The organism is Paraglaciecola psychrophila 170 (assembly GCF_000347635.1).
Taxonomy (GTDB): domain Bacteria; phylum Pseudomonadota; class Gammaproteobacteria; order Enterobacterales; family Alteromonadaceae; genus Paraglaciecola; species Paraglaciecola psychrophila.
On record NC_020514.1, the window covers coordinates 461,372 to 519,042 of the forward strand.

46 protein-coding genes and 8 pseudogenes (1 of these 54 cut by a window edge) are annotated in these 57,671 nt (G+C 40.4%); 28 read left to right on the forward strand and 26 right to left on the reverse strand.

Features of this window, described 5'->3' with window-relative positions; genetic code table 11:
- The 6 genes from C427_RS01985 to nudF all read right to left on the reverse strand — a co-directional run.
- Positions 1 to 233 carry the beginning of a hypothetical protein gene (locus C427_RS01985; RefSeq protein ID WP_007635140.1) on the reverse strand. It extends 1,048 nt beyond the left edge of the window, so only the first 233 of its 1,281 coding nucleotides appear in the window; its start codon is at positions 231 to 233; the stop codon falls past the left edge of the window.
- A gap of 55 nt (positions 234 to 288) precedes the next feature.
- A complete protein-coding gene (parE, locus tag C427_RS01990) occupies positions 289 to 2,178 on the reverse strand; it encodes a DNA topoisomerase IV subunit B (protein WP_007635141.1) in 1,890 nt (629 codons plus the stop codon).
- A gap of 107 nt (positions 2,179 to 2,285) precedes the next feature.
- Complete coding sequence (locus tag C427_RS01995; RefSeq protein ID WP_007635142.1) at positions 2,286 to 2,864, reverse strand: YqiA/YcfP family alpha/beta fold hydrolase; 579 nt, start codon at positions 2,862 to 2,864, stop codon at positions 2,286 to 2,288.
- 2 nt (positions 2,865 to 2,866) lie between these two features.
- Complete coding sequence (locus C427_RS02000; protein ID WP_007635143.1) at positions 2,867 to 3,619, reverse strand: metallophosphoesterase family protein; 753 nt, start codon at positions 3,617 to 3,619, stop codon at positions 2,867 to 2,869.
- Between the two features lie 11 nt (positions 3,620 to 3,630).
- Positions 3,631 to 4,092, reverse strand: coding sequence for a DUF1249 domain-containing protein (locus C427_RS02005; protein ID WP_007635144.1), 462 nt, complete (start codon positions 4,090 to 4,092; stop codon positions 3,631 to 3,633).
- Positions 4,085 to 4,720 carry an ADP-ribose diphosphatase gene (nudF, locus tag C427_RS02010; protein WP_007635145.1) on the reverse strand — a complete coding sequence of 212 codons (636 nt, stop codon included), beginning with the start codon at positions 4,718 to 4,720 and terminating at the stop codon, positions 4,085 to 4,087. The genes C427_RS02005 and nudF overlap by 8 nt, the downstream gene beginning before the upstream one ends.
- Positions 4,721 to 5,005: 285 nt before the next feature.
- On the opposite strand from nudF, the gene tolC reads away from it, so the two are divergent.
- From tolC to C427_RS02035, 5 genes are all read left to right on the forward strand, one after another.
- Positions 5,006 to 6,388, forward strand: a complete 1,383-nt coding sequence (gene tolC, locus C427_RS02015) for an outer membrane channel protein TolC (protein WP_007635146.1) — start codon at positions 5,006 to 5,008, stop codon at positions 6,386 to 6,388.
- 238 nt (positions 6,389 to 6,626) lie between these two features.
- Positions 6,627 to 7,442 (forward strand): ion transporter, encoded by an 816-nt coding sequence (locus tag C427_RS02020; RefSeq protein ID WP_007635147.1) that lies wholly within the window; start codon positions 6,627 to 6,629, stop codon positions 7,440 to 7,442.
- A 263-nt stretch (positions 7,443 to 7,705) separates the two neighbouring features.
- The gene (hemH, locus tag C427_RS02025; RefSeq protein WP_007635149.1) at positions 7,706 to 8,788 is read left to right on the forward strand and encodes a ferrochelatase; all 1,083 of its coding nucleotides are present in this window, start codon (positions 7,706 to 7,708) and stop codon (positions 8,786 to 8,788) included.
- Between the two features lie 181 nt (positions 8,789 to 8,969).
- On the forward strand, positions 8,970 to 10,244 hold the full coding sequence (locus C427_RS02030) for a DUF819 family protein (protein WP_007635150.1): 1,275 nt from the start codon (positions 8,970 to 8,972) through the stop codon (positions 10,242 to 10,244).
- A gap of 11 nt (positions 10,245 to 10,255) precedes the next feature.
- Positions 10,256 to 10,672 carry a DUF4112 domain-containing protein gene (locus tag C427_RS02035; RefSeq protein ID WP_007635152.1) on the forward strand — a complete coding sequence of 139 codons (417 nt, stop codon included), beginning with the start codon at positions 10,256 to 10,258 and terminating at the stop codon, positions 10,670 to 10,672.
- A gap of 7 nt (positions 10,673 to 10,679) precedes the next feature.
- Here the strand turns inward: C427_RS02035 and C427_RS02040 are convergent, their stop codons facing one another.
- On the reverse strand, positions 10,680 to 11,042 hold the full coding sequence (locus C427_RS02040) for a DUF2237 family protein (protein WP_007635154.1): 363 nt from the start codon (positions 11,040 to 11,042) through the stop codon (positions 10,680 to 10,682).
- A 660-nt stretch (positions 11,043 to 11,702) separates the two neighbouring features.
- Between C427_RS02040 and C427_RS02045 the strand changes: the two genes are divergently transcribed.
- The 4 genes and pseudogenes from C427_RS02045 to C427_RS26905 form a co-directional block, all read left to right on the forward strand.
- The gene (locus C427_RS02045; protein WP_041250480.1) at positions 11,703 to 12,653 is read left to right on the forward strand and encodes an ABC transporter ATP-binding protein; all 951 of its coding nucleotides are present in this window, start codon (positions 11,703 to 11,705) and stop codon (positions 12,651 to 12,653) included.
- A 25-nt stretch (positions 12,654 to 12,678) separates the two neighbouring features.
- Complete coding sequence (locus tag C427_RS02050) at positions 12,679 to 13,440, forward strand: ABC transporter permease (RefSeq protein WP_007635157.1); 762 nt, start codon at positions 12,679 to 12,681, stop codon at positions 13,438 to 13,440.
- Positions 13,441 to 13,913: 473 nt separating this feature from the next.
- A pseudogene (locus C427_RS26900) lies at positions 13,914 to 14,905 on the forward strand (transposase).
- Between the two features lie 271 nt (positions 14,906 to 15,176).
- A pseudogene (locus tag C427_RS26905) lies at positions 15,177 to 15,547 on the forward strand (IS91 family transposase); the annotation flags it as partial.
- A gap of 185 nt (positions 15,548 to 15,732) precedes the next feature.
- On the opposite strand, the gene C427_RS02070 reads toward C427_RS26905, so the two are convergent.
- The 3 genes from C427_RS02070 to C427_RS26910 all read right to left on the reverse strand — a co-directional run bounded on the left by C427_RS02070 (position 15,733) and on the right by C427_RS26910 (position 18,227).
- Positions 15,733 to 17,190, reverse strand: a complete 1,458-nt coding sequence (locus tag C427_RS02070; protein ID WP_007640354.1) for an ATP-binding protein — start codon at positions 17,188 to 17,190, stop codon at positions 15,733 to 15,735.
- Positions 17,190 to 17,624, reverse strand: a complete 435-nt coding sequence (locus tag C427_RS02075) for a YfiR family protein (protein ID WP_007640356.1) — start codon at positions 17,622 to 17,624, stop codon at positions 17,190 to 17,192. Before C427_RS02075 ends, C427_RS02070 begins: the two co-directional genes overlap by 1 nt.
- A 138-nt stretch (positions 17,625 to 17,762) precedes the next feature.
- On the reverse strand, positions 17,763 to 18,227 hold the full coding sequence (locus C427_RS26910) for a hypothetical protein (protein ID WP_236613736.1): 465 nt from the start codon (positions 18,225 to 18,227) through the stop codon (positions 17,763 to 17,765).
- An 821-nt stretch (positions 18,228 to 19,048) separates the two neighbouring features.
- Here C427_RS26910 and C427_RS24445 point away from each other — a divergent pair.
- Positions 19,049 to 19,429, forward strand: a pseudogene (locus C427_RS24445) (DDE-type integrase/transposase/recombinase); the annotation flags it as partial.
- 200 nt (positions 19,430 to 19,629) lie between these two features.
- Here C427_RS24445 and C427_RS26150 read toward each other — a convergent pair.
- Positions 19,630 to 19,767 carry an integrase family protein gene (locus C427_RS26150; RefSeq protein ID WP_015430333.1) on the reverse strand — a complete coding sequence of 46 codons (138 nt, stop codon included), beginning with the start codon at positions 19,765 to 19,767 and terminating at the stop codon, positions 19,630 to 19,632.
- Between the two features lie 367 nt (positions 19,768 to 20,134).
- Between C427_RS26150 and C427_RS02085 the strand changes: the two genes are divergently transcribed.
- Positions 20,135 to 20,380, forward strand: coding sequence for a hypothetical protein (locus C427_RS02085; protein ID WP_007640365.1), 246 nt, complete (start codon positions 20,135 to 20,137; stop codon positions 20,378 to 20,380).
- A 59-nt stretch (positions 20,381 to 20,439) separates the two neighbouring features.
- On the forward strand, positions 20,440 to 21,048 hold the full coding sequence (locus tag C427_RS02090) for a glutathione S-transferase family protein (RefSeq protein WP_007640367.1): 609 nt from the start codon (positions 20,440 to 20,442) through the stop codon (positions 21,046 to 21,048).
- A 167-nt stretch (positions 21,049 to 21,215) separates the two neighbouring features.
- On the opposite strand, the gene C427_RS02095 is transcribed toward C427_RS02090, so the two are convergent.
- Both C427_RS02095 and C427_RS02100 read right to left on the reverse strand, forming a co-directional pair.
- The gene (locus tag C427_RS02095) at positions 21,216 to 22,109 is read right to left on the reverse strand and encodes a carbon-nitrogen hydrolase (RefSeq protein ID WP_007640369.1); all 894 of its coding nucleotides are present in this window, start codon (positions 22,107 to 22,109) and stop codon (positions 21,216 to 21,218) included.
- Positions 22,102 to 23,157, reverse strand: coding sequence for an agmatine deiminase family protein (locus C427_RS02100; RefSeq protein ID WP_007640371.1), 1,056 nt, complete (start codon positions 23,155 to 23,157; stop codon positions 22,102 to 22,104). The genes C427_RS02095 and C427_RS02100 overlap by 8 nt, the downstream gene beginning before the upstream one ends.
- A gap of 543 nt (positions 23,158 to 23,700) precedes the next feature.
- On the opposite strand from C427_RS02100, the gene C427_RS02105 reads away from it, so the two are divergent.
- Entirely contained in the window at positions 23,701 to 24,024 is a 324-nt protein-coding gene (locus C427_RS02105) for a DUF3718 domain-containing protein (RefSeq protein ID WP_007640375.1), read from the forward strand.
- A 47-nt stretch (positions 24,025 to 24,071) separates the two neighbouring features.
- Here the strand turns inward: C427_RS02105 and C427_RS02110 are convergent, their stop codons facing one another.
- The 3 genes from C427_RS02110 to C427_RS02120 form a co-directional block, all read right to left on the reverse strand.
- Positions 24,072 to 24,524, reverse strand: coding sequence for a hypothetical protein (locus C427_RS02110; RefSeq protein ID WP_226991217.1), 453 nt, complete (start codon positions 24,522 to 24,524; stop codon positions 24,072 to 24,074).
- Positions 24,517 to 27,150 (reverse strand): reprolysin-like metallopeptidase, encoded by a 2,634-nt coding sequence (locus tag C427_RS02115; RefSeq protein WP_007640379.1) that lies wholly within the window; start codon positions 27,148 to 27,150, stop codon positions 24,517 to 24,519. Before C427_RS02115 ends, C427_RS02110 begins: the two co-directional genes overlap by 8 nt.
- A gap of 61 nt (positions 27,151 to 27,211) precedes the next feature.
- Positions 27,212 to 27,844, reverse strand: coding sequence for a TetR/AcrR family transcriptional regulator (locus tag C427_RS02120; RefSeq protein WP_007640381.1), 633 nt, complete (start codon positions 27,842 to 27,844; stop codon positions 27,212 to 27,214).
- Positions 27,845 to 27,966: 122 nt separating this feature from the next.
- Between C427_RS02120 and C427_RS02125 the strand changes: the two genes are divergently transcribed.
- The 3 genes and pseudogenes from C427_RS02125 (at position 27,967) to C427_RS02135 (ending at position 33,235) form a co-directional block, all read left to right on the forward strand.
- Entirely contained in the window at positions 27,967 to 29,139 is a 1,173-nt protein-coding gene (locus C427_RS02125; protein ID WP_007640383.1) for an efflux RND transporter periplasmic adaptor subunit, read from the forward strand.
- Positions 29,140 to 29,150: 11 nt separating this feature from the next.
- Positions 29,151 to 32,268 (forward strand): annotated as a pseudogene (locus C427_RS02130) (efflux RND transporter permease subunit).
- Positions 32,269 to 32,533: 265 nt separating this feature from the next.
- Positions 32,534 to 33,235 carry a DUF2982 domain-containing protein gene (locus C427_RS02135; RefSeq protein WP_007640385.1) on the forward strand — a complete coding sequence of 234 codons (702 nt, stop codon included), beginning with the start codon at positions 32,534 to 32,536 and terminating at the stop codon, positions 33,233 to 33,235.
- A gap of 14 nt (positions 33,236 to 33,249) precedes the next feature.
- Here C427_RS02135 and C427_RS02140 read toward each other — a convergent pair whose 3' ends face one another.
- Positions 33,250 to 36,330 carry a hybrid sensor histidine kinase/response regulator gene (locus C427_RS02140; RefSeq protein WP_007640386.1) on the reverse strand — a complete coding sequence of 1,027 codons (3,081 nt, stop codon included), beginning with the start codon at positions 36,328 to 36,330 and terminating at the stop codon, positions 33,250 to 33,252.
- 267 nt (positions 36,331 to 36,597) lie between these two features.
- On the opposite strand from C427_RS02140, the gene parC reads away from it, so the two are divergent.
- Together parC and C427_RS02150 are read left to right on the forward strand one after the other, a co-directional pair.
- Positions 36,598 to 38,922, forward strand: coding sequence for a DNA topoisomerase IV subunit A (parC, locus tag C427_RS02145; RefSeq protein WP_007640387.1), 2,325 nt, complete (start codon positions 36,598 to 36,600; stop codon positions 38,920 to 38,922).
- Between the two features lie 105 nt (positions 38,923 to 39,027).
- On the forward strand, positions 39,028 to 40,290 hold the full coding sequence (locus C427_RS02150; RefSeq protein ID WP_007640388.1) for an alkaline phosphatase family protein: 1,263 nt from the start codon (positions 39,028 to 39,030) through the stop codon (positions 40,288 to 40,290).
- A gap of 184 nt (positions 40,291 to 40,474) precedes the next feature.
- On the opposite strand, the gene ftsX is transcribed toward C427_RS02150, so the two are convergent.
- From ftsX to ftsY, 3 genes are all read right to left on the reverse strand, one after another.
- On the reverse strand, positions 40,475 to 41,455 hold the full coding sequence (gene ftsX / locus C427_RS02155) for a permease-like cell division protein FtsX (RefSeq protein WP_007640389.1): 981 nt from the start codon (positions 41,453 to 41,455) through the stop codon (positions 40,475 to 40,477).
- Positions 41,456 to 41,545: 90 nt separating this feature from the next.
- Positions 41,546 to 42,241 carry a cell division ATP-binding protein FtsE gene (gene ftsE / locus C427_RS02160; protein WP_007640390.1) on the reverse strand — a complete coding sequence of 232 codons (696 nt, stop codon included), beginning with the start codon at positions 42,239 to 42,241 and terminating at the stop codon, positions 41,546 to 41,548.
- A gap of 15 nt (positions 42,242 to 42,256) precedes the next feature.
- A complete protein-coding gene (ftsY, locus tag C427_RS02165; RefSeq protein ID WP_007640392.1) occupies positions 42,257 to 43,657 on the reverse strand; it encodes a signal recognition particle-docking protein FtsY in 1,401 nt (466 codons plus the stop codon).
- A 71-nt stretch (positions 43,658 to 43,728) separates the two neighbouring features.
- Here ftsY and rsmD point away from each other — a divergent pair, with 71 nt between their 5' ends.
- The gene (rsmD, locus tag C427_RS02170; protein ID WP_007640394.1) at positions 43,729 to 44,343 is read left to right on the forward strand and encodes a 16S rRNA (guanine(966)-N(2))-methyltransferase RsmD; all 615 of its coding nucleotides are present in this window, start codon (positions 43,729 to 43,731) and stop codon (positions 44,341 to 44,343) included.
- A 21-nt stretch (positions 44,344 to 44,364) separates the two neighbouring features.
- Here the strand turns inward: rsmD and C427_RS02175 are convergent, their stop codons facing one another.
- Entirely contained in the window at positions 44,365 to 44,958 is a 594-nt protein-coding gene (locus C427_RS02175) for a YjaG family protein (protein ID WP_007640398.1), read from the reverse strand.
- Between the two features lie 118 nt (positions 44,959 to 45,076).
- Positions 45,077 to 45,667, reverse strand: a complete 591-nt coding sequence (locus C427_RS02180) for a YhgN family NAAT transporter (protein WP_007640400.1) — start codon at positions 45,665 to 45,667, stop codon at positions 45,077 to 45,079.
- Positions 45,668 to 45,893: 226 nt separating this feature from the next.
- On the opposite strand from C427_RS02180, the gene C427_RS02185 reads away from it, so the two are divergent.
- The gene (locus C427_RS02185; protein ID WP_007640402.1) at positions 45,894 to 46,076 is read left to right on the forward strand and encodes a hypothetical protein; all 183 of its coding nucleotides are present in this window, start codon (positions 45,894 to 45,896) and stop codon (positions 46,074 to 46,076) included.
- Between the two features lie 69 nt (positions 46,077 to 46,145).
- Here C427_RS02185 and pepB read toward each other — a convergent pair.
- Positions 46,146 to 47,428, reverse strand: a pseudogene (gene pepB / locus C427_RS02190) (aminopeptidase PepB).
- Positions 47,429 to 47,501: 73 nt separating this feature from the next.
- Between pepB and sfsA the strand changes: the two are divergent.
- The 7 genes and pseudogenes from sfsA to panC all read left to right on the forward strand — a co-directional run bounded on the left by sfsA (position 47,502) and on the right by panC (position 53,596).
- Positions 47,502 to 48,206 carry a DNA/RNA nuclease SfsA gene (gene sfsA, locus C427_RS02195; RefSeq protein WP_007640406.1) on the forward strand — a complete coding sequence of 235 codons (705 nt, stop codon included), beginning with the start codon at positions 47,502 to 47,504 and terminating at the stop codon, positions 48,204 to 48,206.
- A 164-nt stretch (positions 48,207 to 48,370) separates the two neighbouring features.
- Complete coding sequence (dksA, locus tag C427_RS02200) at positions 48,371 to 48,820, forward strand: RNA polymerase-binding protein DksA (protein ID WP_007640409.1); 450 nt, start codon at positions 48,371 to 48,373, stop codon at positions 48,818 to 48,820.
- Between the two features lie 94 nt (positions 48,821 to 48,914).
- Positions 48,915 to 49,829 (forward strand): tRNA glutamyl-Q(34) synthetase GluQRS, encoded by a 915-nt coding sequence (gene gluQRS / locus C427_RS02205; protein ID WP_007640413.1) that lies wholly within the window; start codon positions 48,915 to 48,917, stop codon positions 49,827 to 49,829.
- A 163-nt stretch (positions 49,830 to 49,992) separates the two neighbouring features.
- A pseudogene (gene pcnB, locus C427_RS02210) lies at positions 49,993 to 51,287 on the forward strand (polynucleotide adenylyltransferase PcnB).
- Entirely contained in the window at positions 51,284 to 51,775 is a 492-nt protein-coding gene (folK, locus tag C427_RS02215; RefSeq protein ID WP_007640421.1) for a 2-amino-4-hydroxy-6-hydroxymethyldihydropteridine diphosphokinase, read from the forward strand. The pseudogene pcnB and the gene folK overlap by 4 nt, the downstream one beginning before the upstream one ends.
- A gap of 118 nt (positions 51,776 to 51,893) precedes the next feature.
- A complete protein-coding gene (gene panB / locus C427_RS02220; RefSeq protein WP_007640422.1) occupies positions 51,894 to 52,688 on the forward strand; it encodes a 3-methyl-2-oxobutanoate hydroxymethyltransferase in 795 nt (264 codons plus the stop codon).
- Between the two features lie 59 nt (positions 52,689 to 52,747).
- The gene (panC, locus tag C427_RS02225) at positions 52,748 to 53,596 is read left to right on the forward strand and encodes a pantoate--beta-alanine ligase (RefSeq protein WP_007640423.1); all 849 of its coding nucleotides are present in this window, start codon (positions 52,748 to 52,750) and stop codon (positions 53,594 to 53,596) included.
- 27 nt (positions 53,597 to 53,623) lie between these two features.
- On the opposite strand, the pseudogene panP reads toward panC, so the two are convergent.
- A pseudogene (panP, locus tag C427_RS02230) lies at positions 53,624 to 55,244 on the reverse strand (pyridoxal-dependent aspartate 1-decarboxylase PanP).
- Between the two features lie 180 nt (positions 55,245 to 55,424).
- On the opposite strand from panP, the pseudogene C427_RS26915 reads away from it, so the two are divergent.
- Positions 55,425 to 56,138, forward strand: a pseudogene (locus C427_RS26915) (EAL domain-containing protein).
- 19 nt (positions 56,139 to 56,157) lie between these two features.
- Here C427_RS26915 and trmB read toward each other — a convergent pair.
- Together trmB and C427_RS02245 are read right to left on the reverse strand one after the other, a co-directional pair.
- Complete coding sequence (gene trmB, locus C427_RS02240; RefSeq protein WP_007640429.1) at positions 56,158 to 56,814, reverse strand: tRNA (guanine(46)-N(7))-methyltransferase TrmB; 657 nt, start codon at positions 56,812 to 56,814, stop codon at positions 56,158 to 56,160.
- Positions 56,814 to 57,584 carry an ABC transporter permease gene (locus C427_RS02245; protein ID WP_034899838.1) on the reverse strand — a complete coding sequence of 257 codons (771 nt, stop codon included), beginning with the start codon at positions 57,582 to 57,584 and terminating at the stop codon, positions 56,814 to 56,816. Before C427_RS02245 ends, trmB begins: the two co-directional genes overlap by 1 nt.
- Positions 57,585 to 57,671: the final 87 nt, after the last annotated feature.

The window sequence follows — 57,671 nt, forward strand, 5'->3', positions numbered from 1 at the left end:
ACTAAACTGTTTAGTTGATCTTGGCTAACATTGATATTTTGTTTGTTGTTTCTATTTTTGACACTGTCACTAAGTTGCTGCATCAGTTTTTTTACTGATTCAGCTTGGTTGACCTGCTCTCCACTATTCGCCTCTATCAGTGGTTGATCCTCGATTGCAGTGACAAAAAGACCCACAACAGTAATGATTATCAGCAGTATTACAAAGCTAATAGTTTTAATCAGTTTAGACAAGATAGGTTCCCTTTAGGCTTGATAATTGAGGTGTACAGTTACCAAAAATGAATAATTAAACAATTGCCATATCTCCTTTTGACTCAAGCCACTCTTTTCTGTCTGGAGCACGTTTTTTAGAAAGCAACATATCCATCATTTCCAACATCTGGTCAGCATCGTCTACCATTAACTGAACTAACCTGCGGGTGTTGGGATCCATGGTGGTTTCGCGTAATTGCAAAGGATTCATTTCACCCAATCCTTTGAAACGTTGCACATTCACTTTGCCACGTTTCTTCTCTGCGACGATCCGGTCTAGAATACCTTCTTTTTCACCTTCGTCTAAGGCGTAGTACACCTCTTTACCTATATCTATTCTAAACAGCGGGGGCATTGCCACATAAACATGGCCTGTATTCACTAGGGTTCTAAAATGTTTGACGAATAGTGCGCATAGTAAGGTAGCGATATGGAGACCATCGGAGTCAGCATCGGCCAATATACAAATTTTGTCGTAACGTAAGCCACTTAAATCTTCTGAATCCGGATCAATTCCTAAAGCTACAGAGATATCGTGAATTTCTTGTGAAGCGAGTACTTGAGAAGAGTCGACTTCCCAACTGTTTAGGATCTTTCCTCGAAGTGGCATAATAGCCTGAAATTCTCGGTCTCGAGCTTGTTTTGCAGAGCCTCCAGCAGAATCCCCTTCGACTAAAAATAATTCTGAACGACTGGTATCTTGAGTTGAACAATCGGTGAGTTTACCGGGTAAAGCAGGACCCTGCGTGACCTTTTTACGGGCCACTTTTTTACTTTGACGCAAACGGGTTTGAGCATTGTTAATACACATGTCGGCCAATAACTCAGCAACATCCGTATGTTGGTTAAGCCATAAGCTGAAAGCATCTTTAACCACACCCGATACAAACGCTGCTGCTTGACGTGAAGACAAGCGTTCTTTTATTTGACCTGCAAACTGTGGATCTTGCATCTTGGTAGATAAAACATAACTACAGCGATCCCAAATGTCTTCTGGTGTGAGCTTGACTCCCCGTGGCAATAAGTTTCTAAATTCACAAAACTCACGCATCGACTCTAACAAGCCCTGGCGTAAACCATTAACGTGTGTACCGCCTTGCGCCGTCGGAATCAGGTTTACGTAACTTTCAGTGATCATTTCACCACCTTCAGGCAGCCACATAACCGCCCAATCTGCCGCTTCGGTGTTACCTGAAATGGCACCGATAAAGGGGCTATCTCCTGGTAATGTCACATACTCTTTTACTGATTGATATAGATAGTCACGTAAGCCATCTTCGAAATACCATTCGGTACTTTCATTGTTAACTTTATCATCAAATCGAATACGTAAGCCCGGACATAACACGGCTTTAGCACGCAACACATGCAAAAGTTTAGTGACAGAAAATTTGCTTGAATCAAAGTATTTAGGGTCAGGCCAAAAGTGGACTTTGGTGCCGGTGTTGCGTTTACCACAGGTATCAACAATTACTAACTCTTGCACTTTGTCACCGTTTTCAAAGGCAATTTGATGCACGTTGCCATCACGACGAATATTCACTTCCACTCTTTTGGATAAAGCGTTGACCACAGAAATGCCGACGCCATGCAAACCACCAGAAAATTGATAGCTTTTATTAGAAAATTTACCACCCGCGTGTAATTTAGTCATGATCAACTCAACCCCGGAAATACCTTCTTCAGGGTGAATATCTACAGGCATACCACGGCCGTCATCTGTGACTTCAATGGATTGGTCTGCGTGTAATACCACTCGTATCGAGGTAGCAAATCCACCTAAGGCTTCATCTACACTGTTATCAATGACTTCTTGGCTTAAATGGTTGGGGCGCGTGGTATCGGTGTACATACCGGGGCGGCGTTTAACAGGGTCTAGGCCGTTTAATACTTCAATAGCTTCTGCGTTATATTCGTTTGACATAGTTCTTACTCAGAGCTCTTATTATTCGAATGGTGGTTGTGCGGAAATCCCTACAACCTAGTATAGGTATTATGTGCCATCAATTAGCATGTTATACCAAGCTTCAATTAGTCTTGCAGTAGAAACCTAAAAATATCTGGTAAGAATCGTTGGAAATCTAGAAAACTATGATTTCCACCTTGTTCTATGCTCAATTTATAATTTTGGTATTTAGTTTCTGCCTGACGATAGTCCAAGGTTTCGTCAGCCGTTTGCAATAGTATCCAATAATCAGATGTCGGCTTCAACGATGGTGTATCCAACTGACGAAGTTCCTCAATATGTTTATTTTCCAATAAAAAAGGTTGTTGGGTATTTGGATTAATATGTTCACCTAAAAAGTCGACTAATAATTCAAAAGGTCGCACCGCGGGATTTATTAAGACTGCTTTGCCTGAATATTTTTCCACCATAAATGTGGAGAAAAACCCACCTAGTGAGCTACCAATAAAACGTAGCTTTTTGCCTTTATGCTCGGCGATTAGTTGTTCGATAATAGCCTGAGCATCATTAGGATAATTGGCAAGTTGTGGAATTTCTATGGGTAAATCAGGATAGTTTGCCTTTACATACTCAAGCGTTTGACGTGCTTTTTGAGACTGCGGGGAACTAAGAAACCCATGAAGATAAATAACAACATATGACAAGGTTAGATTTTCTTTTCTAGTCGATGAATTGAAGTACTTATTTGACCATTTTCCTGCAGATTAATCACCCTATAACCTGGCATTAAATCAGTTGTAGCAAAATACTCCTTGTTTGCAAACTGCCAACAGGTAGAGGGACAAGCTAAATATAAACACTGGTCTCTATACTGCTCAATCGCCATATGGATATGCCCGTATACGACCGCTCGTACAGACTTATGCTCTGTTACAACCGCATTAAAGTTTTGGCGGTTTGTCCATTCATGTTTGTCCATCCAGCCACCACAGGGAATAGGATGGTGATGAGCTGCTATCAAGTGGTAATCGTTTGGGTGCAGGCTTAAATATTTGCTTAAAAAAGTCAGGCTAACCTCTGATATTTGACCAATAGTATGTTGCTGTTGGGTGTCTAATAAATGTATATGCCATCGATTAGGTAAAACTAACCGTGGATTAATCAACCACAGATACTCGTTAAGAATATTTGCCTTTAACTCCGATTGGTCGTCATGGTTGCCAGGGATAACAGCAATTTGGCAGTCCATTTTTGATTCCTGAATTAGCTTAGAAAAATGTTGGTAACTTTCTCCTGAGCCATCACCAGTTATGTCACCTGTCACTAACAATACATCTGGCTGATGTACTTTGACCTCAGCCAGTATGCGTTTTAAGCTTCGAAAAGGGTTGACGTTGTTGTAGCCATTCTTTTGAGGGTCAGTAAATAAATGACAATCCGAAATTTGTATAATTTTCATGGTTTTACAAATTAGGCTTCAGAAGAATGTAGGTGTTTACTTTGTGTTAAACAAAATTGCACCCATTCAGCCAAGAATAAATTAACCATCTCTTTTTCGTTTTTCTGATACATCTTGGTATTCGGGTACTGATAACTTGGCTTCAGAGAGCCGATATTCTGTGCGCTTATCACTTCTGCCATTTTGGCATCGTGATATAGCCTCACTTGAACTACTGGACGTAAAAACTCATATTTTATTTGACCTATTTGATCTATTTGACTTTTTTGTGACATTTCTAAGGTGCTTGTGTAGCGGCTACAATCGATGATTTTAATGGTGTACTGTAAACTAGCATTCACACGAAACTGATATTCTAAATCTTCTGTATCGCAATCAGGAAGCAACCTTAATAAACGTCCATAGTTAACTTCACACACCTGGTGCATGTTGGCTAACTTAGGAACGTATTTTCGACCTATCTCTTTAGTCATGTGACCATTTTTCCAATACCTGTTGTTTATTCATAGCAAACCACTGCAAAGCAATAAGTGAAGCAGCATTATCGATTTTACCTTCGTTTATCCAATCAAGTGCTACTGATGAAGGCACTCGGTGCACTAAAATATCTTCACTTTCATATTCTAACCCATGCACACCTTTAGCATCACTTGCATCTACCAAACCTATGTAGATATGTAAGCGTTCAGTGGTACCACCCGGACTTGACAAATAGCTCAAGGCTTTGTGTAACTTTTTTATGTCAAGCCCAGCTTCTTCTTTCGCCTCTCGCAGACATACGTCTTCAGGCGTCTCGCCTTCATCAATAATACCTGCCACAACCTCAAGTAACCAAGGGGAAGATGAGGTCGGGATTGCGCCAATACGCACTTGCTCAATCATTACGAATTCATCTAATACCGGGTCGTATGGCAGGACTGCAATGGCATGGCCTCGTTCAAAAACCTCTCGGACGACGACATCGCTCCAGCCACCTTCAAACAATTTATGTTTAAAAGCGTATTTAACCATTTTAAAGAAACCTTGGTATAACGTTTCCTTGCTTAATATTTTTATATCTTCAACTGAAAATTGTTGAATTTTTTGCTGACCTTTTTGCAAACTTTTCTCCGATTATTAGAGTATTAACCTCTGGGTTGTACAGAGCATAACTAAACGTTTAAAAACATAAGACTAGCATAACGAGGTTTCACATGCTGTGCGCTTAAGGTCTGTTAATTCATAATATTCTGTTACACTTGAAGCCTTGGTGTTACCACAAAGCATTGTTACTTAACACTTGATTTGCTTAGACTTTACCCATACATATAAATTTGATATCTGACATTGCGTACCTTGTATAGAGTACATGGCTAAGATCAGATCAAGAACCACAAAGGACTACCAATGAAAAAAATATTTTTGTCGTCGATGATCTGCATAGGGACCAGCATGGGGCTTTCTACATCAGTATCTGCAGATGATCTGTACCAAGTTTATCAAATGGCAGTTGAAAAAGATCCCACTACTAACCGTGCTAAAGCTGACAGAGATGCTGCTTTTGAAGGAATATCTATAAGTCGAGCAAGATTATTACCTCAAGTTTCAGGCTCTGTTAGTTATACAGATAGCACATTAGAACAATTCGACTTTCAGCCAGCACCCGAAACTGCCCCGGTAGGAACGCCACCTTTTATAAAAATAGTTGAAAGTGATTCGAAGAACATAGGTTTAGGTTTAAATTTGAGCTTGTCTATTTACGATAGACAAAATTGGGTGGCTTTATCACGTGCTGAGAAAGTAGCCCATCAAAGTGACACGAGTTATGCGTTGTCTAAACAAGATTTGATTATTAGGACAACTGATGCTTACTTAGCAATATTGCGGGCCAAGGATAGCCTGATTTTTGTTCAAGCCGAAAAACGCGCCATTGAACGCCAATTAGAACAAACCAAACAACGATTTAATGTCGGGTTAACTGCCATTACCGATGTACATGAAGCCCAGGCCAACTTTGATAATACTGTGGCTCAAGAAATAATTACAGAGAACGTAGTTGAATTACGCTTAGAACAAATGCGTGAAATTACTGGAAAGTATCACGATAAATTATCTGTTCTGAATACAGAAAATTTTAGTGCTACTCGCCCTTCGCCAGAAGGCGTAGATAATTGGTTAAAAATTGCGGAACAAAAAAATCTTGAGCTTATGGTCAGAAGTTTTTCAAAAGACATCGCAAAAGACGACATTGCGTCAGCTAAAGCGGGGCATTATCCAACGCTTTCGTTGAGCGGTAGTTATGGTAGAAACGATACCGAGATAAACGGTAACAGTAACTTTCCAGCCAGAGACAATAACTCAATAGGTTTGAATTTAAGTGTTCCAATATACTCTGGTGGCGCAGTAAGCGCCCAGACTGCCCAAGCTAGATATCGTTTTGTGGCGGCAAGTGAAGACTTAGAACTGGCTTACCGTTCTACCGTTCGTTCAGTGCGCTCTGCATACAATGATGTGATTGCTTCTACATCGACTATTCGTGCTTTGCAACAAGCTGTTGTTTCAGCAGACAGCGCATTAAAAGCCACTGAAGCGGGTTTCGATGTAGGAACTAGAACGATAGTAGACGTGTTAAACAGCACCAGAAACCAGTTTGACGCTAGGCAGCGACTGGCTAGTGCTCGTTATGACTTTATCAGTGCAATATTGGATTTGAAACGTGCATCAGGAAATCTAACCGAACAAGATTTAGTCGATATCAATCGTGGACTGATACCTGCTAAAGTTGGCTAATCATAATCAGTATGTTTCCGAGGGCAGCTTTTGCTGCCCTTTTTTATTTTTCTATTAAACGTTCCTAATATAAGAAAATAATCAATAACCCCTGACTGTTTTATCATTTGTTATGCATTTATATTCAACGGCGTTAAGACATTACACACCAAAAGAAATATTGATAATGGATTGACAGCCAAGTTCAATTGAATACTCTAGCGCTAATTTTATTATTTTTTGAGACCTATTTCCCAATATGAAAGCTTCGACCCTACAAGCCAAATTTATTCAAATTCGCTCAAACAAATTATTCGAAACTTTTGTAGTGACCGTTATTATTTTTTCTGCGTTACTGGTAGGGGTTAAAACCTATGAAATATCAGGCACTATGTACAGTATGGCTAAGTTTCTTGATTGGTTTATTAGCGCTTTTTTTCTGACTGAAATTACCATCCGGTTTTTGGCTGAACATCGTAAGCGAGATTTTTTCAAAAGCTTCTGGAATCTCTTTGATACTCTGATTGTTATCATCAGCTTGATCCCTGCAGATGATACTGAGTTGGCATTGGTTGCAAGGCTAGTCAGGGTCTTTAGAGTGCTCAGAATGATTTCTATCATCCCTGAACTCAGAATTTTATTAGTATCGTTAATAAAAGCGTTGCCACAACTTGGTTATGTGATGTTGCTGATGTTTATTATCTTTTATATCTATGCTGCTGTGGGCAGTACATTGTTCGCCACTATTAACCCGGATTTATGGGGTAATATCATTATCTCACTGCTGACCCTTTTCAGAGTTATGACCTTTGAGGATTGGACCGATGTTATGTACGAAACAATGGAAGTTTACCCCTTAAGCTGGATATTCTATCTGAGCTTTATTTTCTTCACCGCTTTTGCTTTTTTAAATATGGTAATTGGCATTGTGGTGAATGTTATGGAGCAAGAAAATGCGAATGCTCGTGCTGAAGCATTGGAAGAAGAGGGTGAACCAAGTCTTAAAGAAATATCCCAGCAAATATCTCAATTACAATTGCAGATGTTATCTATGAACGACAGAAAAGATGCTTAAAATTGGTTGTATTAAGTGTTAAATTTCGCTGAATACAAATACATCCATTAGATGTTTAGGTGACATACAAACATTGTATATTTTGACCAAACACAGATGTTTTAAATCGTAATATGTTTAAAATTTTTTCATCAAACATATAAGCAAAACTGACTAATATGTTGATTTTTAACAACACTAGTCCAAAATAGCGATATTAGCGTAGGTATATTGTGTGCAGCAAATATGCTTTTATCCTTACATAACATCACCAAGAGTTTTTCATGAAATACCAAGGTAGTCCTACTTTTACCCATAGCCAAATCGATAAAGTCGGCGTGTTAGTCACAAATCTGGGTACACCCGATGCGCCTAAAAAGACTGAACTAAAACGTTATTTAAAGGAATTTTTATCTGATCCACGAGTAGTGGAAGTGCCAAGATTACTGTGGTGGATGATTTTAAATCTAGTGATACTGAATATTCGACCTAAACGTTCGGCCAAGGCTTACGAAACTGTTTGGACTGAGCGCGGCTCACCGCTTTTGTATCACACTCAAGACCAGGCTAATGCTTTGCGAGATAAATTGAAACAGCAGTATGGCGACAATGTAGTGGTAGAATTTGCCATGCGTTATGGTTCGCCTTCGGTTGATTCAGTGGTCGACAAGATGTTACATCAGGGTGTAAGGAAATTAGTTGTATTGCCCTTATATCCTCAATATTGTGCCTCAACTACTGGCTCGACCTTTGATGCGATTGCCCAAAGTTTTAGTAAAAGACGTTGGATCCCAGAGTTGCGCTTTGTTACACATTATCATGACAATGCAGATTATATAAAAGCAGTGGCAGACAAAATTAAAGCTCATTGGGACAAACATGGTAAAGCGGATAAATTAATCTTTAGCTATCACGGTATTCCTAAGCGCTACTTATTAAATGGTGACCCTTATCACTGTGAATGCCACAAAACTTCAAGGCTTATCGCTGAAGCCTTAGGTCTAAACGATAAAGAACACTTTACTAGTTTCCAATCTCGTTTTGGTCGAGAAGAATGGTTAAAACCTTATACTGATGAATCACTTAAGGCATTTCCAGAGAAAGGGGTTAAATCCGTGCAAGTTGTTTGCCCAGGATTTGCTGCTGATTGTTTAGAAACGATTGAAGAAATTGGTGAAGAAAATCGTGATTATTTTCTTGAAGCGGGTGGGGATCGTTATGAATATATTGCTGCTTTAAATACAGATGAAACACATATTCAAGCGCTTACGAAATTGCTGGAGTCACAATTACAAGGTTGGGTAATGCCAACAGAAAGTACTGAACTGCGAAACGCATTAGCTAGAGCTAAAGGCGCTGAGAAATAAATAGACTCAGATTTGCTAAACGTCATACAGGACCGATAGGCAAACTGTTAACATAAACTCAACATCTTTATGTTAACAGCTTGCCACAAGTACATAATTATAGAGTACTTATTAGATAATAATCAGAAAAGCCGCGCAGCCCTTCATGGGTGGACAACGCGGATGCAGAACGGGAACTTCTATGTCTACACAAAACCTCACTGACCAAGCTTTGGTTCATACTCCACTTTTTACTAATGATGCGACCGTTATGGGCATTTTGGCAATATTATTGGGTTTAGTGTTTTACACTGCCAATAGCCAAGCTTCTTTTTGGCGTAAGTTTTATATGTTTGTGCCATCGGTTTTACTTTGTTATTTCTTGCCTTCATTATTAAATACTTTTGGCTTAATCGATGGCGAGAACTCCCAGCTTTATTACGTGGCTTCTCGTTATCTACTGCCTGCCTGTCTAGTATTATTAACTATTAGTGTCGATTTAAAAGCGATTGCTAAGTTAGGCAGTAAAGCGATTATTTTATTTTTCACAGGTACCTTGGGTATTGTGATCGGTGGGCCAATTGCTCTGCTTGTGGTGGCTTCTTTTTTCCCCGAGTTGCTAGGAGTTGATGGCCCCAACGCAGTTTGGCGAGGCATGACAACCGTAGCAGGCAGTTGGATTGGTGGTAGTGCCAACCAAGTCGCTATGAAAGAAATTTATGGCGCTGGCGACCAAATGTTTTCTGCCATGGTGACGGTAGACATCATAGTGGCGAATTTATGGATGGCTGTGCTGTTAATCATGGCGGCAAATGCGAAAGCCATTGATGCCAAAACGGGTGCTGATACCTCAGCAATCGATGAACTTAAAGAAAAAGTAAAGAGTTTTGAGGCTAAACATTCTCGGATCCCCAGCTTAAATGACATTATGTTGATTGTAGCTGTTGGATTAGGCGTAACAGGTTTTGCTCATATGTTTGCTGATACTATTGCGCCGTATTTTGTCGAACACTTCCCTGAATCACAAAAGTTTAGTTTCCATAGTAAATTTTTCTGGATGATTGTTTTTGCTAGCACGGTTGGCGTGGCACTGTCGTTCACTAAAGTAAGACAGCTAGAAGGAGCTGGCGCTTCAAAGATAGGCTCCGCTTTTCTATATATTTTAATTGCAACCATAGGCATGAAGATGGATGTGACTATGATTGCAGATCAGCCTTTATTTTTTGTGATTGGTGCAATTTGGATGTTAATCCATGCGTCGCTTATGTTGATTGTTGCTAAGTTAATCAAAGCGCCATTATTTTATATGGCGGTAGGTAGCCAAGCTAACGTTGGCGGTGCAGCTTCAGCTCCTATTGTGGCTTCTGCTTTTCATCCATCATTGGCACCTGTTGCGGTAATGTTAGCTGTATTTGGCTATACAGTGGGCACTTACATGGCTTGGTTCTGTGGGCAAATTTTGCAAAGTATTAACTGAGTACATAAATTATGAATCAAACTCCCCAAGCACCTAAGGCATTGCTTAGGGCACAAAAGCTGGCTAATTTGACCGATAGTAAGGTGCGCATACCCTTCATAGGTGTTCGCCTGGGATTAGACTTTTTAATTGGTCTTATCCCGGTGATAGGTGATGTGATAATGGTCGGTGTATCTTTGAGCATTGTTGCTATGGCAAAAAGCATACAGGTGCCGCGAGCTTTAAGGCTCGCGATGCTAAAAAATATCGGTATTGATTTTCTGCTGGGCTTAATCCCGTTTGTGGGTGATGTGGTAGATTTATTTTATAAATCTAACCAAAAAAACGTGCGCATTATGGAAAAGTGGTGGGTTAGACAGAACCACCAACAAATCCAATCGAACAGCCAGCAAGCTGTTCAAGACTGGGAAAAGTCTCAGGACAGCTAGGTCTGATTTACTCGGCAATGCTGCAAGACTTTAAATCTTCTAATTTGATAACCGCTAAACATGCCTTGTTGGTGGCGGATAGCACTACTTTAGGTGCGCAGTTGACATTGAATGCTTCTTGCCAACGGGCAGCACATAGACACCACTTATCTCCCGCTTTTAATCCTGCAAATTCATATTGTGGCATTGGCGTAGATAAATCATTACCTCTGGATTTTGAGAACGCCAGGAAATCTTCCGTCACCACTGCACATACACTGTGATTTCCATGATCACTGGAAGGCACGTAACAAAAACCTTCACGAGTAAACCCGGTATTACCACAACAAAGTTTTAATGGTTGGTCTAATACATTTTTTTCATTTGGCATAGATACTCTTAGTTAATCTAATTGAGTTAATATAATGGCAGATTATACCAGTCTTTAGGTTTAGTAACGGACTTGATGAAATTAGCTATGTAAATTGATGACACAACTTCACTACATCAGTACTTATGAAATGAAATTGTATCTTATTATTTGCTTAAATTTGTATTTAGCATTCGCGGCTTTAAGTCATGTCAAGGCTAACACAGCAACATATCTCTGTTGCTGTGTTGCAGACTTGCCTAATAAACTTACAGGCGGGTTTGAGCAAGCAGGGGACGGCGGGGCGATTAGCTTTTCAATCGGTTATATACCGCTTATCCACTGAAAGCGGATATTTATCGCCCTGTTTACTAGCGAAAATCGAGCAGCGCCTAAGCTAATTCCGCTTGAATAAAAGCAATGTTAAAACTGGTTTGCACAATAGTGGGAGACACTTGTTTTGAATTCTGAATTACGTGAAAACGGTTGAGTAATAGACGAAAAACAACCAACTTTCACTCCCTTAAGAATATGAAATAGATGTCAATATGGAAAATATAAGGCATCATGTATTTTGATTTTAGGAAAAATCACGATTTATTTTACTTATACTGAAAGAAAAGTTGAAAGCTATTTCGTATAAGCATTTTAAACTTGTCACCTACTAACTTGAGTCAAGCAATGTCACCGATCATATCGATTAAAAATATTAATAAAGTCTATGATTCTGGGTTTCAAGCTCTAAAAAACGTTAGCCTTGATATCCATCGCGGTGAAATCATTGCCTTACTCGGTCCTAATGGCGCAGGTAAAACAACGCTAATTTCTATTATTTGTGGCATCGCCAACTCCTCTTCAGGGAATGTTTGCGTCGATGGATTTGACACCCAAAAAGATTATCGTAAAACTCGCGGTAGAATTGGCTTAGTCCCGCAAGAACTGACTTCCGATGCATTTTCTACCGTCTGGAATACGGTAACTTTTAGTCGTGGCCTTTTTGGAAAAAGCTCAAATCCAATAATTATTGAGAAGATTCTGAAAGAGCTGTCGCTTTGGGATAAAAAAGATAACATGATGATGACGCTCTCGGGCGGAATGAAACGGCGTGTGCTCATCGCTAAAGCTCTCTCTCATGAACCTGAGATATTATTTCTTGACGAGCCAACTGCAGGTGTTGACGTCGAGCTCAGAAAAGATATGTGGAAGGTGATTAACAATCTCAGAGAGTCAGGTGTAACTATTATTTTAACAACACATTATATAGAAGAGGCAGAGGAGATTGCCGATAGAATTGGAGTAATCAACAACGGTGAACTTATTTTAGTTGAAGACAAAGCAACCTTAATACAAAAGCTCGGTAAAAAATGTATCACGCTGCAATTGCAAGAAAGTCTCGAACATATACCCTCAAACCTTCAACAGTATCAATTAGACTTGTCTAAAGACGGGCTCCAACTGAGTTATACGTTCAGCACTAGGAGTGAATCTAGTTACAAAAGTGAACCATCAAGCATCGCGACTTTAATAGATGAGCTTGATAATAACGGCATAAATTTTAATGACATTAATACAACGCAGAGCTCCTTAGAAGAAATATTTGTACAGCTTGTTAAAGACAGTGAAAAAAATTAAGCTTAGCGACGGCAGTAGATAAGCCATGAACTACTATGCGATAAAGGCCATCTACCAAGCTGAAATGGCGCGCACTTGGCGAACGCTGTTGCAAAGTATTATTTCGCCTATTATTTCTACCTCGTTGTATTTCATTGTATTTGGCTCAGCAATTGGCTCGCGTATCGATGAGATAGATGGCATACCTTATGGGTCATTTATTGTGCCAGGTCTATTAATGCTGTCGCTGTTAACACAGAGCATCTCAAACGCATCCTTTGGTATTTTCTTTCCCAAGTTTTCTGGCACTATCTACGAAGTATTATCAGCGCCAGTATCTGCACGCGAAATCATACTGGGGTATGTAGGCGCGGCAACGTCGAAGTCTCTTATTGTTGGTTTTATTATCTTAGCGACCGCTGGACTTTTTGTTCCGCTTCAAATAGCCCACCCCTTCGCTATGTTATTTTTCTTGGTAATGACCTGCGTGACCTTTAGCCTTCTAGGTTTTATTATTGGTATTTGGGCAGATAATTTTGAGAAGTTACAATTGATCCCATCGCTAGTAGTTACGCCACTGGTATTTTTGGGAGGGAGCTTTTATTCAATTAGTATGCTGCCACCTTTTTGGCAAACAGTGACCTTATTTAATCCTGTTGTCTATTTAATTAGTGGTTTTCGCTGGAGTTTTTATGGCGTATCCGACGTTAATGTTGCGACCAGTATTGCGATGATTTTATTCTTTTTGAGCATTGCACTAGTCATCGTTTGGCAAATTTTTAGAACCGGTTATCAATTGCGTAAATAAATGCTCGGGTTTAGAGCATCTAATCACGCTCTGTACGCTTATTATTAATACTCTTATTAATATCAATACCAAGACTAATGTCAACTCAGGTTGTAATATTGCGCATGATCACCACACAAAATATTAGCCTACAACCTTGCCCCAGTGGCTCCTCGACAATACCTCTGCCACCATTCAATTGATTCATCGCGCTGCAATTGTCACAGTCTGTGTGAAAAGTCGAATTCTTGATACCAGAGAACTTAATTAGGCAGAACTTAATAACTTAATTAACCTGAGATCTGCTTAAGCGATAACCATAGAGTTCAGCTCTACGTCAGTTAAATTAAGACTTGGCTTATTTTCTTTTAAACAATAAGCAACTTAATTAGGCTGAACTTAATTAGGCCACCCATAATAATTTGACTGTTTTTTGTTCTGCACTAAGCTTTACTAACACCAATTGAAATAGCATAAATTGATAGGAGTCTCTTATGCCCAAGCCTCGTTCTTCTCAGGTCAGCCTCATCGACACACCCTACTACCATTGTGTTTCACGGTGTGTCAGACGCGCATTTTTATGTGGTACGGTAGCCGCGCTACTGACGAATACTCAGGTACGAGTTACGAGCACAGACGGACCTGGGTAGAAGACAAAGTGTTGTGGTTATCGTCAGTATTTGCCATTGGTATATGCGCCTATGCAGTAATGAGAAATCATGTGCATCTGGTGCTGTGTGTGGATAAAGATGAAGCCGTATCGTGGTCAGATAAACAAGTGGTAGGCCGCTGGCATCGGTTACATAGAGGCACATTATTGAGCCAGAAGTTCATGCGTAACGAGTTGTTAAGTGAAAATGAATTGATAAGCCTTAAAGAGACAATCGCTATATACTGCCAGCGTTTGTATGACATCAGTTGGTTTATGGCCAGTTTAAGCGAGCCTATTGCCAGGCAGGGCAATAAAGAAGACGGCTGCACAGGCAGGTTCTGGGAAGGCCGTTTTAAATCTCAAGCGTTGCTAGATGATGCAGCAGTCTTATCCTGTATGGCGTATGTCGACTTAAATCCGATTAGAGCTAAAATGGCAAAAACCCCTGAAACCTCACAGCACACCAGTATTTAAAAACGAACTGAGGCCATACAACAGCACAAACGCCAGCCTTATAAGTTACTGCCCTTTGTCGGCAGTCCTAGACAAGACATGCCCCAAGGCATTGCTTTTTCGCTACAAGATTACTGTGAACTGGTTGACACCACAGGCCGCATTATCCGAGCAGATAAAGCAGGTGCTCTCGACTCAGCACACAGTCCAATTCTGAGCCGATTAGGTTTATCAGAAGAGCAATGGATAACCCTGACTACCGAATTCGAACAACACTTTTGTTATGCAGCGGGCGCAGCGCAGATGATGCAAGCATTCAAAACCCATACCCACAGAAAACGAATAGGTGGGATGAAGCAGGCCAAACGACTGCTATCCTAGGAGTACCCAACAAACATTCAAACATCCTATTATTTTGTGCTTTTTTTAATTAAAGAGGACGAAACATATCTAGAAATCAGCGTTTAACTCTTAGTTTTCTTAATACAGCCAATACAGCCCTAGTTTTCATGCTGCCTTTACCCCTTTGATATTTTAAGCTCAAAATCAAGTGAGAAATATATACTTTTAATTGATTTTATTATGGGTGGCCTATTATGTATTTTTGCAAAACTTAAAACATTGCTGTCAAATATTCATGATGAGGTTATGGCTAGCGATACTGGTACCCAAACCCATAGTTAATTTGACGCGTTTTCATGGTGTGTTTGCACCAAAAAGTCAGCACCGCGTAACAATAACACCAGCCTTACGAAATAAGGCAAAAAAAGCATTGCCGCTAGGGCAGGAAAAACACGGGCACAAAAGCACCAGTCGATGACCTGGGCACAAAGACTTAAACGGGTTTTTGGAATAGAAATAGAAACCTCTGAGCAATGCGGTGTTGCGGTTAAGGTTATAGCGAGCATCGAAGGCCCATTAGTGATCCAAAAGATACCCAGTCACCTTAATACAAAAAATTACGAAGTTGTTGAATTATTGCCCCCACAAAGTCGAGCGCCGCCTCAGATAAGTCTGTTTTAATAAAAGCCGTTCATCATCATAAGCAATATTCAGAGCTGGTTTGCACAACAGCGGTAAGCGCTTGTTCTAAATCCTGAATTATGTCAAAACAGTTGATTAATAGACGAAAAAAAGCCGACTTTCACTCCCTTAAGCATATAAAATAGATCTCAATATGAAATTGTGAGGCACCCTGTATTTTGATTTTAGGGAAAATGACGTTTTGTTTTACCTATTCTCCGAACACTCGGCAGAAAGATTTTAAAGCGGGCACCATTAACGATGTTTTCAACGACAATGGTGCCATTCATATCACGAATAATCCCATAACCTACAGACAGTCCTAAGCCCGTACCCTTGCCCATCTCTTTTGTTGTGAAGAACGGCTCGAAGATGCGCGGCAGAACCTTTTCGGGAATACCCCCGCCGGTATCCTCAGTGCAAATCTGTACACCTTCATCGTCGAAAAACACCTGCAATGTAATCTTCGCCTCGCCCTCTCTTTGAACAATGGCATCTCTGGCATTAGTGAGAAGGTTCAAGAGCACTTGCTCCAACTGAATAGTATGACCTAAAACAAAGGGGCAGTCCTCGGCAAGCTCGGTCACTAGCTCAATTCCAGCCAACCTCAATTGCTCTCCCATGAGGTTAAGCGAATTCGTTACCACCTTTCGAGGATCAACTGGCGCTGGGTCTTCCTCTGCCTTGCGCCCGAACATCCGCATGTGATCGATGATTGCAGCTGCTCGAACAGTCTGCTGCTCAATGCGGCACAGTTTACCGTATAGGTATTCGGTGTCAGCGGTGCCGGTAGAAACTTTGCGGCGGCAATTATCAGCAGCCATGCGAATGACGTTCAGTGGTTGGTTTAGTTCATGCGCGACTGATGTCGCCATTTCACCGAGTGTAGCTAATTTTGATGCTTGAATGATTTTGGCAGAGGAGGCTTTGCGCTCGTTCTCATGGAGTTCCATGGTGTCTAGCATGGTATTAACCCATGCTATGATGTCGCCGAATTCGTTGTTTTGATCTGTATCAAGTCGCTTATGGTATCTTTTATGTTCTGTGACATAGTGGACCAAACTAATCAAGTCTCTGATCGGGGTGTTCAGTCTTTTTTGCAGTGTCCAGTTCAGTAAAGAGGCCAATATAAAACTACCTAAAAGAGTCAAAACTGAGATCATGAGGAGATGGTCTTTTTGAGCAGCTAAACCCTCTGTGCTTGCGGACATCACAATAAGACCGAGATATTCTCCGTTCTTCATTATTTTATAGTTTAGATAAATATTATTATTTTTGAACTCTACAGCCTTATCAAAATGCTCAATAACCGGGTCATTAATTATTTCAGGATGTCTATATTGAGCAAATAGTTGATTGTCGGCATTATAAATTTGTGTGTACTGGATAGTTTCATTCAGCTCGAGTGTTGATAGCACCCTTTCCCCAGCTTCAGCATCATCAAACAATAATGCGGACTCGCTAGTTGTTGCCAATAACATGATCTGGTTGTTCATCATCGCTATTAAATTACTTTTGTAATCACTAATAATATATGTGTATAACAGTCCAGAAAGGACGAGAAGCGGGAGAACATTAATTGCAACCACAGCGATAAGTCGTCTATAAAAAAATACACTCCTATTTTTTTTCGGAGGACTCATCACTTAATCCTTGCCAGCTTTAATAATTCCGAGCTGATATCAACATTCAAAGAATCGATTTTCTTTAGATTAACTTCAAAGCGTAGTTTTTTATTTTCTATGTAAAAAATTATGGATGCATCGGGAAAATAAATACTGGATGTATCGGCTACGATGACAGTACTGCCACCCAGACTCTGGGCATCAATAAGCTTCAATGCTGTTTTTTTGTTCGCATACCTAACGTAAATTAACTCACATTTTCTTGCGGTATTTAGTTGTAATACTACGACTGACCGTTCCAAGTCTCCAGCTTGCCTGCTTCCAACTAATTGGCGAAAAAATGCCAAAAAATTATTCGGTCCGTCTATACAAACTCGTATTTCATAAGGCCGCTTGACCGACCCTAAATCTCGCCAATTAATAAAACCGATGAAGTGCCATATATAGGCCATTTTTAATTTATCTTCCTTACTTAAGGAATCCTCGGCGTTGATTGAAAAACATAATAAAAGGCAGAATATGCCTACGAAGAGCTGTCTGAATAGCGCTTTCAAAGGTTGGCTAAATAGGTTCAACACAGCTAATTAACATCACAGTACGCTTGAAATATTAATAGTAGTTTGCCAATTCTCTTTTGGCTGTGGCCCATTGAGTTTTTTATAAAGAGGCGCGCCAATTTCTACTGTGAGTCGATAGTCCTTGGCCAGACGCCATAAAAGGCCAAGCTTAAGATGAATTTTTTTGCCGCCAAAAAGTTTTGGGTTTGTGATTGAGGCAGGATAAGGAGAAACAGGCAGTCCAAGAATTATTAGAGAATCATCCTGCCCATGAATTTTTTCGCTGTACTCAAAGTCCACCCCGATAAAGGGTTGGAGTCTTGGAGATAGGTCAAATTGATAACGGCCATTCAGACCATAATTGTTACCCAGACGGTAGTCCCTATCATTCGTGCCGGTCCGTATTCTAGCCGACAGACCGACGCTGATGTCATGTGCACCACCATATTGATAATTTATTGCAAACGGGAAATCATAGGTGCCTGAGCCCAGTTGCATGGTATATGGAAGCGGCTCCTTATCATCCTCGGTCGGGCGTGGCGTATCCCCTCCTCATCGATAGACCCGGTTGGCAGGGACACGCCGAACGAAAATCCCCAAACTCCCTCATTGGAACTGTACCAGCTGTAGAGCCCTACAGCCGTAACATCCCCTATTCCGCTGGTTTTAATTTTGAAATTACTGTAGCTGGGAACACTGCTGATGTGGTCAGTTTCTTGATTAATATAGGGGACCGATATACTCCCCTGCCATTGAGAACTTAACTTATAACCCAGTGAAAAAACAGTGGCCTTTTGAGTGATGACAGTGGGTACAACGGGGAAGTTTTGAGCCGTTCGCGGTTCAACACCCATCGGCCCATCCCATAGCACCTCGTCATTGCCTACCGGTTGGGTACCATCAAGATAGCCTCTAAATTCCACGACTTTGAATTGAGCGGCCAATGTCCATGGTGAAGTCGCACCGACCTCATAAATATCTTCAAAAAAAAGCTATTGGAGGCTCATTTCAGCCATTTCAGACGGTGTACTTTGTGCAAAACAATTAGCACTAAAAATAATCAACATCAGCTGTATGTATTTCACTTTAAATACCTCATAGACTACTCTATATGCTAATGGATACATTAGCCCTCCAGAGTATTACTTGAGGATACGAAAGGCATATTAGCCTGTGTCGACTTCAAATTAAAGGAGCTGAAGCCTATACCCCACACGGCGCGTACAAAATACCTCTAAGTAATGCTCTTACTATGCCATGGCTCAATAAGCCACCTATCCCTAGTCAACATAATAAGTTTATTATAGGCAGCAATTTGAGAAATTGACATTCTGGTTCAGAAATGGAATGACAAAAAAGCGGCGAATCGATTCTTTAGAAAATTTCTCAAAGGCCAGCGCATCGTGCCAATCAAGATAGTCACCGATAAATTGCGCAGTTATTCAGCAGCAAAGAAAGAGCTGATACCTAGTATAGAGCACTCCACTTTGCAGTACGAAAACAACCGATGTGAATTATCACATCAACCTGGTCGGCAACAGAAGAGGCAGAAGAGAAAATTTACATCCCAAGGTCAGGCTCAACGCTTTCTCTCCTGTCATAGCGTGGTTAATAATCTATTTCGGCTTGGTCGCCATTTAATGAAAACGAGTAATTACAAAGTATTTCGTGACCGAGCCTTCGTTGAATGGAATAGGTAGTTTAATCGCCATTCGATTCATCCGATCTCGGTATCTGGACAGTACCGTTTCACTTCCTCCAAGCACAGTATTTACGGTAATTTATGCGGAGTAGGCACCGTACTGAATTTATGCACAATATCGGGACAATTAAGGGTTTTGCAGTAAAGGAATTACAGGCCTGATAACGAAGCATTGATGGTTATATTCGACGTACCTTGCTAGGCTAATACTATCTGAAATTGCCGCAATTCCTCTGGTGTAGGCCGTGCAGGCGAGTGTTTGAGGAAGTTGTCAAGTTTTGCCACTGCACGAATATAACCAATCTGGGTTTTAGGGCTGAGTTTATGAATGTTCATATCGTCTATCATGAGTTAACGTAATGGACTAGCGGCTTCATTAAGTTGAGTCATCATCATACTCCTAAGTGATTTTAGGGCGGAAATGCCCTTTGCTCAGCATAGAAGTGGGTCACAAATGGTGGGAAGTTTTACTACGTTAAAGTGGAAACCCTTCCGCGAGAGCGGTTTAGTCCATTGGCACAAACTCGACCAAAAGCGGGTTTGATTCAGTTGTGTGAGTTTCAAACATTAACTCTCAGTTTCAAACTTTTATATGCTCGTGCATCAAGTGTCAGGACCAATAACTGAAGCTTCTTTTTATTTGGTGTGTAAGATAAGTTATGCTCGCGTAGTTAAATTCTAGTCCAGCGTGGTTATCTTGACTATGAAAGACTGTTGGATAGAAGATAAAGCGTTTCAACATGATTATATTATTTTATCTTCGATTGACGTGTCTGCCTATGAAGAGGAATTGAGTACCAGTAGCTATCGGACTGTTTTGACCATTCTTTTTTATCATCTCATGCATAAAAAACACGCAAGTATGTTGGAATATGTTGATCAAGGATTAAAAGATTTCAAAAAAACACCAACTTTTAATAACTACTGTAAACGTTACTGGCTAAATTAAATGATTATTCACCATAAGTTTTCGTCTTTGGCAAAACTTAATATTAAAGAAGAGTAACTATGAAAATATACGATACCAAAACAGCTCCCTCGCCAAGACGGGTTCGCATCTTTTTAGCTGAGAAAAATATTCCAATGGAATATGTGCAAGTGGATTTACAAAAGGGTGAAAATATCTCTCCACAAATGCGCGCAAAAAATCCGGTGGGGAAAATACCTATTTTAGAGTTAGACGATGGCACCTGTATTAGTGAAGGTGCATCGATTTGCTTGTATTTTGAAGAGCTATATCCAGACATCAATCTATTGGGGGAAAACGCCCTAGAAAAAGCCAGTATAGACATGTGGCATCGACAGGTTGAATTGTACTTTTTTGGTCAGGTAGGTATGTGTTTCCAACATACAACCGGTTATTTTAAAGATCGTATGACACCCGTCAAAGAATACGGCGAAGTAGCGGGCAAAAACGCGGCAGGTTTTCTTAATGTATTAGAAAAACGTTTATCTGAGTCTGAATTTATTGCCGCTGACCGATTCACCATTGCCGATATTACTGCTATGTGTGCAGTCGATTTTGCCCGAGTTGTGAATATTAAGATTACCGATGAACAAACTAATTTAAAACGATGGTATAGCGCAGTGAGCAGTCGTCCAAGTGCAAAGGCTTAAGTTTGATGCTCAAAAAAAACTAGGCTGATTGCATGTAACGTGAGCTGAGTCAGTTAGCCGCTGTCATGGGACAGTATCAATGTCAGGTCTAGATGTGAGTTTTCAATGTATTGATAGGTGTTATTCAGCAGTAAAACGCCATGCTGAATGGCGTTTTACTTAAACTCTTAATCACGCCATCTTTTGGTTAGTTCTTCATAGGCATCGATTCTACGGTCTCTAAAATATGGCCAGATACGTTTGATTTGTTCTGTGCGGTTAAGATCTATGTCGACTATTAAGTTTTCCTCTTTATCGCTGCTTGCTTGGGCCAGTATTTCGCCTTGTGGGCCAGCGACAAAACTCTGCCCCCAAAACTGAATCCCAGTCTCCCCCGCCACTGGAGACGCTTCAAAACCTGTGCGGTTTGCTACCACAACGGGCAACGAATTAGCGACGGCATGAGAGCGTTGTATAATTTGCCAAGCATCGTGTTGACGGGTCTGTTCTGCTAGTGTGTCATTTTTATCCCAGCCAATAGCAGTGGGGTAAAACAACATTTCGGCACCAGCCATGGCCATTAACCTTGCTGCTTCTGGATACCATTGATCCCAACATACCAATACACCGAGTTTGCCCACGCTGGTTTGAATCGGCTGAAATCCTAGGTCGCCAGGAGTAAAGTAAAACTTCTCATAAAAACCGGGGTCATCGGGGATATGCATTTTGCGATATTTGCCAACTAAACCTAGTTGGCGATCAAATACTACGGCGGTATTGTGATATAAGCCTGATGCACGTTTTTCAAATAATGAGGTAATAAGTACTATATTCAATTTGGCTGCTAATGCAGCAAAGTAATCCGTGGCAGCGCCAGGTATGGGCTCTGCCAAGTCAAAAAAATCGGTATTTTCTTGCTGGCAAAAATATAAGGTGCTGTGTAATTCTTGTAACATCACCAACTCACAGCCTTGTGCAGCCAAAGTACTCACTTGCTCAGCACTCTTCGCCCAGTTTACATTTTTATTATTGCCGGCAACGGCCTGTTGTACCACACCGATTTTTAAACTTTGGTTATTCATAGACACAAACTCCATTGGCAAACAAATTCAACACTTCGGGTTTAAGTATGCCACAGGGTATTTGCATACTAATACAATGCAAACTACCAAATTGCTGAACTAAAGGCAGACAATTTATAGGTACAATAGTAAATTTGGGATAGGCGTTTTGCATAACTTGCAGAGCCAAGGTATCTTCTTTTTGTTGATAAACTGGGCATAAAATATGTTGGTTGGAAATTAAGAAGTTGGCATATGAAGCGGGAAGCCTTTCGCCCTGAGCATTCACAATGTGCGGCAGTGGCAATTCATAAACTTGGTGTGTGGGCAGAATTTGCTGACATTCTTTAACTAAGGCGGCCAAGCCTTCAAAATGACTGTCGTCTGGGCGATTAAATGCGCTCTGGATAACCAAACCGTTATCTGGAGTAAAGCGAACTAGGGTATCAATATGCCCATCTGTATCATCACCCTCCAAATGCCCGTTTTGTAAAATTATACTGTGTTTAGCACCTAAGGTTCTTTCAAAATCCTTCTGGTAAGAAGTCTTAGGTTTATCGCCATTACGTTTAGGATTGGTGATACAAAGTTCTGTAGATAATAGTGTGCCAAATTGATCAATTTCCAAGGCGCCACCTTCAACTACTAAATCAATTGATTTGATTGGCTGCTGACAAAGTTGACTCAGTACATCCTGATTTATTTTGTTGTCTTTAGTGGCATCAAACTTTTGCCCCCATCCATTAAATACGAACTCGATAGGCCGCAACCCATACTTATTTGCACAGCTTAAAAATCCATAGTCTCTTATCCAAGTATCATTGTAATCAGCACTTACGAGCAATACGTTGCTGGATTTTTGTAATTTACTCAAACAATTTTTAATCTCGTCATTGCGCGCTAATAACACCACATGAGTATTCGCTTGGTTGAGTGATTCAATAATTGTTAGATAAACGTTTTGTACGTCGTCGAGCCAAGGCTGCCAATCGGTATTTTTATCCGGCCATACAAGCATCACGGCTTCTTGTTGTGTCCATTCGGGTAACAGTTGGTAGTTGTCAGTCATACATATTGTTCGTTTAGAATTTTTGTTGATTATAATACCTAGATCCCATGACGTCTTGTTTTGCTTTCTTATATCATTAAAAAAACGATATCGGGATTTAATGCAAAGATTAAATGCTGATGGAGTGGTTGTTATAAGGGATAAATTGAGGTCTAAAAAAATCTACACTTGATACTGGCGTAATATTATCGATGATATTGTATCAAGTCACTTTGGTGCTTTTATGTGACTTCAAATTAACTCTATGGCTTGACAATGGTTAACAAAGTGTAACAAACACTGATTACATCCCCATTTTTTTTGGAAATTTACTCTTTTTTTAGATTGTTTATTATCTTTAGCTGTTTTTACCGTTATTTTTGATATATATGTTTTGAAAAAAGCTATAGTTTTCAGGTGATTATAGCTGTCATATAAATTTAACACTTTTTTTTACATCACTTTTACTCGTTGTATACAATAAAATTACAGAAGTTTATCGGTCGATCCGTCATAAATATATCCGGATTATAACTGTAATGATGAACTAACTGGAGAATACTGATGAAGAAACTAATCGCGCTATCTGCAATATCGATTGCTTTTTTTGCACTTAATGCCAGCGCAAAGTTGGGTTCACAGGTTAATGTGCAATATGCCGGTGACTTAGGGTATAAAAATTTTTGTGAAGCTGTGGTCAAAGATGATGTCAACATGCTCAAGCGCAGTGTCAGGAATAAAGTAGGTCTAGTCGCGAGCAACTCTCAAGCTGTGCTGAAAAAGTTAATCGCATCTGATGGAATGGAATGTAATGGGATTGATCTAGTGTCATTTTCAGAGCAACGCAAAGCTTCACGAGTATATCAATATCTTTCCAATGCAAAGTAAATTGTACTCGCACATTAGCAATATCAGTCCATAGCCTGCATGGCAAGTTATGGGCTGGTTCTAATTGTATTGGTTACTTTTTTTTGACAGGCTGCTGCAACTAGTTGGTTGTATGTGGCTGAGTATTGATACAATTGTTTACGAAATTTTAATTCGTTTTCTGACCTCAACTCGTCACCACTATTAGCCAATAGTCGGTAACCACATTGTAGTGAAAGTGTGGATGATTTATTGTCGATGCCCGGAAAAGAGGTGACTCTGCCAGCAAAGGCTAATAATGTGAAATCTTGTTTTTGAATCGCTAAATTCGCATCTGCTTTAGGATCGGCATACTGCAGCCATTTTAGCTCAGCAATTTGGTTTTTACTTAGCTCCCCACTTTGATTACCTTCAGTGGGCTCAGATGTTTGAGATAAAAAAGATGTGGTAGTCTGGCTACAGCTAAGTGTTAAAAAACTTATCGCAGCAACAAACATCAAAAGGGATAACCGGTTATTCATAATTGCCCTTACAAAGTGAGTGATTAACTAACTTTACTGAAAAACAAAGAAAAGACAAAAGACTTAGCAGCATCATACTGCCTCCACCTGAATCGTTAGAAGCGGCCGTTACTGAATTAACCTGAATGCTCAGTGTCCCATCGTCCGTTAGTGTGCCGTCTGACACCACATAGAATATGGACTCCATACCGGAAAAATCCGATGCTGGAGTATATCTAAGTTGTTGATTGGATATGGCCACTTGGCCTTGACCACTGTAGCTAAACGAGTCGATACTCAACACATCGCTATCTATGTCGTTGTCGTTGATTAATACGTCAATCACCACAGATACACTGTTTTGTTCGACAGAAATACTGTCGTTATTTGCTACTGGCGCATCATTGACAGCTGTCACCTGTACCTGTAGTGAAAACACATTACTATTTACTAAGCCATCATTAACAACAACTGGCACGCTCAGCATACCGTTGAAGTCCGTATTTGGTGTCAGTGTGCGTTGATTGATAATGTAGTTGGCCCCGTTTTGTAAACTCAGGGTGAAGTCTTCTGGATAAGCAGAGTCTAGATCAGATACATTTAGATCAGTAAATTCAATTTGTGTTGTTGAGTCTTCGCTAAGGCTAATTTTCATCTGACTATCGATTCTAGGCGCCACTGGCTCAGCAGCCATAATCGAGAATGCTGCGGGGCTGAGGGCATAAAAAATATTGTCGCTACATTTTAAGACGAGTCGTGCGTTAACACTGGTGACATTGGGCACTGTGATGTTTTGTTGCCCATCATTGGGTGTTCCCATTAATACTTTGGTTTCAATCGGGTTAATTGTGTCAGCGATGAGCAGAATATCGACATTGGCACAATTGATGGGTGCCTTTAGGGTATCGCCGATATCCCACGTCACTGTTTGTTCGGATAAACCTTGCCATTGTGTCGGTGTATCAATATTGAACGTTTGGTTAGCGGTAGTCACAGTAATCACTAAGTCTTGCTGGTTCACCCCGCCATTGTTATCTCTGGCCGTTAATCTAAAACGCAAATCCCTGTCGGTAGTGGCATACGTTTCACCAAGACGCGTTTGACCAGTAAGCACGTCAATAAGCTGAGGAAAGTAACGTTGTGATATTTCTATTGGGCTATAAGAACGAAACAGGGGATTGTTGCCGTTATCGTTATTCATTTCAGTAAGATTATTTGTTGCACCTAACGTACCGCCATTATCAAACTGCTCCCAAGTGTAAGTGAGCAAGTCGTTGTCTGCATCTGTGGCAGCGGCCCTTAGTACAAAAGGTGTGTCAGACGGAATGGTATAAACATTTTGTATCAACTGAATCTGCGGGATTGCGTTATCAATTGCATCTTCAACTCCACAACGTTGTCCAGAGAAACCATCGACATAATCACGAATATTCTGAATCGAGATTGAATGAAAATAAGGGTCGCTGTCATTTTGCAAGTTTTGTGATCCACAAATGCCCGCATAAGACATAATGGTGGAGCCACTGCCAGGCTCGTAAGCCGTGCTGTTGTTGCGTTGACCTTCAGCACAACTATCAGAGTTGGTAGCGTTAAAACTATGACCTGCACCCAATTGATGACCTAATTCATGGGTGACTAAGTCAATGTAAAAGCGTTCACCTTGAGGGTTACTTAAACCTGAGTAACCTTGGGCTTTAAACTGGTTGTTACACACCACACCTACGTACGCTAACCCGCCTCCATTGGTACCAAGTAGGTGTCCAATATCATAATTTTGACTACCAATGGCTTGGTCGACGACACTTTGGTTTTCCTCGATATCAGTAGCGGTATCTGAATTGGTATATGGATCGCTAGTGGCATCAAAGAAAATGATATCTTGATTATCAATCAATTCAAATTGTAAGGCCAAGTCGATTAACAATACCTGATTGATGCGGTTCACCAAATTCATCAATTCTGCCAATACATTTTCGGTCGTTCCGCCCAATTTTTGGGCGTACTCCCCTGTGGTGCTAATAGCCAGCTTATAGGTACGGACAGTGTCGCCAGAAGTGACTGATTTTTGAGCCAATGTAGGTATTTCTGGTTGTATATCTGCCAGCAAAAAATCAGCTGTGAGTGAGACAGTTTCAAACTCAGTGGGTGCATCTTTGTACCAATAACTAGCATATTCTAATGCTTCACCTTGATACCGAGGCGACAACAACACCCATTGGTTGTTGTATCGAAAAAAACCAAATAAGCCTAGGTGGGAAATACTAAATCGGCCGATGTTATTTGGTTGGTCAACTTGCTCAGCCTGATAAGTCATAAAGTGGGGATATTGTTCGGATAAATCTTCGCTTAAAATGGGCGAGGGATTAAGTTTGACCGGTATATTTAAGCCGTTGGGCAGAGGTAAAGTGATTTCAGTTGGTAAGCCTAGATTAGAAAATATTTTGTTTAACAAAGCTTGGTTTATTTGTATGAATCTTGCATCTTCGGCCATTGCCCGAAGTGTTCTGACTTGTTCTGACTTAGCTTGACTGGATCCCTCTTGCCATAATGTTTTGGCTTGAACGGCAAAATTGATAAAGCTAAGGGCAAATAACAGTATAAATATACGGCTAATGGCGCGCATAAATTGGGTCACTAAACTTTGCATAAGTACCTTTATGACTCATTAAAAACCATAAAGTGCGAGAATGTATTGATTTCGTCATTTGTTAGTTCTTAGATTTAAGTAACATTTCAATCTGTTGAATGGCAAATTCTACATGAGCTACTTGTTCTGAATTAGAGAGCGCAAAGTCTAAACCTAAAATGCTCTTGATGTGGAACTCGCTTTGCAACAGGCTAAAATAAGTTGCAGCACATTTATGTGCAAACTCTTCAGTAATGGGCTGCTTAGCAAACTTTATAAAACATTTTTCCAAATATTCGAGACTATGTTTGGGACCCGCTTGATAGAATAATTCAGCCACTCTAGGATTGGTATTAACCTCACCAATGATAACCCGATGAATGGCTATGACTTGGTCGTCATGAAGTAACTTTACTATCTGCAATCCCCTTTCTCGCAGTACGTGAAGCAACGGATGATCTCCTATCTCTAGGTATCTATCATCTAGTTGATATTCCGAACATTTATCCTCAATCACGGCTAAGAATAATGCTTCTTTATTATTAAAGTGCGAATAAACAGTCTGTTTAGACACGCCTGATTGTTTGGCCACCATTTCCATAGAACAGCCGCTAAAACCACTGGTTAAAAATAATTCGCCTGCGGAAGTTAATATTTGTTTGCGCTTTTCAGCACTTTTAGGCCTTCCAGCCTTACTGGTCTGTGTATTTAACAACGATAAACCTCTTGTGATACTAAAAAAGTATTTGCAACGTTCACATAAAACATTATTATATACCAAACTAGACAGTCTAGTATTTAATTTATTTTGGTTTTTATCAAATCTATGAGAACTTTATGACAAATGCTAATCAGTTGCTACACCAGTCACGCTACAAAAAATATTTGATTTGGCTGATCCCCTTCATTTCATTGTTCGCTTTGGTGGTATTAATGAAAGCATCTGGCAACGGGCAGACTCAGCAAGCGCCTACTGAGGTTAAAAAACTATTAGTCAATGTCATGCCTATTCAATGGGATCAACAATATGTACAAAGACGCCTAGTTGTTGGGCGCGCAGAAGCCCCACAGACAGCAGCTATAGGCTTTGATTTATCTGGCCCTGTAATGGATATATTGGTGGATGAAGGGCAATGGGTGGTTGAAGGGCAAATACTCGCTAAATTAGATGACCAAAGATTTAGAGCGCAAATGAATGAATTATCCGCTATTTTAAATCGCGCTACATCTGAAGCTAATCTGGCCAAAATTTCACTTAAAAGAGTGGTTGAACTGGTTGATAGAAAGCTTGAGTCAGCTCAGCGACTGGACGAATCCAGAGAATCAGTGAACGCAGCTAAAGCTTTTGTAGATGAAATTTTAGCGCGCAGACAAACGTTATTAGTTGAGATAGGAAAGACCAAGTTGTTGGCACCTTTTGCTGGCAGTGTTGTTAGCCGTTTAGTGGACAAGGGAACCGTAGTTAGGGCAGGGCAAACATTATTTAATTTACAGCAAAGCGGTCAACTGGAGGTTAGGTTTGCTCTTTCGGCGGATTATGTGGACAAATTTTCACTGGAGCAAGTGATTACTCTGTCGACCCATTCTGATCAAGTATTAGGTAAAATTAAATCTATTGCTCAGCAACGAAGATTAGATACCCGTACTGTAGATATCATCGTTAGTTTAACTGAGCAAAACACCGCAATTTTACCTGGTGACTTATTACATATTGATATCAGTAGTAACATCAATGCTCAAGGCTTCTGGGTACCTCGAAAGGCTTTGGTCAGCAATGTCAGAGGGTTGTGGAGCCTGTTTGCTGTTGAAGCTATTGATGGCGAGCATCAATTAGTGGCCAAGCTGGTTGAAATGGTGCATGCAGATGACAAAAAAAGCTTTGTACGCGGTGCTTTGCAAGAGGGTGAACCAGTGGTTATTGAAGGTGTTCAACGCTTGGTGCCGGGGCAAAAAGTATTAATAAATGACAATCCTGAAACCTTAGCCAACGTTATTTTAGGTTCACCGTAATGGCCAAGGAAATGTCGAAAGTGTCACTAAATAATCAGCAATCATACCCATGGTATAGCTTATTCTTTCGCAACGGGCATCTGTTAGTATTAAGCATCATGGTTTTGGTAGTTGCGGGGCTGTCTGCAATTAATAATATTCCGCGTTTAGAAGATCCCAGAATAGATAATCGTAATGTATTGGTGATTACACCTTATCCTGGTGCATCCGCAGAGCGAGTTGAAGCATTAGTCACAGATGTAATTGAAGATGAGCTTAGACAACTTTATGAAATTAATGAAATAAACTCTACTTCACGCTCTGGTACCTCTGTCGTTTCTATCGAATTGCAAGCATGGGTAAACAATAGTAGCAACGAACAAATATTTTCGAAGATCCGCGATGGACTTAATAATGCTAAGCTCAAGTTTCCACAAGGAGCCGGTGATCCCTTTTTTGATGAGCGCAGGGGTGCCACCGCTTTTACTTTATTAGTGGGTTTACAAGCTGCATCAGGTTATACAACACCTTTATCTATTATCAGTCGTATGGCAGAACACTTATCCGATCAACTGCGCAATGTGCCGGGTACTGAGTTGGTTAGAATATACGGAGAGCTAGACGAGGAAATCCAAGTCACTATCAACCCGCAACAATTAACCAGTTCAGGGTTAACCATTGCACAAGCCAGTCAACTGATTGCTGGAGCCGATCCTAAAGTTCCGGCTGGCATGATGTACTCCACTGAACAAAACATGCGAATGCAGGTTGCACAAGAGTTAGACAGTGTATCCACCATTAGAGATTTACCGTTACGGGTGACCGAACAAGGTGGGTATTTACGCATAGGTGACATAGCAACAGTAGAAAAGGGGCCGCGTTTACCGGTTAATGACATCGGTTTGGTTAATGGGGAACAGGTGATATTTGTTGCTTCAAGGATGCAGGCCACTTTACGAGTGGATACCTGGACAAAAAATGCCAAAGAGATTGTTGATAAATTTAATAACCAATATGGTGGCAGTATTCAGGCGAATATCGTGTTTGAACAAAATTCTTATACTGAAACTCGTTTATCTGAATTAACTATCAACTTGCTGCTTGGTAGCTTAGTAGTTATGGCAGTAGTGTTTATCTTTATGGGCATAAAGGCGTCATGGATAGTGGGTTTATCTCTGCCACTTTGTGCCGCTTTTGCGATTTTTTCACTTAGCTTTTTTGATGAGCAAATTCATCAAATGTCGATATTTGGGATTATCATTGCCATTGGTTTATTAATTGATAACGCTATTGTTATTACCGATGAAATTAGAAGTAAATTAGTTAACCCTGATATCAGCCGAATTGATGCGTTAACACAAAGCATTCAACACTTATTTGTACCTCTATTAGCATCCACTTTGACCACCATTTTAGGCTTTATGCCGATATTTTTGTTGCCGGGTAATATTGGTGACTTTATCGGATCTATTGCTATTAGTGTAGTAATGGCTCTGATTGGCTCACTGTTTATCTCACTCACGATTATAGCAGCACTCGCCGCTCGATTTTTACCCAGAAAGTTAGATGTGTCATCGGCTTGGTATTCCATCGGTATCCAAGCGCCATCTATTAGTCTTGGCTACAGGAATGCCCTGGAAAAAGCACTGAAAAGACCTTTGTTAGGTGTATTGGTTTGTATTGCCATTTCGGTTTCTGGGTTTATTTTGGCTGGGCAATTAGGCAATGTGTTTTTCCCTAGCGCTGACAGAGATCAATTTGAAATTTACTTGTGGATGCCAGAGGGTACGGCCATTAATGAGACGCAAATTGTGGTTAATAGTGTGGATGAACTGATCCGTAAAAAGCCACAAGTGGCACAACTTAGTTGGTTAGTAGGTGGGTCATTTCCATCTGTTTATTATAATCAAGTCATGAATAAAGATAATTCATCTCACTACGCACATGGCGTGGTTAAGGCTAAAAGTGTATCTAACGCCAAAGTACTGATAGGACAACTGCAAACTGAATTAGATCAGGCTTTTCCACAAAGTAAAATTGTCGTACGCGCATTTGGCCAAGGACCGCCCGTATCGGCTCCGGTAGGATTAAAAAATATTTGGACCAGATATCAATACGTTAAACCTCCTAGGTGAACAAGTAAGGTTGGCAATGTCACAGGTGCCGGGAATATCCCATTCCATTGCTTCCATTACTTTTGGTGAGCCTGAGTGGGTCCTTGAGGCAACTCAAGATGCTAGTAAAATGGCTGGTATGTCGTTAGTAGAAATTGCTCGTCAATTACAATATGCACTGGACGGCAAGGTTGGAGGCTCAATATTAGAAGGGACCGAAGAAATTCCTATCAGAATTCGTGTTGGAGACTCTCTTAGAGGCGAACTCGCACAGATCCAGAGCTTGCCTTTGTTGAGTGAAAAACTCATTAGCCAAGGTTTGTGGATGCCAGTATCTGCCTTAGGTAATTTTCAATTAAGACCAACAGTGGCTGGTATTACTCGACAAAACGGTGAACGAGTCAATAATGTGGAGGCATTCTTGCTAACAGGCGCCACAGCAATCGATGTGGGTGAGCAAGTATTAAAAAGCCTAGAAAATATGAATTTTATTATGCCCAAAGGGTATCGTTTTAAAATGGCTGGCGATGCTGACGAACAACAAGAGGCATTAGGCCAATTAGCCACATATGCCCCTGTTTTGTTAGTGTTGATGATCACAACTTTGATACTATCTTTTCGCAGTCTGCGATTAGCATTAGTGATAGGGTCTGTAGCGGTATTGTCCGTGGGCTTAGGTATGTTCAGTCTTTGGCTTTCTGGGTTACCTATTGGTTTTAATCCTTTATTAGGATGTGCTGGGCTTATCGGAGTGGCTATCAACGGGTCTATTGTGGTGATCGCTGCGATTAATGCCAATCCACAAGCGAAAGCAGGCGATATTAGTCAAATTGTGGAAGAAACGATGGGGTGTAGTCGGCATATTTTGTCTACGACTTTCACTACTGTAGGTGGATTTATTCCTATGTTGTTATTTAGTGAGGGCACTTTTTGGCCACCATTAGCGGTAGTGTTGGCAGGTGGTGTAGGCTTTTCTGTTATTTTATCTCTAGTATTCACACCTTTAGTGGTATCAAGATTAAATAGACCCGTCTAAAGTATCTATCGATACTCAGAGAGCGGCCACCTTAGGGAAATGTGTCTGCAGATAAGTGGATACAATACGGTTGCTTGATATCTGGTTTACAAGGTACGATAAACATAGAAAGTAGCTCTTGAGAAACAAAATGAAACCCGTGAAAAAATCTCATTTTAGCTGGTGGCACAATGATTGTGTAAGATGTAAACAAATAAGAGCTTTGCTGATTTGGGCAATATTCAGTTGTATTATTTACTTTTGGTTTTGGGGATAAACGGGCAATATGCAAGACATAATTGAAATCAGAAGCCAAGTTAAACGTAATGTGATTGTCAGCGTATTGATTGGCCTAGTTGGCTTGTCTTTGGCTAGCATTACATTTTCAGTGCTGCCTAAATCGTTGTATTTGATTGGAATATTTTTGACCAGTGCTTCATTAGTGGCATTGTTAATTGCCTGGGTCAAATATAGAGAGCCACAGTTCAGCTTTCTCCTTTCTAAAACATTCATTATTTATAAGCATCGACATGGGCAATGGCAGCTTGACTGGAGCAATATCCAGCGAGTTGATGTGCCTAAAGTCACTCATGGATTAGAACTTAAATCGCTGGAGATGGTGGCGATAAAGATTAAAAGCTATTCCGCTTTTTTGGAAAAAGTATCGCCACGGCTAATGACCAATATTTTAATGGAACAGCGTCCATTATTATTTCAAACTATGCCTTCAACAGAAAACTGTGCCACTGGCAACTGTCATAGTGACGATATGTTAGAGCACGATTATTTTAAAGATAGTAATGGGGCAGAGTATAGAGGTATTCAGGCTATGTTTGCTAATCGTATGACTAAGTTAAGAGCACGTTTAGGATATGATATTTTTGTAGCGGGCTCTGAATTGGATCGTTCAGAGCAGGAATTTGTCGAGTTGTTGCGGCAATGTCAACAACGTGTATTAGTTTCAACTTCTGATGATGAGGTGATCTAAATCTAAAAATGAGATTAAATTATATTAGCTTTTTTGACCGCTAACAGTAAGTTTAAAGATTCACTTTTCAAACTGCTTGCCCTCAATTTAGCAAGGTCAATTTGTTTGCTTTTTAATGCACCTTCCATATCACTGCAAAGTGTCAGCATGGCTGGCACGCCCGTATAACAACATGCGCCATGCAACTGATGAACCTTTTCCTGCATTAGCACATAGTTTTCGGCTTGGTTAGCTTGCTCAATGGACTCCACCAGCCTTGGTAATTGTTGTACAAATTGTTGCAATATATCCTTAGCCGCCACCTCGTTTTGATGAGCGCGCTTAAGTGCGAGTGACCAGTCAAAACTGAGTTGTTGCTCGTTAATTGGATCCGCTATTAAACACCAGCGTTTGATCAAGTCTATTAAGTCCGACAAGTTGATAGGTTTAGGTAGGTAATCATCCATCCCAGAAGCGAGCAATTTATCTTGCTCTTCTTTAAATGCGTGAGCGGTGACCGCAATAATTGGGGTACCTAAATTTAAGTCTGTTTGACGGATCTGTTTAGTCGCTTCTAAACCGTCCATGTGTGGCATTTGCACGTCCATGAGGATTAAATCAAATTCATGCTCTTTGCATTGTGCAACCGCATCTGCCCCGCTAAAAGCCAAGGTAAGTTGCAAATTTGTATTTTTGAGCCAAGTCGTGAGTAGCCGTAAATTGATTTCCATATCATCTACAGCCAATACTTTGGCATTGGGTAATGTAGTTAAACGTTGTTGTAATTTGTCAGTCGGGCTTTCTTCCGGTGTGTGTATTAAGGTGTTGAGTTTGCCTAACGTCAATGGCAGGCGCATTTGATGTGAAAAATATTGTGACAGGTCGCTACGGTTTGATAATGACTCGATGCCAGAATATAACAGAACAGCATTCTCTGTGTTTAGATGTCGTGTGGCTTCTAATATATTGGGAAGAATATTCTCTTTATTGTTAGGTACACAAATAAACACTAAATCATAATGCTGCTTTAAACCTCTTAGGTAAGCTAATGATTCTACTCCTGTCACAGTCGCGCCTAGATAGGTCAGTATCTTCGCACCACAATAGCGAGACTGTGGAAAAGGGTCAAAATAAATAATTTTCTTATCTAGCCATTCGCTGTCAGGACTAAGTGAAAGGTTAGTATTAAGCAGGTTGCATCTGATTGTTACGGTAAATGAACTACCAGAGTGAGGTGTACTTTGGAGGGTAAGTTCACCACGCATTAGTTTGACTAGTTCTTGACAGATTACCAGACCTAGACCAGTGCCTTGGTATGAACGGCTCAAGGCATCGTCAACTTGTGAGAAGGCAGCAAACAGTTTTCTCTGATCTTCGCGGCTTATGCCTATTCCCGAATCTTCAATCTTAAGTACCAATTCGTAAATTCCATGATCTCGCTCTTTTCCTGAGGCCGAAAGAGTGACAAAACCATGATCAGTAAACTTGAGCGCATTTCCTAAAAGATTGTTCAAAACCTGTTTAATTCGGTAACTGTCACCAATTAACTTTTCTGGTAAAGGTTCTAAGTTGTATATAAATTCTAAGTTTTTTAGGTGCGCGGACTTGGCCATGACACTCACCATATTTTCTAACATTTCATTAGGTGAAAAAGGGTGGTTGTTGATTTTTAACTTGCCGGCTTCTATTTTAGAAAAGTCTAATACATCATTCACAATGCTTAATAGGTTATCTGCTGCCGCGTTAATAATACTGACTTGCTCGCGCTTTTCTGGTGGTAGTGAATCTGAATGTAACTCTTTGCTGAAACCTAATATTGCGTTCAGGGGAGTGCGTATTTCATGACTCATGTTGGCTAAAAACTGTGACTTAACATTACTTGCAGCAATGGCATCTTTGCGAGCAATGTCTAAACGCACGTTTTGCTCTTCAACTAGTTCAATATTGTTTCTTAAGTCATCTGTAGTTTGTTCTACCTCTAGTTCCAACTGATGACGACTTTTGTCCATAATAGCGAGCGAGAACAAACCTGCTTCAATGAAAACCCCTAGTTGAAAGCAATAAGCAGTAAAGAAATTAGAAGGTAAAACAGTAGCCAAACTTAACATTCCGATAAGTGCAAACCCAGCTAATATACTCCATGCAAAAATAAAGTACCGAGCCGCATGAAACTGATTGCCATAACTCTCAAAACCCGCATAAGTGAAGCTGGTAATGGCCATTACACTTGTCAGATAAACCAAACTACTTTGCCAAGCTGGGGGTAAGATATTTAATATTGAGAATAAGCCCAAGGTCGCCAACAGGCCAATACAAATTTTAATATAAATTAAAGAATTAGGTGCTGATTTAGACATTTCTAAAAAAGAAATAGTAAATAAGCCAGAAAAAATACCAATGATGACGTAGATTAAATCTGTATGCGAACTAGCCCATATGGTGATGGAGCTGGGTGTCAATAAGTGTAAATGGCCACCCCAAACAAACTGCCAGATAAGAACTGAACAAATATAACCAAAGTATGCCAGTAAACTGTTATCTCTCAATCCTACATAAAGAATTAGATTATATAGGGCCAGCATGATGAGCCCACCATAGAACAGACCCCATATAAGGTTGTCATAAAGGTTTATTTTTTCGTGATGTGCATCTGTTTGGATATCAACCGGTGCCACTAATGCAGATCGTTGACTCTCTATACGCACATATAAATCGATTGTTTGTGCATATGGCATATCTAGTTTCAATGTAGGAAAACGATATTTAGGGTTTGAACGGATCTTACCTTGACTAGCATTACCTAGTACTTTATCGCCAAGTAATACGTATATATCTACCTTTTCTAGTTGTGTAAATGCCACATCAATTACCCATTGTTTATTATTGGTAACATTGCTAATAGTGGTATGTAGCCATACTCCTTTATCCGAAAAACCATAGTTTGGATTGTCTCCTGGTTGCCAAACAAACTCACCTAGTCTTTGTTTGACGTCGAATAGCCCTAGTGGATTACCCGTTTCTCGAAATACCTTTAATTGAGGAGATAACCTAATAACTTCATCAGTGGTAATTAACTGTATATCCCCTTGTGCCATTGCCCACAAAGGAATAGACATTAAAACGATAAGTAAAAATCTGCAAATGCGAGGAAACATCAAATTTAGTCGGTATGGGAGGTAATTTACATCATTAAACCATCCGACTAATACTTATGGCAAACCTTAGCTTTATTTTGATAGTGTGTTGGAGGGCTAAAGATATACTTAGGTGATGTAATCGGTGCGACTTATAGGGTAATCTACACAGCAGAGTAATATAATCCTATGCATTATTCACTTCATCCTACAATTTAAAACAAGAATAAGTGGTATAAATAGTCAAACATGAGTCAAGAAACCATTATTAATAAAGACGGCATCGAGCAGTTAACGATGCGTCGATTCACCGAAGAATCTTATTTAAATTATTCCATGTACGTGATTATGGACAGAGCATTACCGCATATAGGTGATGGTTTGAAACCGGTGCAGCGGCGTATTGTGTATGCCATGTCTGAGCTAGGTTTGAATAACGGGGCTAAGTACAAAAAGTCGGCACGTACAGTTGGTGATGTACTCGGTAAATTTCACCCACATGGCGACTCCGCTTGTTACGAAGCTATGGTGCTAATGGCGCAACCGTTTTCTTATCGTTACCCATTGGTTGATGGGCAAGGTAATTGGGGAGCACCCGATGATCCTAAATCCTTCGCCGCGATGCGTTATACCGAATCTCGGTTATCCAAATTTAGTGAGGTGCTTCTCACTGAGTTAGGCCAAGGAACGGTTGATTGGCAGCCGAATTTTGATGGCACCTTAGATGAACCCAAAGTGTTACCGGCCCGCTTGCCACATATTTTATTGAACGGCATTACTGGCATTGCAGTGGGAATGGCGACTGATATTCCTCCCCATAATGTGAGAGAAGTCGCCAGTGCTTGTGCCCATTTACTGGATAACAACAAAGCCGAATTACACGAACTATTAGAATTTGTAAAAGGCCCCGATTACCCCACTGACGCAGAAATCATCACTGCAAAAGCTGACATTATTAAGATTTACGAAACTGGCCGTGGTTCAATTAGAATGCGCGCAGTGTATTCAGAAGACAGTGGCGATATTATTATCACTGCACTGCCTCACCAAGCATCAGGCGGCAAAATTCTTGAACAGATTGCTGCGCAAATGCAAGCCAAAAAGTTACCTATGGTCAGTGACTTGCGTGACGAGTCTGATCACGAAAATCCCACCCGTTTGTTGATTACACCGCGATCTAATCGTGTGGATGTAGAACAGCTGATGCAACATTTGTTTGCCACTACAGATTTAGAGAAGAGCTATAGGGTTAATATCAATATGATCGGTTTAGATGGCCGACCACAAGTTAAAGACTTGCGAATGATATTAACCGAGTGGTTGAGTTTTAGAAAAGACACTGTCATTCGCAGATTGCAGTTTAGATTAGATAAAGTACTTGCCAGACTGCATATTCTTGAAGCTTTAATGATTGCATTTTTGAATATTGATGAAGTTATTCGCATTATTCGCTATGAAGAAAAGCCTAAACAGCAATTAATGTCTCAGTTTAATTTGTCGGATATTCAAGCTGAAGCCATACTCGATTTAAAACTTCGTCACCTTGCTAAATTAGAAGAAGTAAAAATTCAAGCTGAGCAAGAAGAGCTTGCCAAAGAGCGTGATGCATTACAGTTGTTGTTAGGCTCTGATAAACGTTTAAAGACATTGATTAAAAAAGAAATACTAGAGGCTGCAGAACTATATGGCGATGACAGGCGTTCACCTATCGTTACACGAGGAGAGTCTAAAGCGTTAACTGAAAAAGAGTTGATCCCTTCAGAAGCGGTCACAGTGGTGCTGTCCGAAAAAGGTTGGGCCCGATGTGCCAAAGGTCATGATGTGGATGTTGAAGGACTAAGTTATAAAGCTGGTGACAGCTATCAGGCCAGTGCTAAAGGACGTAGTAATCAACAAGTTGTATTTTTTGACTCTTCAGGTAGAGCCTTTTCTTGTGATGCCCATGGATTACCTTCTGCTCGAAGCCAAGGAGAACCGTTAACCGGCCGATTTAATATAGTCAGCGGCGAACATGTTGAACATATGGTGATCGGTAATGATGAACAGCAATATCTAATGGCTTCTGATGCTGGCTATGGGTTTGTCGGTAAATTTAGCGATATGGTGAGTAAAAACAAAGCAGGTAAAGCTTATTTATCTTTGTCTACTGCGGCTAAAATTATCGGCCCACAGCCAGTGTACGATCTCAAGACTGATTGGTGTTTAGCTATTTCGAACGAAGGCAGAATGTTAATGTTTCCGCTTCGAGATTTACCAAGCTTAGGTAAAGGTAAAGGTAACAAACTGCTGAGTATTCCGTCAGCCAAGGTAGCATCCAGAGAAGAGTATGTGAGTGTGTTAGCGGTGGTGCCGCAGGGTGCTAACGTTAAAATTCTAGCCGGTAAAAGAGGTATGACCTTAACCGCAGCTGATCTTGTTCATTATCAAGGAGATCGGGGAAGACGAGGAAATAAACTACCTCGGGGCCTACAACGGGTAGATGGAGTGGAAGTTGAAAAACCGGGAACTGCCGCTTCTCAAACAGCCGAAGCCAATCCTGAAGAAAGTAATGGTTCAGATTTGCCCCTTCAATAATTCACTGACTAACAAGCGGATGGAATGATTTTATCTGCTTTGTTCTTTTTGCTAAACGACTTTCTTTTCACATCTTTTTACTTAACCTAATAAGGTCCAATATAGATGGTGAACATTTATTTTAAGCGATTGTTAACACTTATTTTTTGGGTTTCTTTTAATGCTCATTCTGTTGCAGTTAATAATGATCCTATTGTTATTATGATTGGCGTTGATGGGCTACGAGCCGATACCTTGGAACGTATGCCCGCTCCCAATTTACAGGTTTTAGCGGACACTGGCGTGAGGGCTAATATGATCCCAGCCATGCCGACTAAAACATTTGTGAATTTCTATTCCTTAGCGACTGGTTTGCACCCAGAACATCATGGCTTTGTTTCCAATTACCCTTATGATCGAGAAATAGGCCGTAAATTTAATCGTCAAACAGACGTCAACGATTCTAAATGGTGGGGTGGGGAACCTATTTGGATAACTGCTGAAAAACAAGGTATTAAAGCGGCGACTTATTTTTGGATAGGTTCAGAAGTGGAAATTGACGGTGTGCGACCAACATTTTGGAAACCATATCAACAAAATAAAGACTATGCCGAACGTGTTGAAGAGGTATTACAATGGCTTGCTTTACCTGAGAAACAGCGACCAAGATTAATCACATTATATTTTTCGGCAGTAGACACTGCAGTACACAGCTTTGGTGTAGATACGGCGCAAGAAAGAGCAGCAGTAACTTTGGTTGATAAACACATTGGCGATTTGCTACTGGGACTCAAAAAGTTAGGGCTTGAACAGCGTTCAAATATAGTGGTGGTGGCGGATCATGGAATGGTCAATTTATCTGATCAAAGAGTGATCAATATTGACTCATTGGTAGACTTGTCTAGTTTCGTCGTATCCGACTGGTCAGATACGAGAGCTTCAGTACACGCTCCGTTCCTAAATTTGTTTGCAACACCTGAATTAGTGGATGCAGCCTACAAAAAACTGCATAAAGCACACCCAAAAATGCAGGTGTTTCGCCGTGGTGATTTTCCGACTAATTACTATTTTGACCACCCAAAAAGGGGACCCGACATAATGTTGCTAGCGGATACTGGCTGGAGTATTTACGCTAGTCGAGATAAACGTGAGCCCCAATCGTTGGTTAAATCAGGCCGATCGGTCGCCACTCATGGTTATGATAATCAAGACCCACTGATGCATGCTACTTTTATTGCTAATGGCCCCGCATTTAAGAAAAAATTGCAAGCGAAACCTTTCGACAACATAGAAGTATACGGTTTATTGGCCTGCGTATTGAAGATAAAACCTGCCGACACCGATGGACATGTTAAAAATATTCAGCATTTAATGACACAAGATTGCTAATCCCTCGTTGAACGAGTGTGGTTAAATTGCCAGACTTGAGTACATAACAGATGTTATAAAGTACTCAAATAAACATCTGTAGCTTTTCTATATTGAATTTATAGGACGTTTTAAATCAGTATTTTTTAAAGAGTGGAGGTGTCACTTTCTTGTTGCAGTTTGGTGCATACGTCAAGTGAACAGATTATTTAGGCTCAATATCACGCACATGACGTTTGACCGATAGCAAAGAGCCGGTTAGACCCAGAAAAACCGAGAGGCCTAACATCCATAGAAAGGTAGAAAAGTCAGCGCCGGTTAAGTTGAAACTCCTCTGGTATAACTCGCTTACTGCACTAACACTGCTGCTCATCCACCATAAAAGTAATATAACCGCTATCCACGCTAATAAACCACCTAAAAAGCCATACCAAAAACCTGTGTACATAAAAGGCCGTTGGATAAAAGCATCTGTGGCGCCAACTAATTTCATCACTAAAATTTCGTCTTTTTTACTAAGAATGTTTAGTCTTATCGTATTGCCAATAATGAGCACAACTGCTAGAAACAGCAAAAGAGCAATGACGGTGACTAAGTCTTTGACTACATTAAGCAATGCATGTAATCGCTCAAGCCATTCAATATCTAACTTACCAATATCTACTTCCCTTTCGTCTCTGAGTTTGTCTAAGAGTATACGAGCGGCTATTGGGCTGGCATGTCGGCTGGTGGGGATAACTAGTATCACATTCGGCAACGGATTTTCATCTAAGTAAGCAATCGCATCACCAAAGCCTGATAATTGTTTAAACTCTTCCAGTGCTTGGTCTGCCGAGATATAATTGATTGAGTCGATTTCTGGCCACAGCTGAATTCGTTTTAGTAGTTGCTCGATGTCTCCCTGACTGACTTTTTCTTTTAAGAATAAAGAGATTTGAGACGCTTGCTCCCAACCAGAACTGACATTCTCGGCATTTTTTACCATAACAAACAGGGTACTGGGTAAGGTGATACTTAATCCTAAAACCCCTATTGTCATAAGTGATGCGGCTTTTGAGCGCCATAGTTCACCCAAGCTGCCCAGTGCCTGTCTGAAATGACTGACAAAGAACATCACAAAACGTTGATTGGCAGATACTTTAGAGATTTGCGCACCTTGTACTCGACCTTTAAACAAGATGCTCATTGAGTTGCTCTCATTAATGAGTAAACCATTGCTGAGCTAATCACAGGCGTGCAGTTACACATCGAATTAAACAATAAATAAGGCATAGAGTTACACATAGAGCTCATTACTTTGAAATTCATCTGTTAGACCATCGGTTATCATCTGGCCTTGTTTGAGTGTCAGTGTTCTATATTTCATGCGTGCAATCAGTCCAAGGTCGTGTGTAGCAATGAATACAGATACGCCAGCTTGGTTAAAATCTTCAAATAGTCTAATAATCTCCATCGATAATTTGGGATCTAAATTACCCGTTGGTTCATCGGCTAATAACAACGGTGGTTTATTCACTACCGCTCGGGCAATACCAACTCTTTGTTGTTCACCGCCAGACAACATAGCAGGCAAGTTTTTGACCTTATCACTTAGGCCAACCATTTCTAAGGCTGCATGCACCCGTTTCGCTGTTTCTTTATGAGAATAACCTTCAATAATTAAAGGTAGTGCCACATTGTCAAACACACTTTTTTCCATCAGTAAGTGGTGGCTTTGAAAAATCATGCCTATATCACGGCGTATATAAGCAATTTGTTTACGTTGAATATTGCTTAAGTCGTGCCCATTGATTAACACTTTCCCCACAGTGGGGCGTTCCATGATAGATATGAGTTTCAGCAAGGTACTTTTCCCGGCGCCTGAGTGACCGGTTAAAAATGCCATTTCTCCTGGCTCAATATGAAAATCTACCTTTCTCAAGGCTTGTTGTCCGCCGGGGTAGGTTTTGCTGACTTGTTCAAACTTAATCATAAGTGGCTTAGTTGGTTATTGCTGTTTGCTAGATTCTGAAAATAACGCATTTACAAAATCTTGACTATTAAAGGGTCTCAAATCGTCAATGCCTTCGCCTATGCCGACATAACGAATAGGAATATCAAATTGGTCAGCAATAGCAAAAATCACTCCACCTTTTGCGGTACCGTCCAATTTGGTCAAGCTTATACCAGTTAAGCCTACTGCTTCATTGAATAATTTAGTTTGGCTTATTGCATTTTGTCCGGTGCCTGCATCTAGGGTCAGCATGATTTCGTGAGGGGCTTGTGGTGCAATTTTTTTGATCACTCGGACTACTTTCTTAAGTTCTTCCATTAAGTGTTCTTTGTTTTGCAAGCGCCCAGCTGTATCTGCAATTAACACATCAATATTTTTTGCTTTGGCGGACTGAAATGCATCAAAAATTACTGACGCGCTGTCTGAACCTGTTTGTTGCGCCACCACAGGGATATTATTACGCTCACCCCAAACTTGAAGTTGTTCAACCGCTGCAGCTCTAAAGGTATCACCTGCTGCCAGCATAACCTTCTTACCTTGCTGTTGGAATTGTTTAGCCATTTTTCCAATAGTAGTGGTTTTACCTACGCCATTTACACCAACCATTAAAATAACAAATGGACCAGACTCCGTTTTAAGGGTTAACGGGGACTCGACTTTTTTCAATATATCGGCCATTTGTTCTTTTAATAATTTATATAAGGCGTCGCCGTCTTTCAATTGTTTACGGTCTGAACTTTCAGTTAACTGCTTAATGATTTTAGCTGTAGTGTCCATACCCACATCAGCTACTAATAATTGTGTTTCTAATTCTTCAAATAATTCATCATCAATAGCTTTTCCACGAAACAAACTGACAATACCACTACCGATACTTTCTTTAGTTCGCGACAGACCGCGTTTTAATTTACTAAAAAAACCGCTATGTTCGGCATCTTGTTGTTCTGTAGTTGGATTATCTAGGACTTCTATGGTTGCTTGATTATCCGCTAATGAAGTGTTTTCAAGTGCCGAGGTACTTTCATTGAAAGGCTCAGTGACAAGCGCTTTGGTTTCTGAATCTGACTCTCTGCTGACAGGTTCTTGGCTGTTTTTAAGTAGCTCAACCGTGCTGGGTTTTATATGAGAACGATTGTTTTCTAATATTACTGTAACCGGCTCTGATACCTGCTCAGTATGGCTTTTTTGCTCTGAGTCTGGTGTCGTTTCAGTTGTTTTTGGTTGAGATTTTTGATTGGGATTGGCACTGGACTCATCTATTGTAGAATTGTCATTCTTTATTATTTCTGGTTCTGAATTCACCTGTTCATCTGAGGTTAGAAGAGGGCTTTTTTTATCGACAGGAGACTCTTCTTGTTGTTTATCTTTTTTGAGCCATTTAAAAAACTTTGACATTCCGGTGAGAAATCCTAGGTAATTGGGTAAACTATTTAAATCATTTCTCAATAATAGCATTTCTATACCAAATGAAGCGAGGCGAAAAACGTTCATCAAAGAGCAGCGTAGCAGCGGGCACAAAATCGGGTGGCACGGTACGGATCATCAGCGGGCGTTTTCGTGGCCGTAAATTGTCTGTACTCGATGTTCAGGGACTGCGCCCAACTACTGATAAAAACAAGGAAATGTTATTTAGTTGGTTGATGCCCTACACCTTAGATGCGGTATGTTTAGATGCGTTTGCGGGTAGTGGTGGATTGGGATTTGAGGCTTTGTCACGTTATGGGAAAAGTTGTACTTTTATTGAGTTAAATAAAAACGCAGCGGAAAAATTGGCAGATAATATCCAATTATTAGACTTAAGTTCACAGCAAGCACAAATTATTCAAGGCAACACATTAGACACCTTAAATAACTTGAATCAGCCATATGATTTGATTTTTTTAGACCCACCATTTAATCAGGACTTACTTCCTCAGACGATTCAACGCATTGCTGAAAATGCTTTGTTATCTGTCGATGGGGTCATTTACATCGAATGTGAAGGGCAAGGGGGCAGTTATTCAGTACCTGAAAATTGGCAATTGATTAAAGAAAAGCGTAGTCCGCAGATTTTGGCCAGAGTGTATCAACGCGCCAATTGACGTTATCACTATCAACCGTGTTTAGATTTCTATGCCAATGTTACTCATACCTTCTGCGGTGGCGAGTTGTTTCAACTGTTTACAGCTTTCTGCATTTTTTGCACATTTTGACAGAAATATTAATAATTCTTGTTGAGTCTCGACTTCCCATTGCATTAACGGGTGTTGTTTAATATCTAGGTCGCTGATGTCTTCTTCAGTACTTGCTTCGATAAATGCTTCTACTCCACCTTGTGATAGTTTACTGACAACTACTGCTCCTTGAGGATCTTCGCCTTGGATTAGCAAAATGGTAGCTGATAGCGACATAGCCATGTCGATTGCTGGATAGACACCATAGTTGTCAAAATCTACGGCATCTGGAACCGCGTCTTCTACTTTCTCTAATTGAGCTGCAAAATTTATTTTGGCTTGGGGCACAGCTAACCATTCCCAGATGGCATTTAAACTATTGCGATACTGCGCAGGATCGGCAAACTCTGTTGCCTCACAAAAAAGCACATAGTTAGGTAACATTCGTTCTAAAAGTGTGGCTGAAAAAGCGACTGCATACCAACCTTCTAATTCTCTCACTTGTTGGAATATATTTAGTTTTTTATTCAAAATCACTCTCATTAATATTTTTACGTAGCCGCTCACGCTGGGATACAAGCTCAAAGGTGCAAAGTGTCTACAATTTTTAAGTGTCTAATACACTTACTTTGTCTACAACAAATAAGTAACTACAACTAAGTTACCCTAATGAATAATAATTTCCTATACCGTCCAATAACATTTGGATAGAAATCATGATGAGGATCATGCCCATCAGTCTTTCTATTGCGATTAGTCCTCTTTCACCTAACAGTCTGTGTAGTTTATTAGAAAGCATTAAAATGGTCGCTGAGGCCAACCATGCTGCTCCCAGAGCCATAGACCAATCCAACATACGTCTATGATCTTGGTTTGCTAATAATATAAGTGCTGCCAATACAGATGGACCTGCAATCATAGGTATGGCTAATGGCACAATAAAGGGTTCTTCACCAGAGGCTAATCCTGCCACGCCTACTGGTTGTGGAAATATCATTTTTAGACCAATCAGAAAAAGAATAATCCCCCCAGCTATACTGACACTTTCTTGGCGAACATTTAAAAAGTCCAACACGACCTGTCCACTAAACAAGAAAGTGAACATAATAATAAGTGAAAATAAAAGTTCTCTAGCCAATACTATTCTTCTGCGTTTAGGTTCAATGGTCTTTAATACAGACATAAACACGGGCAAATTACCGAGTGGATCCATAATTAAAAATAAGGTGATAGCAGCAGACCAAGTGTCCATTGTTTGTCTCTTACATAACGTTGCACTTATATTAGTTTATAACATCTCATCCCTATGCCCTAAAATTAGTTTTAATTTCAATAGGTTGATAATTTAATAATAAATTACGGTTATAATAGAGATTTGTAGCCCTATTAAGTGATGGTAATTTGTATCAGCAAAATTCAAAGTTTGCGCACAGCAAATAAGTCATCAAAATATCATTAGAAAATAAGAGGACTGAGCAATGAGTCTGGTGACTGTCGAGCACGTAGCCGAGTTTCTTGGTGTACAGGATGTAAGAGTTGAGAGACTAGAAAGAGAAAGTTTGCTACCTGCTACTGATAAAGATCCTGATGGAAACCCCCTTTTTGCAAAAGATGCGGTAGAAAAATATAAGGTACTTGCTAAACGTTTAGGTGGCTTGTAACTGGTCTTAAATATCGAAAAGGCGGTTATTAAAAGGCGGTTATAAAAAGTACCGCCCCTTCGATATTGTTTACTCTTCTAGTAATGCCCGAGCTATAGTTCTAATTCCTTGAGCTGTTGCACCTACAGGCAAATGTACTGTTCCTCCTGCGTTGTATGCAGCAGCTAGGTCGATATGTAACCAACCTTTACCTTCTTGATTAACAAACCTTGATAAGAAACCTGCTGCGTTTGATGCGCCACCGCCGCCGCCGCCTTTTTGTGATTTGCTATTCGCTGTATCAGCAAAAGCAGAAGGGCATTTGTTTTGATGCCATTTCTCTAAAGGCAAACACCATGATGGCTCAAACTCTTGGGCTGAGTAATCTAAAACTCTTTGCTGCAATGCTTTGTCTAAGGAGAAAAAGGCGTTGTATTCTTCACCCAAAGCTACCATGGCTGCGCCCGTAAGCGTTGCCGCATCTATAATCAGCTTAGCGCCTGTTGCAGTGGCTGCCATTAAGCCATCAGCTAACACTAGTCTGCCCTCGGCATCGGTATTAACTACCTCAACAGTTGTGCCATTTTTATAGGTGATCACATCACCTAATTTATAAGCGTGACCGCTGATAAGGTTTTCTGCACAACATAAAAATAATTTAACTCGCTTATCCAATCCACGAAGGATAGCTAAGCCAAGCGCGCCAGTGACAGTAGCTGCACCGCCCATATCACATTTCATGCTGAGCATGCCTTCACTACTTTTGATGCTGTAGCCACCGCTATCAAATGTAATTCCCTTACCTACGAGGCAGGCTGAAATTGGCGCATTACTATCTCCAGTCGGATTATAATCGATCTCAATCAAGACGGGGGGCGGGTGCTGCCGCGACCCACATGATAAATTCCCATCCAACCTTGTTCTTTGAGTGCTTCGCCGACCCATCTTTTGCTGCTTATGTGTTTTTCATCTATTGATGTAAGCCAATCTTCACACGTATTAGCAAGTATTTCCGGTGATAAATCTTCTGGCGTCGCATTGGTGATATTGCGAGTAAAGATCATCGCTTGATAGCGGTGCGATAACTCAATTGCATTGTCATCGTCGCACCACTGGATATGGTGTTGTTTTTTAGTGGTGGTAAAACTTTGCGCGAAAGCCCATTGCTGCTCAATTTCCCAGCTTCCTGTTAGTTCAACTTGCATCACACCTAAGCTATCAAGACTACGAGCAGATTTTTGAATAATGCTTAAATTGTTTTCAGGATCCACCAAGTGAATTTGCGCAGTTTGGCCATTAACAGACAATACCGTTCCAGCTGAATAATAATCAGCTGGTGCTTGGGTGGTAATAGACACAGATAAACGAGACATAACTACTCCATCTAAAAAAAGAGAGTTAGAATAGCATGACGTCTTCCACCAAACATCATTTTAAGAAGCTATCATGCAGTTCTCTTCTCCTCTTATTCAAGGCACTTTGATAAAACGTTATAAGCGTTTTCTAGCCGATGTGCAGTTAACTGACGGTTCCATAGTTATCGCACATTGCCCTAATACTGGGGCAATGACCGGCTGTGCAGAGCCCGGTTGGAAAGTGTGGTTATCACCTAGTACTAACCCAAAACGTAAATTGTTGTATACATGGGAAGTGGTATTAACTGATAAACATCATTGGATTGGAATAAATACTCACAAAGCCAATATATTAGTAAAAGAAGCACTACAAGAAAATAAGATAGCTGAGTTAGTCGGCTATGCAAACTTGAAGGCGGAAGTAAAGTTTGGTGGAGAAAACAGCAGAATTGACTTTTTACTAACCGACTTTGAAAAAGCAGACTGTTACGTTGAAGTCAAATCGGTCACTCTATTAGATAATAATGTAGGTTACTTTCCTGATGCAAAAACTATACGTGGGCAAAAACATCTGCGGGAGTTAAGTCTAATTGCCAACCAAGGGAAACGTGCAGTTTTGCTTTTTTGTGTGCAACATTCAGGGATTCAATCGGTGCAAGTGGCAAAGCAGATTGACCCGGACTACGCTAAGGAGCTTAAACAAGCTATGATAAGTGGAGTACAAATTTTATGTTACGGTTGTAAGATTAGCTCAGAAAAAATCTATATAAATCAATCTTTGCCTTTTTTTTCATAATATAGACGTTGATTTTTTCAGCAAGGCCTCCATATTGCCTGCTAGAAAATTGTTTTCACTGTAACGGAAGATGTTAAGAGCAAGCAATTGCCTGTGTTATGGGTTTTTGATATACATAACCTCATGCACAAACAGCTCTTGCCGTAGTTTAGGAGAATTGGCACATGCCAACAGCAAAAACGAATAAAACACTTGGATTATTAGCACTAGCCGGTTTGACTGCTTACGAGGAGAAAAAAGGCGAAGAGTACATGAATGAAAAGCAAATGATGCATTTTCGTTTATTACTTAAGGCTTGGCGCGATCAACTTCGTCAAGAAGTAGACCGTACGGTGCACCATATGCAAGATGAGGCAGCTAACTTTCCTGATCCTGTTGACCGTGCAGCACAAGAAGAAGAATTTAGTCTTGAGTTACGTACTCGCGACAGAGAACGCAAATTAATCAAAAAAATTGAAAAGACGCTGAAGCGAATTGACGAAGATGATTTTGGTTTTTGTGATGAATGTGGTATCGAAATTGGTGTACGCCGTTTAGAAGCAAGACCTACAGCAGATATGTGTATTGATTGCAAAACCATGGCAGAAATTAAAGAAAAACAACTTCAAGGCTAACTTTGCCTTTTACCCCAAGTGCTTATTAATTCTTTAATCAGCTACTTGGGGTGATACCTTCCACTCTATGGTTACTGCACAGAAATCCTCACACATGAAATTCGTTACATCTAAGGATGTCTACGTTGGGCGTTTTGCACCCTCTCCATCAGGAAACTTACATTTTGGTTCTTTGGTGACTGCATTAGGTAGTTATTTACGATCAAAGAGCCAAAATGGACAATGGTTACTTAGAATAGAAGATATTGATCCCACTAGGCAAGTCTCGGGTGCCAGTGATTCAATCATGCGGTGTCTAGAAGCGCACCACTTGTTCTGGGACGGTGAGCCTGTTTATCAAAGCAGCAGAAGTAACTTATACAATGAAAAAATTCAGTACTTAACTGCGCAAGGTTTAACCTACTCTTGTCAATGTACCCGTTTAGAATTAGCTAGCCTTCAGAATGAGCAATTATGTCATTGTGCTAATCAAAATTTAAATGTTGAAAATTGCTCGATAAGATTCAGACATCATAATACCCAGCAACAGTTTTATGATGAGTTATTAGGACAAGTCGATTTCCCCAAGTCTGATATACCTAAACAATTTGCTATCAGGCTTAAGGGTAATCTGTTTGCATATCAGTTGGCTGTGGTAGTTGATGATATTCAGCAAGGAATAACTGAAGTGGCACGAGGTGCTGATTTGTTAAATGCCACATTGTTTCAACTTGCCTTGTATCAGGCATTTGATAGCCCAGTGCCCAAGTTTTTACATTTTCCAGTAGTCGTGACCAAATCTGGTGAAAAATTGAGTAAGCAAAACCATGCCCGTAAAATAAACCCTAATGATGTTCGTGCTAACCTAATAAACGCGCTCGAATTTCTCGGTTTATTTCCATGCAAGGAGTTGCAACAGGGATCAGTGCAAAATATATTGAATTGGGCTATCTGTGAGTGGGACTTGAATAAGATACCCGCTAAAACAGAGTGTATTGATAATAGAATTGGGCAAGCAGACAGTATATGATTAGCGCCGAATTTTTCTGCTTAAATCAGCCACACATAAAAGATAGAAGCACAACAGGCCCAAACAAGGAGCACAGCATATTATTTCTCGCGTAATTGACAAAGTCAGGAGCGCTCTGCGCGCAAAAAAACCAGACCAGCCCGCTGCACTTGTTGCGACTGTCATTCCTCGTGCAGAGCATTCTGTTTCTCGTGATTCAATGAGTGAAAACGCACTTAAGGTTCTTTATCGCCTGCACAATAGCGGTTATCAAGCTTATTTAGTTGGGGGCTGTGTACGCGATGTATTATTAGGTAAAGAACCCAAAGATTTTGACGTCACCACTGATGCTACACCAGAACAGATCAAAGGGCTGTTTCGTAATTGCCGATTAATTGGGCGTAGATTCCGGTTGGCGCATATTGTGTTTGGCCGAGAAGTTATTGAGGTAGCTACTTTTCGTGGTCATCATGAAAATAATGATGAAGGCGATTCGAAAGATAGTAAACAAAGCGACGACGGCCAATTAATGCGAGATAACGTATTTGGTAGCATTGAAGAAGATGCAGAACGCAGAGATTTCACCATCAACGCTATGTATTACAACATTGCCGATTATTCGATCAGCGATTTTGCTGGCGGTATGGAAGCGATTAAAAATAAAAAATTACATTGATAGGCGATCCTGAAACCCGCTATCGTGAAGACCCGGTTAGAATGCTTAGAGCTGTGAGGTTTGCTGCTAAGCTCGATATGCATATCAGCGAGGAAAGTGCGGAACCTATTAAACGTATGGCGCCATTGATGGCAAATATCCCTCCGGCCAGATTATTTGAAGAAATTCTCAAATTATTGTTATCGGGACAAGGGTTAGCTACCTATAAGCTATTGTCAGAATTTCATTTATTTGAACCGCTCTTCCCACAGTTAGCACCCTTATTGTTGCAACCAGGCAGTCGTGAAAATCAATTTGTGGAGCAAGTACTCACCAACACTGATAATCGCATTAATACCGGTCAAAGAGTGACGCCTGCGTTTATTTTTGCGGCATTTATGTGGTATCCATTAGAAGAGCGTTGTCAGCAGCTAATGGTTGATGGGGGGTTGAATCACTTTGATGCCTTTAATTTGGCGCTAAATGATGTGATGCATCGCCAGATTCAGCGCATTATGATCCCCAAACGCTTTAGTACGCCGATTAGGGAAATCTGGCAGTTACAAAATCGATTGCCTAAGCGTTATGGTCGTAGAGCTTATCAAATGCTTGAGCATCCAAAATTTAGAGCTGCATATGATTTCTTATTGCTGCGTGGCCAGATTGAAGGCGGCGACTTATTAGAGTTAGCCGACTGGTGGACCGTTTTCCAAGAAGCAGACGAAGATCAACGTAAGACAATGTTAGAAGTGCTACGTCAACAGGAAGGTGCGCCTCCCAGACGCCCCAGACGTAACCGCAAGAAACCTAAACCTAAGGTATGATTTCAGTTTATATTGGCTTAGGCAGCAATTTAGCGCTGCCTGAAAAGCAAATACAAGCCGCTTGCAGTAGCTTAGCTGCGTTACCTAGCACAGCGTTGATTATGTGTTCAAGCTTGTATCGAAGCCAACCTATGGGTCCACAAGACCAACCCGATTATGTGAATGCTGTTGCTCTTATAGAAACTAAACTTTCAGCGGACAGCCTGTTGCAACACACTCAATTAATAGAAAGTCAGCAAGGTCGCACACGCAACGCTAACCGATGGGGGCCTAGAACCCTAGATTTAGATATGTTGTTATACGGCAAACAACAGATTGATAAAGAATATCTACAAGTTCCCCACTGTGGCATGAAACAAAGAGAGTTTGTACTTTATCCGTTGTTTGAAATAGCCCCTGACTTGATCTTACCCTGTGGTGAAATACTATCTGAACTGTTGCTCACATGCCCGTTGAATGGTTTACGAAAAATGGCACCCTTAAAATGACATATTTGTTACTAATCTAGAAATGCAGAAAAAAACCCGTATAGTGCATTTACCTTATGTACTGTATCTAGGCACTTAATAGTATTTTTTGATAACATCAAAAATTGGAGAATATCTAATGAAAAAAGTAACGACTTCAAGCTTGCTGAAAATGAAGCAAGAGAGTACTAAAATCACTGCCTTGACCGCTTATGATGCAAGTTTTGCTAAATTGTTTGATGAACAAGGCATCGATGTTTTGTTGATTGGTGATTCACTTGGTATGGTGTTAAAAGGTGATGACGATACATTAACCGTTAGCCTTGAAGATATTGCCTATCATACCCGATCAGTGAGGAAGGGGGTTGAACGTGCTTTTGTAGTAGCTGACATGCCCTTTATGTCCTACTCCACCCCAGAACAAACTTACTTAAGTGCTGCCCAACTAATGCGTGCAGGAGCAAGCATGGTGAAGGTAGAAGGCGGTAGTTGGTTATTGGATACTATAAAAGGGTTGAACGAACGCAGTGTTCCTGTGTGTGGCCATCTAGGTCTGACACCACAATCGGTGCATGTTTTTGGTGGATTTAAAGTACAGGGCCGCGACGACCTACAAGCTGAAAGGATCCTCGAACAAGCCAAAGAATTAGAACAAGCTGGCATACAGCTATTAGTATTGGAGTGTATTCCATCTGACCTCGCTGCCAAAATATCTCAAAGCCTGAGTATCCCTGTTATTGGTATTGGTGCTGGGGCCCAAACAGATGGGCAAATATTAGTGATGCACGATATGTTTGGTATTAGCGCAAATTACATGCCTAAGTTTTCTAAAAACTATTTGCAGCAAACTAACAATATGCGTGAGGCTGTTAGCCAGTATATTCAAGAAGTGCAAGATGGGAGTTTCCCCTCAGACGAGCACAGTTTTAATTAACATGCGCTTGTATCTTTTCAGCGTTTACTAGTAACTCTTTATTAAAGTAATTTACCACTATGCAACTTATCAGTGAAATTTTAGATCTCCGTGAAATCAGACGTACTTGGCAGAATAGCGCTAAGGTGATTGCATTTGTTCCTACTATGGGAAATCTGCATCAGGGCCATTTAAACCTTGTGCGTGAAGCTAAGAAACAAGCAGATATTGTGGTGGTGTCTATCTTTGTCAATCCGATGCAGTTTGGCCCTGATGAAGACTTAGATGCTTATCCTAGAACGTTAGCAAGTGATAGCCGTTTATTGGAAGATTTAGGTGTAGATGTACTATTTATGCCTCAGGCTAGCGATATTTATGCCAGAGGGTTAGAACAACAAACCTTCGTCGAAGTACCTGGTTTGTCTTATATGATTTGTGGTGCCAGTCGCCCAGGACATTTTCGTGGTGTGGCAACGATAGTGTGCAAACTATTTAACATGGTGCAACCTAATTTGGCCTTCTTCGGTGAAAAAGATTTTCAGCAATTACAGGTGATCAAGGCTATGGTGACTGACCTATCAATGAACCTAAAAGTGTTTGGTGTGGCAACTACAAGGGATGATGACGGTTTAGCAATGAGTTCAAGGAATCAATATTTAAAGGACAAAGAGCGTAAGTTAGCGCCTACTCTTTATAAAAAGATGCAACAGTTAGCCACTGAAATTAATTCCGGTCGTAGGGATTTTATAACGCTAACTCAAGAATACAAATTACAGCTAGCCAAATTAGGGTTTAATCCCGACTATCTTGAAATTCGGAATGTTGAAAACTTGCTACAGCCAGGACATGAAGACCGTCATTTGGTGCTATTAGCTGCTGCATTTTTAGGGAAAACCCGATTGATTGATAATTTGCAGATTAGGTTGTAGAAAAATTTAGTATGAAGACAAGTTGCTCTAGCTTGCCTTTTTATGCTTCAAACAAAGTTTTTTCCACATTTTAGTCTCGCTGGCTATGACTATTTGCTCATCAAGAATATTTTGTAAGTCGGTTTCAGTGGTTAGCGGATTAGCCAATACCACTCTAAATACGGTAATCGCTTGATGAGGGTATTTTTCAGTGGTCAACCGCGTGCGAGAGACAAATGACTTGCCTGCCTCTCTTTGTTGTTTTTGCACGCTTACAGTCAGATTATCTAATTCCATATTTAACGCATGACTGATTTTTGGCTGGGTTTTCATTTTTGTCTGAACGTCTTCTGGATTCACTCTGTAAGTTAACAGAGACAAAGTGGGAGACGTGATAAGTTCAAAGTCTGGATGTGATTGGATCATACGAGCAAACGTTTTGGCTTTTTCTATACTTTGGTTAATTAGCAGTTCATAACCTTGGCGGCCAAATATATGTAAAGAGGCGTATACCATCATCGCCATACCATTTCGCGAACCTTCCAATGTGGTAGCACCTAAATCTTTAGACCCTGCACGAAGAATGTACTGGGCGTGATGGCGAACAGCGTTACTGTCATTCGGGTCTTTAAATAGCACCATGCCAGCTCCCATAGGCACATACATCTGCTTATGGGCGTCCATAGTCACCGAGTCTGCTTTCTCGATACCTTTAAGCAAGCCTCTGTGTTCGTGAGAAAACAATGTTGCTCCCCCCCAAGCCGCATCCACATGAAAGTGACAGCCTAGTTCTTTTGCTACATCTGCTAGCTCGTCTAACGGGTCAATATGTCCTGTTTCAGTGGTGCCTGCGATACCGACAATAGATAATATCTTGTTACCATCTTGTTGGTATTGTTTGCCCACCGCTAAGGCTTTTTCAGGAGATAGACGTTGTGTAGGGCAGTCGATCGTAATCATCTGCTGTCGACCTAAGCCTAATAGATCAACTGTTTTAGATAATGAATAGTGGCCGCGTTTAGATGAAATAATCCCCATTTTTTTATAGCCATAATGCATCATTCCTGCTGTCATACCTTCCTGAGCTACACCTTTAAATTGCGTGGTGGCCGGTAGAGCTTTATTTCTTGCGACCCACAAAGCCGTTATGTTGGCAATAGTTCCACCGGAGCAAAAGGCTCCTAAAGCATGGTTCGCACTATGTAGATAGGTATGGTAAAAAATCTCCAGACTGCTTATAAACCAACTCGTGCATCATGCCTAGCATTTGCCGTTCAAGTGGCGTGAACGCTTTAGATGTTTCGATTTTTACTAAATTTTGGTTTAACCCTACCAATAACTTCGCTAATGGTAGGTGAAAATATGGCAATGCGGAGGTCATATGACCAATGAAACTCGGGGAATAGGTATTAACAGAGTTGGCTACTAATTTATCTAAAAGATCTTCTGCATGCTTTGACACGAACTCAGGTGACTCAGGTACTGCATACTCTGCGAAACTTTTTTCAATTTGCTCAAGTGAATTCACCTTAGTCACAACATGTTGTGACAGGAAGTCTGACAGATTATCAGACAGGTGTTGTTCAATCTGTGCAAGTTTAGAATCTTTGCCTTCAGGCATAGTAAACACTTTGTACAAATGCTCTAAACTAACCTCAGCTCCGCTCACTATTATTACCTTAATCTGAAAACTTTCACATTGCGTATTTTACCTTAATTTTTGCTATTAACAATAGGTGCTTACAACTCATAATTAAAGAGCCAATAAATACAGGAATGGGTAATAATCTGGTAATTACTAAAGTGTTGTTATATTGTTCAAAATACTCGCAATAAGAAGTATATTTGTATGCAAGTCACTGAAGTAACTGATAGTTTTAACTTAGATAACATTGTGCCGTTTTTTCAGCCTATTATGGATTTGAAGAATAACGTGGTTTGGAGTTATGAATGTCTCGCTCGACTTTTAACGTCTGGTCAAAATAGTTATTTACCTTCAGATTTTTTGTTCTTAGTTGAAAGGCAACGATCAGTCGCCCAGTTGACTCAAACCGTGTTTAGCCGCAGCGCCAATTATTTTAGAGATATTAACATGGCGTGGAATATCAATTTGAGTTTGTCGGATATGACTGACTCAAACATCCTTAAATTTCTTCAATCACAACTTGAGGATTATCTTAACCCAAAACGAATTTCTATTGAAATCACAGCATAAAATGCATTGGTAGAAAGTGCTGAATTCAGTCAATTTTATGAAACGTGTGATGCTTTAGGTATTACCATTGTGATAGATAACTTTGATCAGAAAGAGTGTGATTTGCAGGCAATACTCTCATTACCCATATCCGCAATAAAAGTATCCGCTACATTATTTGATAATGTAACAAGCGATGCAGCCACAGAAAACTTTGTTAAAAGGCTAATCATTGCTGCCGCAGACAATAAGGTTGTGGTGATAGCTGAACGAATTGAACGCCAAGAAACGTTAGAGGTGGTAAAACAGCTGGGCATTAGATATGCCCAAGGATTTTATTTTAGTCAACCTAAAGCCAAGGCAGATTAAACGTTATACATTTCTATAGTTATAATTTTGCCAACAGTTGCCAGCTACTTTGTCCACTTTGCCAGTACTTTCGTTCGAAGGGTGTGATTGCCTTTTCACTCTGATATACACCGATTTGATTACTGATATCAGCAATATTTAAAGCGGCAGAAAATTCTTGTATGTATAACTGCCAATTACTTCTTACTTCCAGTGTTCCACCCAGTTTTAATATATCCCTTAATGCCGATGTGGCATACCAACGACGCTGCAAATGGGCCGATTTAGGATAGGGATTGGGATAGAGTAAATAGTGTTTTGTTAATTTTTTATCAGAAAGAATAAGTAATCTTAAAAAATCACTCAGATCTGCACGTAATACCAAATAGTTTTGTAAAGTACTGGCGTAAGATTGGTGTTTGTCTGTGCGTAAAGCGGATTTATCAATACCTATTACTCGCGCATTTGGATGTGCTTGAGCAATATTCACAGTGCTTTCACCTACACCACAACAAGAGTCTAAAATAAGATCTCCCTGCCAATCCCCAAGCCAACTAATCGCATCTTGAAAGGCTTCTTGAGTATGTATCGATAGGGGCTTTTGACTTGCACAAGCAAGGTGTCGGGTAACAACCTTGTGCAAATTTTGATGAATACCCGTTTGATTGGTACTGATGGTGCGTGATTGTTGCTGCATTAACTTCGGATGCCTACGCCACGGTTGATCAGAGAGTAAGCCCAACCAAGTAATACCACGTTAAATCCTATTAATATGCCCAACGAGACATAGAAGTTAATATCCGACTCGCCTAGAAAACCAAATCTGAAGCCGCTTACCATATACACAATAGGGTTGATTTTACTGACCCACTGCCAGAATTCAGGCAATAAACTTAATGAGTAAAAGACGCCGCCTAAGTAAGTCAGTGGTGTCAGTATAAAGGTAGGTACAATACTCACATCATCAAATGAATTCGCGAAGATGCCGTTTATTAGCCCTGCAGTAGAAAATAATATTGTTGTTAGTAGTAACGTCACAAAAATTATTAACAAATTGTGAATCTGTATATCTACAAAAAATAACGAGACAATGGTAACAATGATACCAACCAGCATGCCCCTAGCTACACCTCCACCAACGAATCCAGCGATAATTATCCAATTCGAAACGGGGGCAACTAATAACTCCTCAATATTTCGTTGATATTTAGCACTATAAAAAGAAGAGGAAACATTGGAGTAAGCATTCGTGATCACCGCCATCATAATTAAGCCGGGTACAATAAACTCCATGTAGCTAAAACCGCCCATGTTGCCAATTCTGCTACCGATTAAATTACCAAAAATCACAAAGTACAATGACATGGTAATTGCAGGTGGAAGCAGAGTTTGGATCCAAATTCTTAAAAAACGTAAACACTCTTTACGCCACATAGTTCTTAGGGCCACCATATTCAGGCTGTTCATAAGCGTAATGTTTTTTATAGGCTCAGGGCTGTTTATTGGTTCAAGACTGTTTATTGGTTCAAGACTGTTTGTTGATTCAAGACTGTT

Coding starts and splice junctions, on each gene's coding strand:
- folK (WP_007640421.1), top strand. CDS start 51,284: ATGATTTCAGTTTATATTGGCTTAGGCAGCAATTTAGCGCTGCCTGAA.
- C427_RS02105 (WP_007640375.1), top strand. CDS start 23,701: ATGAAGAAACTAATCGCGCTATCTGCAATATCGATTGCTTTTTTTGCA.
- C427_RS02030 (WP_007635150.1), top strand. CDS start 8,970: ATGTCTACACAAAACCTCACTGACCAAGCTTTGGTTCATACTCCACTT.
- C427_RS02040 (WP_007635154.1), bottom strand. CDS start 11,042: ATGCCAAATGAAAAAAATGTATTAGACCAACCATTAAAACTTTGTTGT.
- hemH (WP_007635149.1), top strand. CDS start 7,706: ATGAAATACCAAGGTAGTCCTACTTTTACCCATAGCCAAATCGATAAA.
- C427_RS02175 (WP_007640398.1), bottom strand. CDS start 44,958: ATGAGAGTGATTTTGAATAAAAAACTAAATATATTCCAACAAGTGAGA.
- C427_RS02000 (WP_007635143.1), bottom strand. CDS start 3,619: ATGAAAATTATACAAATTTCGGATTGTCATTTATTTACTGACCCTCAA.
- C427_RS26150 (WP_015430333.1), bottom strand. CDS start 19,767: ATGAACATTCATAAACTCAGCCCTAAAACCCAGATTGGTTATATTCGT.
- C427_RS02115 (WP_007640379.1), bottom strand. CDS start 27,150: ATGCAAAGTTTAGTGACCCAATTTATGCGCGCCATTAGCCGTATATTT.
- tolC (WP_007635146.1), top strand. CDS start 5,006: ATGAAAAAAATATTTTTGTCGTCGATGATCTGCATAGGGACCAGCATG.
- C427_RS02090 (WP_007640367.1), top strand. CDS start 20,440: ATGAAAATATACGATACCAAAACAGCTCCCTCGCCAAGACGGGTTCGC.
- dksA (WP_007640409.1), top strand. CDS start 48,371: ATGCCAACAGCAAAAACGAATAAAACACTTGGATTATTAGCACTAGCC.
- C427_RS02100 (WP_007640371.1), bottom strand. CDS start 23,157: ATGACTGACAACTACCAACTGTTACCCGAATGGACACAACAAGAAGCC.
- C427_RS02140 (WP_007640386.1), bottom strand. CDS start 36,330: ATGTCTATTCCTTTGTGGGCAATGGCACAAGGGGATATACAGTTAATT.
- C427_RS02005 (WP_007635144.1), bottom strand. CDS start 4,092: ATGACTAAAGAGATAGGTCGAAAATACGTTCCTAAGTTAGCCAACATG.
- C427_RS02245 (WP_034899838.1), bottom strand. CDS start 57,584: ATGAACAGCCTGAATATGGTGGCCCTAAGAACTATGTGGCGTAAAGAG.
- C427_RS02125 (WP_007640383.1), top strand. CDS start 27,967: ATGACAAATGCTAATCAGTTGCTACACCAGTCACGCTACAAAAAATAT.
- ftsE (WP_007640390.1), bottom strand. CDS start 42,241: ATGATTAAGTTTGAACAAGTCAGCAAAACCTACCCCGGCGGACAACAA.
- ftsX (WP_007640389.1), bottom strand. CDS start 41,455: ATGAGCATCTTGTTTAAAGGTCGAGTACAAGGTGCGCAAATCTCTAAA.
- C427_RS26910 (WP_236613736.1), bottom strand. CDS start 18,227: ATGCAACTGGGCTCAGGCACCTATGATTTCCCGTTTGCAATAAATTAT.
- C427_RS02110 (WP_226991217.1), bottom strand. CDS start 24,524: ATGAATAACCGGTTATCCCTTTTGATGTTTGTTGCTGCGATAAGTTTT.
- C427_RS02095 (WP_007640369.1), bottom strand. CDS start 22,109: ATGAATAACCAAAGTTTAAAAATCGGTGTGGTACAACAGGCCGTTGCC.
- ftsY (WP_007640392.1), bottom strand. CDS start 43,657: ATGTCAAAGTTTTTTAAATGGCTCAAAAAAGATAAACAACAAGAAGAG.
- C427_RS02075 (WP_007640356.1), bottom strand. CDS start 17,624: ATGGCCTATATATGGCACTTCATCGGTTTTATTAATTGGCGAGATTTA.
- C427_RS02180 (WP_007640400.1), bottom strand. CDS start 45,667: ATGGACACTTGGTCTGCTGCTATCACCTTATTTTTAATTATGGATCCA.
- C427_RS02020 (WP_007635147.1), top strand. CDS start 6,627: ATGAAAGCTTCGACCCTACAAGCCAAATTTATTCAAATTCGCTCAAAC.
- trmB (WP_007640429.1), bottom strand. CDS start 56,814: ATGCAGCAACAATCACGCACCATCAGTACCAATCAAACGGGTATTCAT.
- C427_RS02185 (WP_007640402.1), top strand. CDS start 45,894: ATGAGTCTGGTGACTGTCGAGCACGTAGCCGAGTTTCTTGGTGTACAG.
- rsmD (WP_007640394.1), top strand. CDS start 43,729: ATGAAGCGAGGCGAAAAACGTTCATCAAAGAGCAGCGTAGCAGCGGGC.
- panC (WP_007640423.1), top strand. CDS start 52,748: ATGCAACTTATCAGTGAAATTTTAGATCTCCGTGAAATCAGACGTACT.
- C427_RS02050 (WP_007635157.1), top strand. CDS start 12,679: ATGAACTACTATGCGATAAAGGCCATCTACCAAGCTGAAATGGCGCGC.
- C427_RS02135 (WP_007640385.1), top strand. CDS start 32,534: ATGCAAGACATAATTGAAATCAGAAGCCAAGTTAAACGTAATGTGATT.
- gluQRS (WP_007640413.1), top strand. CDS start 48,915: ATGAAATTCGTTACATCTAAGGATGTCTACGTTGGGCGTTTTGCACCC.
- panB (WP_007640422.1), top strand. CDS start 51,894: ATGAAAAAAGTAACGACTTCAAGCTTGCTGAAAATGAAGCAAGAGAGT.
- C427_RS02070 (WP_007640354.1), bottom strand. CDS start 17,190: ATGAGTCCTCCGAAAAAAAATAGGAGTGTATTTTTTTATAGACGACTT.
- C427_RS02045 (WP_041250480.1), top strand. CDS start 11,703: ATGTCACCGATCATATCGATTAAAAATATTAATAAAGTCTATGATTCT.
- parE (WP_007635141.1), bottom strand. CDS start 2,178: ATGTCAAACGAATATAACGCAGAAGCTATTGAAGTATTAAACGGCCTA.
- C427_RS02085 (WP_007640365.1), top strand. CDS start 20,135: ATGAAAGACTGTTGGATAGAAGATAAAGCGTTTCAACATGATTATATT.
- C427_RS02150 (WP_007640388.1), top strand. CDS start 39,028: ATGGTGAACATTTATTTTAAGCGATTGTTAACACTTATTTTTTGGGTT.
- parC (WP_007640387.1), top strand. CDS start 36,598: ATGAGTCAAGAAACCATTATTAATAAAGACGGCATCGAGCAGTTAACG.
- C427_RS02035 (WP_007635152.1), top strand. CDS start 10,256: ATGAATCAAACTCCCCAAGCACCTAAGGCATTGCTTAGGGCACAAAAG.
- sfsA (WP_007640406.1), top strand. CDS start 47,502: ATGCAGTTCTCTTCTCCTCTTATTCAAGGCACTTTGATAAAACGTTAT.